A 57,671-nucleotide genomic window follows, 5' to 3' on the forward strand; every position below is an offset into this window, starting at 1 on the left:
CTCAACTGGATTGGTTGGATCCGTTGGTGTAGTCGGATTATCCGGGTCAGTGGGATTGGTTGGATCCGTTGGTGTGGTTGGGTTATCCGGGTCAGTGGGATCCGTTGGTGTAGTCCCACCATCATCATTAGGAACAACGGTAACAGTAGCTTTAGCTGTAACGGTCCGTCCAAAATCATCAGTATAAGAATAAGTAATGACATATTGACCAGGGGTATTAGTATCAACATTTCCAGCTACTACTTGAATATTATTAGGATCAATCTTATTGCCATGATAGTCGTAGGAATCCGATAGATTATCATTTTTATTCCATGTTTGACCAACTTTAATTGTACTGTCATGTGCGTAGATGGCCGTTTGAATTAACACATAGGTACCCGGATCTGTAGCTCGTTGCCCAGTGGGTTCGCCAGTTTCTGGATCGTAATTATTCCCCATTAAAGTGTAATTATCCCAATTATGACTGTAATCAATAGAGCCATCAGCATTTAATTTATACCAATTAGTAGAATAACCGGGGATAGGAACCTCATCTAAACCACCTATTGAATCAATTTCCATAGTTTTAGAACCCAAAATAATTTTTGTCACAACGTTATTTCCAGTAAATACCCCAGTTCCACCATATATAATTATCAAACCACGATAAATCAATCGTAGATAAATTAGTGTAAAAGTACATTCCATCGACTATAGCACTATCTACATGCCAGCCGGTATTATTAAAATTGCTAAGCAATGAATCACCGCCTAATAAAAAGAGAAATCCTTGCCCATTATGACTATCCACATGCGAAACATCCCAATTAGCTAAATTCAAATCAGTCAAAAAAGGCATTTGGGTAAACATTGATGATAAAGCAGTGAGCTTACTGGTATTCCATTTCGATAAATCTAAAGTTTTAAAGGCCGTACTTCGAAACATACTGGTCATATCAGCCACATTTTTAGTATCCCAATTTTCTGGATTGACTGTGGTTAACGCTGTATCACCCGAAAACATATAGCTCATATCAGTCATATTACTTGTATTAAGCTGAGATAGATCTAGGCTCGTAAGCGATCGGTCATTATCAAACATATGAGCGGCATTGGCAACTTGACTGGCATCAATATTTTCTGGAAGTAAAATAGTGGTCAACGAATCTAAATTAGCAAACAACCATGATGAATCCACAGGCAAGACCACTTTGCCATCAAAACTAATTTGAGTTATATTATCTTGACTCTGCCAGTTTCTGTGTTGATCACTATTATTACTAAAGATACCGGCACCAAAATGTAAAATACTATCATCATCAATATTCCAAGCAACGGTACCGTCCGTTCCGCTTAAAGTGTTGGCCTTGGGTGTTGTTTTAGACTTAGTTTCTAATTTATGTACTGCAGTAGCATTGGAAGGCGTTTTAGTGGCTAAGATATCACTACCTGCTGGCTGCTTAGTACCGGTTGCTGTTTTAGCATCGTCTTCAGGAGTATCTTTTCTTGCAGAGTTAGATACAGTCTGGTCATCTAAAGTTGACGTTGCGGTATTATTATTTGAATTAGTACCATCAATACTTTCACTTTGCCTATCATCGGTTGGAGAATCATTTTGCTTAACAATGGCTGCAGTTTTATTGGTATCGTTGCCACTAGCAACCTCAGATTTATCTGAAGTAGTCTCACTAGTAGCCATTTGTTTGGCACCAGTTTCCGATTGATTCTGAGATGATACTTGCTTAGCTAACTGTGTTACAGTTTTAGCTGTATCATTGGTCTCTTTATTGACCGTTGCAGTAGATGTTGTACTAGCAGTTACTTCCGGTGAGGTGGCTGCTTTAACATTATTGGGTTGCAATACCCATAATCCTCCACCCAATAAAGCAGTGGCAATCCCAGCTACTACCCAGTGCTTACCATCTTTATACATTTTATAATGAACTTTAGTCGCGGTCTTTCCTCGTTTTTGCATATTCAGTCCCCCAATAATCAATATAGTTAATGCGGTATATATTTCATATTACTATCCTAAATTAATTTCTAATTTTTTACTGCAAAAAAGCTTACCAAAATAAAAAAGTAGGATCTAAATTAGATCCTACTTTTATTTAATACTCAAACTTCATTGGTTGCATCGCTTCTCGATAAATATTTTTAACATCATCAACATCCAAGGTTACATATGCTGATTCGTTTAAATGACCGACCTTAACCGCACTTTGGGCCATGACATCAAAGTTAGTCTCATCATTTATTTTTACGCCTGGTAAAGTCATTGGGAAATTCAATGAACTAATCCAATCATAGGTAGCCACAATGGCTGCTTGAGCTACTGCCATGTCATCATCGCCCACGATTTGCCAAACATTACGACCGAAACGAGCAAATAAGCTCACGGTTTGTTCATTTAAAATATATTGCATCCAGCGGGGTGTCAAGATACCCAAGCCCACGCCGTGAGTAATATCGTAATAAGCAGATAATTCGTGTTCCATCGGGTGCGCCGTCCAACTATTTTTGCCCCCCAAGCGGACAATACCATTTAACGCCATCGTAGCAGTCCACATTAAATTAGCCCGAGCCGCATAATTATCTGGTTCCGCTAAAGCCACCGGCGCCCACTTGATAACTGAACGCATTAAACCTTCAATCATCCCTTTAGAAGCGTCATTATCCGTTTCTGCATCAAAATATTGTTCCGTTAGGTGACTAAAAATATCCATAGAACCGGCCGCCGTCTGCAAGGCAGAGACAGTATAGGTCAACGTAGGATCTAAAAAGGAAACTGCCGGAGAGTTAGGACCACCAGTTCCTAATTTTTGATTAGTGTCTGGATTTGAAATAACCGAACCAAAGTTCATTTCGGTTCCCGTCGCAGCAAGTGTCAAAATGTCGACTAATGGTAGTTGCTTAATATCCATTCGTAAAGAGCTATCTAGCACTAAATCCCAAGGATCGCCATCATAGTAGTAGGCTGATCCAATCACTTTACTAGCATCAATCACTGAACCACCACCAACTGCTAAAATGACATCTACGTTATTTTCCTTAGCTAGTTGTTGTCCGGCTCGAACTGAATCAATTTTAGGATTAGGTTCAACGCCAGCTAATTCCGTAATATTTAAATCAGCCAGCAAACTCTTAACTCGGGCATAAAGACCAGATTTTTTAATGGATTGACCTCCATAAACTAATAAAACGTTCCGGCCAAATTGCGTAATGGCATCATGAAGTCCCGCATCAATGACATCCGTACCAAAACGAATATCTGTTGTATTGTGAAAACGAAAATCTTGCATAAGAATACCTCCGGTTGCTAATTAATTGTTAGTAACCATAGTATACGCTTTATTAATAATGAAGAAAACTAGCTGAAACTATTTTAATAATTGCTCATATTCAGCGGCAAAATAACTATTTTTAGGCCACACTAATACTAATTCGTGCTGCAATTGCAGATCCTTTAATGGGAGCTTAGCTAATCTTCCTGTCGCCAGTTCTGTTTTCACCAAAGATTGGTACATAAAACTAATTCCCACATCTTCTAACAAGAGCTCTCGAATTACCGTCGGATTGTCAATCGTAATCAATTGTTTAAATTCCGTGATACTAATATTTTGGGATTGAGCCAAACTTTGAAAAATATCACGGGTGCCGGAACCAACTTCTCTTAATAATAACGGCTCAGATAACAAGTTGGCTAACCGCAAATCGGTTTGTTGTACCAGCGGATTACTAGCAGCAGCCACTCCAATAAAGGGTTCTTGGCGAATGATTTGGTAATCATAATTAGCTTTATCAAAATTACCTTCAATTAAAGCAAATTGACTACTACCATCATCTAACTGTTGTAAAGCTACTTGAGTGTTGGCAGTTTGACAATTAATGTTGGTGTATCCTTGTTGTTTTAATTTTAAAATCAATTGGGGAACCAAGAACTCACTCACTGACAAGGTCGCCACAAACGAGATTTGACGTTCGGCTGTTGCCGTTTTAATTTGTTTAATCATTTGCTGCGATTGAACTTCTAAAGAAGCCACAAATAAAGCCAGTTGATGACCTGCGGTAGTGATTTCTAAATGGGGACGGTGATAACTAACCAACTGCACTCCCAACTCATGCTCTAAACTTTTAATTTGCTGAGTAACGGCAGGCTGACTAATAAATAATCTGTCGGCGGTCGCTGTATAAGAACCAGTTTTGGTTAAGGTTAAAAAAGTATGGTAGCGGTGATCTAGCATCTTATTTCTCCTTATATAAGTATTGGTTATTAACTAATAATAAATCATAATTTTATTTTATGAAAGCAAACTAGTAAAATCAAAGTATACTGTGTTTTGGAGAGGAATGGATTTATGAAAGCAATTATTGAAACAATGTCCACCAGAAGCTTTTGGGTAGCCGCCTTGTTCACCTTGATTTGTGCGGTCGCAGGAACCTTTTTGGCTACTTTACCTTACTTAGCTGTCGTGGGTTCATTAGTTATCTCCCTATTATTGGGAATGGTTTTTCAAGTTTGGCGAACAGGAATTGAAGCCGCTGAAAGCGGTATTGGATTTATTTCAAATAAGTTTTTGCGTTTAGGTATTATTTTATTAGGATTTAAATTAAACTTAGTTGATTTAGCCGCTGCTGGGGTTAAAACTATCACTTTAGCTATTTTCGTGGTTACTGGAACCATCATCTTAACTTATTGGATTGCTCGCAAAATGGGCGTAGATCCAGCATTATCAATTCTTACTGCTAGTGGTACTGGTATCTGTGGTGCCGCCGCAGTTATGGGGATTTCACCTCAAATTACGGTCCCTGAAGATCAACAACAAAAAAAGCATGAAGATGAAGTACTAGCAGTTGCTGTTGTTGCCATTATGGGAACAGTCTTTACTTTAATTGAAATCGGCCTCAAACCCCTTCTTCACATGACCCCCACTCAATTTGGGGTTATGACTGGTGGTACTCTTCACGAAATCGCTCATGCGGTTGCTGCCGGTGGTGCTGGTGGTCCGGTTAGTTTAGACAGTGCCATTATCACCAAATTATCTCGAGTACTTTTACTTGCGCCAGCTGCGTTTATTATCGGCGCCTGGTGGCAAAAACAAGCCAAGAAAAATGGTACCCAAACTGAAGCCAATGGTAAACTACCAATTCCATGGTTCATGGCTGGTTTCATCTTAGCTAGTGTTATTGGGACTTTTGTGCCTTTAGGAGCTACCGTTTTAGCTTGGTTAGTTAAATTAGCTTACATTTTCCTTGGAATGGCCATGGCCGCTTTGGGAATGAGTGTTAACTTTAAAGTTATTATTAACCGAGGTGCTAAACCATTTGGTGCTTCTGCGATTGCTTCAACTATTTTATTAATTTGTGTGGCTACTGCCAGCAAGTTATTCTTCTAAGCAAAAAGAGCAACTTCGTTTAAAAGCGAAGTTGCTCTTTTTTATTGTCTTAATTAAAGACCCGTTTAACACCAGCAATGTCTGAACGTTGACTATTTTGAATTGGTTGAACCATGATCTTTGGTGGCCAACTTTCAATTACTTTATTATGGCCTAAATAAATGGCTACATGCCAGATAGTGTGAGTTCCTGGTTGATAATAAAAAATCAAATCACCGCGTTGACGTTGATTGTAAGCCACTTTACGTAACTTTTTAGCCGCCCACAAATTACGACTGTTCCATTCATTACCAGGGTAAGCATGGTGAATCGATGACGTTGGTAATGGGTTAACCCCACCGGCGTACATAGCTTGCATAGCTAATCCAGAGCAATCAGTACCATAACTTGGTTCTGAAGAAGAACCCACTAAGTATAGTTTATTCTTGTATTTGTAAGCTTGCTTAATCATCGCTTCAATATGTTGTGACCGGGTATTCCAAGCATGAGCCCCTAATGGTGCAATGTATGAATCAATAGCGGTAAATGATGATTTAGAAAAACCCATTTTAACCCAGGTCTTTTCGTCAACATTTCCCGTTACCTTTAAATGGTGCTTACTTTGAAAGGCTTTAACCGCATTATAAGTGGCGGTATTGTATTTATTATAACCGTAGAAGGTTCCCATTTTTTTCATAATCTTCCAAGTTTTGATACCTTCATAATTACGTTTAACCATATAGCCTACTTTACCGTATGGTTTAATTTGGGTGTTAGCAACTTGATAGTATTGCTTAGGATTTTGGTAACCAGAAGTTTTCGCAACATACTGCTTATTAGCCGTTACATAGTAATTACCACTAACTTTCAATACCGGCGTTTTTTTAGTAGTGTGCTTCATACCGATTACGTGCAGCATGGTACCTTTGTGGACTAATTTAGCCCTTTTAGTTCGGTTAACATCCTTATATTCATACAAACCTTTTTTAGCTTTGACAATTGTCGGATTAGCCGTGTAATACTTACTATTAGCCGCAGCCACTTGACTGCCACCAATTAGCATCCCCATTACGGCCATCAACATAGTCATCCTTATTTTTTTCATGATAAACCCTCCCTTAATTAATAGCTGAGTGCACGATAAGCATCAGCTTTACGATGACTCTTAAAACTAGTTAGTTTCATTGAGGTCCGCTTCTTAGTCCACGGATCATTGTAATAAGCACGGGTACTACTATAACCAGTTAAAGTAATCGCGTGATTAGGAAAACCGTCAACATTGGCTAACCAAACAACCACTGGCTTATTGGCCTTAATATATTTCTTGAAAGTACCAAATGAATCCCCGGTGAGGTCTTTAGATAAACCGCCATATTTTTTAACGGTTTTTAATAGTCCCTTAGGATAAACATACCACCCTGAGGCCTTATATGGGTCGCCAACGAATCCTTTATTAGGATTGGAACTGCGTGGCATCGCATTAGCCAATTGGGTTTTCGTGACGTGAACCCCTTTATATTGCAGCATCATGGTGACCGCTGTAATTTCACACCCCGTAGGCAGTTCCGGCCGTTGCCCAATCAGGGGAGCGTATAATTTGCGACTGTTTTTAATATTGGTACCATGTTCGTGAATCCAGCCGGAGGTAGTTCCCCTATATGTAAATTTCAACCACAAACCATCTTGCGTTCGTTCTTCTCTGGTAATGTGAATTTCTTTATTAGCCCATTTACTGCCTTTAGCAATAGCTTTCATATTAGCAGCACTGGTTTTGGCAGCACCACTTTTATAAACGTTGTAATTTTTCTTGTTATTAGCACCCATTTGCGTGTAATAACTAACTTTTTTCAACGATTTAATAGGTAAATATTTGGTTGGTGCTGCTGATGAATAAGTACTGGTAGCTTGTGCTGGTGCTGCGGTCGTTTCGTTAGTAGTAGCTGCGGCCACCCTTAATCCGCTAGCAGCAAACAATAGTCCACCACTAACTAAGCCGATTAATACCGGTATTTTCATGGTAACCCCCAAAGTATAAATTTATGAATATAACTATATTAGTATAGCACAGGCATTAGTATCATTTGTTAGCAAATTTTTGGTAATGATTGTGTGTGAAGCATCCCTTTCAATTGAAATTAAACTCTAAAAACGGTTAGAATATGGTTACTAAGATCACTAGATAAAGAGGGAATTGATATGAAAAAAGGAAGAATGGCAGCAGCAATTGCCTTACCGGTGATCACGGTTACCGGCTTGTTAGATGTTTCAGAGCGGCTCTATAATTTTGTCTTTGATCGTGTGGACGAAGTACCAGCCACCTCGGCGGACAAACAAAAATATGCCCAACAATATTACGATTACGTTGACTGGTTGCACACGAAACCCACTCGAACTTGGTACCTAAATCCCAATACTGACACTCAATTAGCAGCAACCTATGTTCCCGCTACGAAAGCGACTAAAGACGTGGTGATTATTGCTCACGGCTACAAAGGTAACGGTGAAACCATGGCCAATTATGCCAAAATGTTTCATGATCTGGGATTTAATGTTTTGCTACCTGATAGTCGTGCTCACGGGCAATCTACTGGTAAATACATTACTTTCGGCTGGTTAGATCGGCTTGATTATTTGGACTGGTTAAATAAAATTATCGAGTCCTTAGGTAATGACTGTCGCATTATTTTATTCGGGGTTTCCATGGGTGGTGCTACGGTAGAAATGCTTAGTGGTGAACAATTACCATCACAAGTAAAGGTGATCATTGCTGATTGTGGTTACTCAAATATCAACTCTGAATTAACTTATTTACTCAAGCGCTTGTATCATTTGCCTAAATACCCGCTCCTACCTACTGTTAGTATGATTAACAAGCGCCGTCAAGGCTTTAACTTAAAACAAGTGTCATCCATTGAACAACTGCAAAAAAATCATTTACCCATTTTCTTTATTCATGGTGAAAAAGATACTTACGTGCCCACGGAAATGGTTGAAGAAAATTACGCCGCCACTGCTGGACCGAAGGAAAAATGGATTGTTAAAGATGCCACCCATGCTGAAAGTTTTTGGATTGATCCCAAGGCCTACCAAGCTCATATTACAGACTTTTTAAATCGCTATTTTAATTAATGACTATCACCTCATCGGGGTGATTTTTTTATTAATTTATGAAAGCGCCAACAGAATTCTCAAAACATGCTACAATAGCAATGATGGTTTAGCTATATTTATCATAAAAATAGGAGGTATTTATGCCCAGTATATTCACTCGTCGTAAGAGTGACGTAGTTATTGACGATATTTTTGCGGCAACGTATCAAATGCTTCAAACTCAGCACTTTAAAGATATTACCTTTAAGCGAATCAAAAAAGCAGCTCAAGTTAGTCGCTCCGTTATCCATCATTATTGGATGAATCCGTTGGATTTAAGCGTGGCTACCATCGATAATTGGACTCAAAATGACGAACAGTGTATGCAAGCCCTGGAATTTGATAACGGTAGTTTACGAGCTGACTTAATATACGCTGGTAATCAATTCGCTGATTACGTGATTCGGCTGCCAGATGAATTCAATCGAATTCTCATTATCGAATTGCAGCACCAAGATTGGCCCACTAAAAAGTTACTCAAAGCAACTCATCGTTATGCGCTCAAATTAATGCGTAAAACCACCAAGCTAGCAAAAAAACGCGGTGAAATTAAGCAAAATATCAAATTACCAATCACCACCAAACTAGTATTATTTCAACTAATTCGCTACCAAAATTACCTTTCTGGTCAACCAGTTAGTTCAGAAATGATCACTCACTGGGTGGATGACATCGTGTTGCCAGCGATTGCTAAAGAAAATCAACGCCTCTTAATTGTTTCCTAAATTAAAAAAGCCTTCATTGTCATTGAATTGATATTGATAATGAAGGCTTTTTTATATTTTAATGCGTTAATTTACTAATAAAATCCTGGGCCCGCTTAGTCTGTGGGTGCGTAAAAAACGCTTCTGGGGTCCCGGTTTCTTGAATGTAGCCATCGGCCATAAACCAAATTTGATCTGCGACTGATTTGGCAAATTCCATTTCGTGAGTAACTACTACCATTGTCATACCCTTATTAGCCAAAGCTTTCATCACATTTAATACTTCCCCGACCATTTCTGGATCTAATGCCGAAGTTGGTTCATCAAATAACATCACTTCTGGTTGCATCGCTAATGCTCTGGCAATCGCTACCCGTTGTTTTTGTCCCCCTGACAAACTACTAGGAAATTGTGTAGCATAATCAAGCATCCCCACCTTTTGTAACTGCTGTTTAGCGATGTCAGCCGCTTGAGTGACTGACATCTTCTTCACTTTAGTCAAAGCTAGTTTCACGTTTTCCAAGGTATTCATGTTGGGAAACAAATTAAAACTTTGAAAAACCATTCCCATTTTTTTCCGTAACTTATCCAATTGGGCTTCCTTTAAGCCAATCAATTGTTGTCCTTCAAATAAAACCGCCCCACTAGTCGGAGTTTCCAGTAAATTTAAGCACCGTAAAAAGGTACTTTTACCACTACCAGAAGGTCCAATTACAACAATCACTTGTCCCTGATTCACTTGTTCACTGATACCTTTTAAAATTTCCTTATCCCCATAATTTTTAGTGAGGTCCTTCACCTCGATAATTGTTTTAGTCATGTTTCATCCTCTTTTCGAAGTGATTTAAAATCCTAGATGCCGTAAAGGTCAAAATAAAGTAGATCACCATGATGACCGCAATCGGCGCTACTCCTCGATACGTATCCGAACGAACAATATTAGCTTGATAAATTAGTTCTGTGACCCCAATGATGGATACAATGGAACTGTCTTTAATTAAGGTAATAAATTCGTTTCCTAAAGAAGGCCAAATGTTCTTTAAAGCTTGTGGCAAAATCACGTACCGCATGGTAAGGCCTTTAGACATTCCTAAGCTTCTAGCGGCTTCGGTTTGCCCAGGATCCACTGAATTGATTCCTCCTCGAATATATTCGGCTACATAAGCGCCCGAGTTCAGTGAAATAGCAATAATTCCTGAAACCAGTGCAGGCAAGTTAACAACCAGACCTAATCCAAAGTAAACAAACATCACTTGAACCATCATTGGTGTCCCCCGCACAAATTCCACGTAAGCTGTTGCTAACCAACGAATCACGTTCTTCAATGGATTTCCATTTAATTGGCGTAATAAGGCTAAGATGACACCAATAATAAAACCAAAAATTACCGAGCAAACCGTAATAATCAGTGTGTATTTAATTCCAATGGCAAAAGCCTTCCAGTAATGCCACATCGAGGTGTTCACCGTATTAGTTTTCATATATTTACCAGCAGCAGGTAAATACTTTTTATTCACTAACTGTTCTTTTTTAATGGTTGCGATGGATTTATTGGCTTGATTAACCAATGTCGTACTCCCTTTTTGAAAGGCTACGGCCGAATTAGTTGATGAAGCATTCAAATCAAAATGCGTGGGAATAGCCACTAAAGATTTGTTATTGGCCGCATAAGCTTCTGCGGTGGGCTTTTCCATGGCCACACCAGCTACCTTGTGACTTTGTAAGGCTAATACCAAATCTGATGCTGACGTCATGCCTTTAATTTTGACATCTTTAATTTGTTTTTTTGATTCCACATACTGGGTAGAACCAGTTTGCGCACCCACCGTTTTATTCTCAAATGAATTCTTGTCGTGGTAACGCCATTGATCAGATTTATTAATTAAAATATCAAATCCACCTTGATAATAAATATCCGAAAAACTGACATTTTGTCGCCGTTCTGGGGTGGGATTCATCCCCGAAATAACCATATCCACTTTGCCGGTTTGCAGTCCGGTTAGCAAAGTATCAAACGACATTTTTTTGATTACTAATTCCACGCCCATATCTTTAGCAATTTTTTTGCCGATTTCCACATCCATTCCAACAATTTGACTTTTACCGTGAACTGTTGCTTCAAATTCATATGGGGGATAATCCGGAGATGTTCCCATCACTAACTCACCCTTGGCCTTGATTTGAGCCAGTGAATCATCAGCATGAACTGAATGCGACATCGGCATCATCGTTAATGCTAGGGCAAAGATAAAACCCAACACTACTCCTATTTTTTTCTTTGGCATAAATTACTCTTCCTCTCTGTCCTGCTTTTCTAATAGAGATGAGTATAACTGTAAATGGTTATTTATGCAATATAAATTCATAAAAAGGATATTTTATGCAAAAATAAAAAAGTCCATCTTACTAAAGATGGACTTTTGGGAGCTTTATTTGAAATATTTAAAGGCTTGATCAATGCGTTGATATTCATCTGGCGTTAATTCAATGCTCATCGATTGTGCGTTAGATTCCACTTGTTCTGGACGTTTAGCCCCAGGAATCACTACCGATACCAGCGGATTTTGCATGTACCACGCTAAAATGACTTGAGCAATGGTAGCTCCATGACTAGCCGCAATTGGTTGAACCTGACTTACTGCCGTCAAGGCCTCACTAAATCGTTGTCCTTTAAAATCATCCATTTGACTACGAATATCGTCATCTACAAAACTAACTGCTGAGTTATACTTTCCCGTCAATAATCCAGAGGCTAATGGGAAGTAAGGAACAAAGCTAATCATATTTTCAGCCAAGTAAGGCATCATTTCTTTGGCATTTTGTTGGTGTAACAAGCTATATTCATCTTCAACAACATCAACGTAACCATCAGCATTAGCTTCCACAATTTGGGAAAGTGAAAAATTAGAAATACCAATAGCCCGAATTTTTCCTTGTTCTTTTAGGCGTTGTAAAGCTCCCACGGCTTCGGCTTTGGGGGTTTGTTCATCTGGAAAATGAATATAAAAGATATCCAGATAATCCGTTTGTAATCGTCGTAAACTATTATCTACTTGTTGCACTAAAAACTGGGGATCATTATTAATAACTTGCTGACCACTACTAAAATCTTGAGCCCCTTTAGTAGCGATAGCAAAGCTATGCCGGTTATAATCTTTGATAGCTTTCCCGATTAACTCCTCAGAATGACCTAAGCCATAAGCATAGGCCGTATCAAGGAGAGTAATGCCAGAATTAAGCCCCGCTTTGACAATATCAATCCCAGTTTGATCAACTAAATTGGGAAACAAATTATTACCACCCACCGCGTTAGTACCTAGTCCTAGTGGTGTGGTCACCAAGTCCGTATCACCAATGGTCACATTTGGCTGAGTCATATCACTACCTCCTAAATTATTATTGTAGTTCCGCCAAAATTTTTGACGGTAGTTGCAAATCAGTTAATAGTTCGCCCTTAGGCTTATTTCCACTAAAACACAATTTACCGAATTCATCAATAGAAGCGTGCCACCTTCTAGCTCGCAAATTATCTAGCTCTAAATTAGCTTCCATGCTCCGTTGCAGTTTCTCATAAGTCAGTTTGGGGGAAGCTCCTAAGGTCACAAATAAACGTCGCGCATAAGAATCAGCGATAAATTTAGCTCGATTAAAAATGAAGACTAACCAAACATCTGCGGTTTCATTACCAATACCAGGTAAGGACCGTAATTGTTGTCGTAAGGTGGCGGTAGTTAATTGCTGAACCGTTTGAGGATTAAAATCCATCTGAGCAAAATAGTTAATGGCTGCTTTGATATACTTAGCCTTACTTCGATATAAGCCAGCCGGTTTAATCAATTCTTGAATCTCATTTTCACTTAGTTTTTGCCAAGCCGCCAAATCAAATCCAATGGTATGGTCTAATTGATTACTGACTTCCTCTACTTTACTTCCGGTAGCATTTTGAATTAGAATGCTTTGAATCACAATTTGATTCCACTGTTCTTTAGGCCACCAATGGTCTTGCGGTCCCACAGTTTGTTGTAGTAATTGTGCCAATTCTGGCAATGTAATTTGCGTCATTTATATCTCACCTGTTCGTTGATTTTTAGCACCTGAAAGGTACTTAATTGGTAATTGCCTTCAACTTAACTATAATAGAATTATGTTTGTTTGGTTTACGTAAAGGAGAAAATTATGCAAAATAGAGATACTCAATCACTAATTGCTAATGTTGGTCAGACTTTAATCGAACGCAATTTGTCCATTACTGCTGCTGAAAGTCTTACTGCCGGAATGTTTCAGAGTAACTTAGCGGACGTCGCCGGTATTTCCGCTATTTTTCCAGGTGGTTTTGTCACTTACGCTAACGAAGCTAAGGAAACCCTACTGGATATTCCCAAAGAAATTATTTCTCAATATGGGGTCGTTAGCAAGCATACCGCTATTTGGATGGCTCAACAGGCCAAAGCCAAACTGCAAACTAATATTGCTATTTCATTTACCGGAGTAGCTGGACCCGACTCTTTGGAAAATCAACCAGCCGGAACAGTCTGGATTGGTTTAGCTTATCGAAATGAAACACCATTTGGTCAGTTATTTCACTTTACCGGTAATCGCAATCAGGTTCGCGAACAAAGTGTGCACCAAGGTTTTCAATTACTAAAAGAACAATTACAGACAGATCATTCTTTTTAAATGATCGAAAATACATTCTTGATTAATTTAATAATATTAAAAAAGGTACCCCATTCCTAATGGGGTGCCTTTTATTTTATTCAATACAACCAATACCAATAATTTCATTACGATAATCTTGCGGTTCAGCCATGATTTCCATCACCACTCCCGCAATACTATTTCGCAATACCTGCCGACCACTGGCCGGATCAACATCTTTAATCATTTGATAATTTTCATCTTCATCATCAATTAAGCCCGGCCGTAAAATAGTAAAATCTAAGTCAGCATTTTCAACAATCTCCATAGCATCTAGATAGGCCTGCCGAGGTGCTTTTTCCCGGACCTCTGTAGCACCTGTTTTACTTTCAGCATAAATTCCCATTGAAGCAACAAAAATCAAGCGGGTTGTCTTAACTCGTTTCATAGTGGCCACCACTGCTTCGGCAATAGCGGTAATGTTTTTATCAACCGCCACCACTACCACGTCTTGTCCAATGAGGACCTTATCTAAAACTACTTTATCAAAAACATCACCAGTAATAATTCTTTCTCGGCGCGGATCTTTAGCCTTGATACCAGTCGTATCGCGGGAAAGAAGGGTTAGCATGATGTCATCTCGCTGTAAAGCCGTCTCAACAAGTGTTTCTCCAACTGAACCAGTTGCACCAATAATCGCTAATTTTTTCATGCCATTCTCTCCCTTTTTTAAGTTATTTTAACGCTAATTAATTACTATGCACTAATTTTAAACCGGTAATTGTACAAAAAAACGACGTACTAATACGTCGTCTTAAGATCTAATTGTTTCGATTAAGCGATTTACGAGCAATTGGTAATAGCACTAAAGCCACCGCTACCCCTGCTAGTCCTTGGAACAAGTTAGGTACTACGCCAGCTAATCCGGCCGCTGGAGTGTATAAAATACTATCTACGGCCCAATAACCGGCCACCATTACCAACGCTGAAATCAGCAAAATCAAAATTTGAATTAGTTTGTTACTGGTTCGCGCATAACCCGCGATAAAGCCTTCTAGTCCATGAACGATTAATGAAAAAATCATGTACTGACCATATCCGGCTAATAAATCAAGAAGAAAACCGCTCAGACCACCAATTGCAGCCCCCCACCGTGGGCCCATGATTACGGCAGCAGCTAGGATAATCGCATCACATAGATTCAAATAACCGTGTGTCATGGGAACGGGAATAATAAAAACCCGACTAACCACAACGTTAACAGCGATTAAAACCGCAGCGAAAACCATTTGCTGTAATTGATTTGGTTTATGCATTTTTTCTTGTTGCGCGTTATTTTTCATTATTAACCTCTCCGATTAGGATCCACATTTTTATCAGTGAAATCATAAAGTGCCCGGATACCACCAACTAATTTAGGACGAGTCTTTAAAGCCACAACGTGAGCGTCACCAATTTCATTAGCAGTCAAACGAACTGGAACTTGAACGAAACGCACGTGCATCCCAATTTCGGTACCACCAATATCGATTCCGCCATCAGCTACAATATGTTCAACTTCAACGGGATCATCCAAAGCTTCATAAGCAGCAACTGATAAAGCTCCACCAGCGTGCATAGCTGGTACTACGGATACTTGTTCGAAGTTGTGCTTAACTGCAGTTGAACGCTTCATAATCAAGGAACGATTAATGTGTTCGCAACCTTGAATAGCTAGGTCGAAGTGGTATTTATTAGCGTATTCATTTAAAACTTTATACAACAATTCACCAACTGGTAAGCTGGAATCAGTACTCATCCACTTACCCAAAATCATACTAGTACTGCAACCAACAACGAATAATCCATCATCAGGAAATTCTACTAAATCAAAATAATTGTCTAAAACTTTTCTAAGATCTGCCTCAATATCTGTAAGTTCCATTATTCATCATCCTCCAATTGTGTTGTTGTAATTGTGTTTAAAATCGAAACCAAATTTAATCCCGACATATACCCTAAATCAGCTGTAATCCGCATGGCTTTTACCAAGTCATTCATGGTAGTTGTAACCGCGTCACTAATTGATATTTGAGCGGTCAAGTAACCCGTTAAAATCGCCACAAAAACGTCACCAGCCCCACTGAAATGTCGGGGAATATATGGTACAAAATACTGAGCTAACTTGCTAGTTTTTTGCTCAAGCCAGCAACAACCAATTTGGTCGCCACGCTTGACCCCAGTTACCACAATGGTAGTGTTTGGCAATTGCCGTTGCAACTTAGTTAACGCTGCTAGTAATTCGGCGTCTGTTGGTTCCTTTGCAAACGTTACCCCACTAAAAAGAGATAGTTCTGTAGCGTTAGGAGTAATAACGTTAGCTAACGGTAACAAATGCGCCAAATGATCCATATAATCATCATCAAGCGTCGGATACATCTTACCTTCGTCACCAATCACTGGATCGATTACCGTGAGGGTTGGTGACCAAGTAGTTAAAAATTTAGCTACTGATTTAACAGTTGCTACCTTACCAACATAACCAATTAGAGCTACATCAATCTTCATAGTTGGTAGGCTTTGCCAATGCTTTGCAGTTTGTTGTAACCACGGATTGGTATCTAGTCGGGCCGGTTGACCAAACCCTTCCGTTTGAGCTGACAACATCATCGTCGGTAGTGGTAATACCTGGTGACCAAAAGCGGCCAAGATAGGTAATGCGGCCGTGATGGAAATGTTGCCAACTGCGGATAGGTCCTCCATTAAGAGAGTAACTGGTTGATTCTTTTTTGTGATATTAACCGACCACCTTCTTAATTTATTATCCATTAATCCAAAATTAATTTCACTTACTTACATTATAGAACAATCATACTGCGAAAGAAACCGCTAACTTTTGTTTACCACCTTGATTTAAATTTTACCTAGAACCTCAGTTTCATTTCGCGCTATAATAGGTTGAAATTGCGATATTTAAAGGAGTCCTTCATGATAAAACCCATCGTTACCAATCCCTTACAACTTAATCAAGTTGCTCAACCAGCTACTGCATTAGATCAGTCAACGTGTCAAGATTTACGTGATACCCTTAAAGCCCACCAAGCCGAGTGTGTTGGGATGGCAGCTAACATGATTGGGGTCAATAAACGCATCATCATTGCCGAAATTGGTCCCTTAACGTTAGTGATGTTAAATCCGGTCATTACCAAGCAAGCTAAACCTTATCGTACTCAAGAAGGTTGTCTATCATTAATTGGTGAACGCCCCACAAATCGGTTTGAAACCATTACCGTTAACTACCGCAATGAACAATTTCAAACCCAAACTCAAACTTTTACCGGTTTCAGTGCCCAAATTATTCAACATGAAATTGATCACTGTGATGGCATCGTTATCTAAAAAAAGCTTTTCCAAATAGTCCTTTGGCTATTTGAAAAAGATTTTTTTATTTGCAATGATCATGGTGCTGTTGATTATTCTCCCCCATTTGGACGGTTAAATCATGAATCTGTTGGTGGAGGTGTTGTAATTCCGGATCTTCTGTGGTTTCTAACTGTTCTAAATTGACATTCATTTTAGTCAGTAAAGTTACCAGTTCTGTCTGTTCCGTTTCGCTGAGATTAGCGAATATCTTTTCGGTTACTTCATTATGAATATTTTGCCAATCATTCATCAGCTGCTGCCCTTTAGCCGTTAAATGAACACTAGAAACCCGTTTATCCACTGGACTAGTTTGCCGTACTGCCAATTGATTAGCTTCTAATTGTTTAATTCCGGCACTGACTGAACTGGGACGAATATCTAATAGTTCTGCAATTTCAGCATTAGTTAGACCATCGTTATGACTTAATAATCGTAATAGTCGTTGTGGGCCCCGCCCACTTTTGATCGAATCGCCATGGTGGTGCCGCGTTCGTTTAGCCATTAATGGTTGATGGTTAATTTGGCTAAATAGTTGCATTAATTTTTGCGTAGTTTGGGTCATGTTATCTCCTTTTAATCAAATTGAGCTTGGTATAACTTAGCATAAGCCCCATTTTTATCTAACAATGATTGATGCGTCCCCTTTTCCACGACCTGACCATCATCAATGACTACAATTTGGTCAGCATTATAGACCGTGGATAAGCGGTGGGCAATTACAATCGTTGTTCTAGTTTCGGTTAAATTATCCAAGGCATGTTGAATTTGTTTTTCGGCCTCATTATCTAAACTAGCCGTTGCTTCATCTAAAATAACAATCGGTGCATTTTTCAATAAAGCCCGCGCAATAGATAACCGTTGTTTTTGACCACCAGAAAGCTTAACGCCACGTTCACCCACCTGCGTATCTAAGCCTGCCGGAAGACTAGTCACAAACGCCTCTAAATCAGCTAAGCGCAGAACTTCGTGGACTTCTTGGTCGGTTGCTTCTGGTTTAGCATAAACCACGTTATCTCTAAGGGTTCCGTCTAAAATAAATAAATCTTGCGAAACAATCGCGATGTGGCGCCGTAAGTCCTCTAATCGAAAATCACCAATGTTTAAATCATTAATTGTAATGCGACCACTATCAATATCATACATTCGATCAATTAATTTGGTAATGGTAGATTTACCAGAACCAGAGTGACCAACTAGTGCCGTCGTTTTCCCAGCTGGAACGGTAAATGAAACATCCTTAATAGTTGGCATCTTATTATCACCTAAGTAACTAAAGTTGACCTGGTCTAATTTCAATCCCAATGGTGCTTTAGGAAAAGCAACCGGATGAGCTGGTTCTAAAATAGTCGGTTTAGCTTGGGTAATTTCATTAATACGACTGTATGAAACTAACGCTTGCTGAATTTGATTTAATAACCGCGTAAACGATTGAATTGGTGCTTGTAACATCGCCACATAGGTTAAGTAGGCGACTAGATCCCCTACGGTTAACGTTTTTTGCATCACAAAATAAGCCCCCAAGGCCAAAATAATGGCCACTTGTAAGTAGTTCACACCATCGATTAATGGTGAAAATATAGCACCATTTTGAGTAGCTTTAATCATATCTTGCCGGTTTTGTTCTGATACCGCGTTAAATTCTGATTGTGCCAAGTCTTCGTTGGTATAACTCTTAATTAAATCAATTTGAGTCAGTGTATTTTGCATCTGGTTGGACATTTTGGTCTGTGACAGACGAGCCGCTTTATAGGCAGCGTGAATTCGATCACGAAAAACCCGGTAAATAACAAACATCAGTGGAAAAGTCACGGTTACTGCCAATGCCATTTGCCAGTTAACGATAAAAATAAACACTAACACCCCCACGAAGGTAAAGAGATTACCAATCATGGATAACATGTTAGCAGAAATCATACTCTGCAAATTATTAATATCACTGGTTAAGCGAACCATTAAATCCCCTGTCTTGCTGGATTCAAAAAAGGCGGTATCTTGAGCCAAAAGATCATGATATAAGTCATCTCTTAGTTCTGTGATCGCTGATTGACTCATAACCCCCATATAATATGAGGAAAAATAATTAAGTAAGCCCAAAACAACGGCCGTCAACAATAGGCCTCCAATCATTAAAGATAACCAGCGTAGATCCTTCATTGGAATCACTTTATCAATAATCGTTTTTTCAAATTGAGGCATGACAAATTGAAGCGCCGTAATCAAGGTAAGTGCCAAGATATTAACCGCTAAAATCCATTTTTGTTTTAGCACTCGGTTAAATACAAAGTGCAGCATTTCTTTGGTGCTAGCTTTATTTTCTAGTTTCAGTTGTTGCATTTCATCCCATCCTTTCCATTCTTTATGATGAGTTGGATAAATCAATATTTCATTTTAGTTAGTTTAACTAAATAAAAACTAACTAAATGGTATATTACCTACTTACTGCTTAAAAGTCAATCAATGAGCTCATAATCAAATATCTGATCTACTAATTTACATCCATGCCGGAATGAATTAAAATTAATGAAAACGATTGCAATCAGGAGAATGGATAATGCCAAATACAATTACCGCAACTACTCACTTTTTTGATACCTACGAAGGTCACACCGTTAATAAATATTCACTCACTAACGCTAACGGCGTCACCGTATCCGCAATTAGTATGGGGGCCACTCTCTATGAGATTTTAGTTCCCACTAAAGACGGTGGCACGGCTAATTTGGTCCTTAATTATCCCAATTCAGCAGACTATCTCGCCAACCCTTTTTATGTTTCCATGGCGATTGGGCGTACGGCCGGCCGCATCAAAAATAGTGAACTACTATTGAATAATGAGACTTATAAGATTCAACCTAATGAAGGTAATAACAATTTACATGGGGGACCGCATGGTTTTAACACCCATGTTTGGGATGGCAGTATTGGTGAGAATAACGGCGTACCAACGATTATTTTTCACCGGGTGCAAAAATCCGCTGAAGACGGTTTTCCCAGTGATTTAGATGTCACAATTACTTATCAATTAACCGAAGACAATATCGTTAATATCAGTTTTAAAGCCACCGCTTTGAGTGCTGATACGGTCTTTAACCCTACTTATCATACTTACTTCAACCTAGGTGATGACGCCACTATTTTGAACCAAGAACTCCAAGTAGATGCTGATACTCACTTAGCATTTGACGATGAAAAAATTCCAACCGGTGAACTGATCGAAGTTACCGATACACCATTTGATTTTCGGAAGCCCACGCGCTTAGGTGACGCTATTACTGCAATGCAAAATACTGCTGAAAAAGGGTTTGACGATATCTTCAAAATTAATGCTAGTGCTCACGGTCGCCAAATCGCTACCTTGAGTGATCCGGCAACCGGCCGACGGGTAATTGTTGATTCCGATCGTAATGGTTTAGTAGTCTTTACCGCTAATTCATTTACTAAAGAAAACATGAATTTTATTAAAACCAATGGCACGGGCCAACCTTATGAAGGAGTGGCTCTTGAAGCCCAAACGCTTCCCGATGCAACCAGATTCACTGAATTCGGTCCGGCCGACGTTATTTTAACCAAGGGTGAGACAAAAACCGCTACTATTGATTACCGTATTGAATTCTAAATTAACCGTTAACGTTCATCTATTCAAGATGAGCGTTTTTTGTATAAAAATATCATTATGTGAATTTTTCTAATAATTCATTAGCATTTTACTAGGGATTGATTTACAATGTAACAAACACATAAAAGGATGAGTGATTTAATGATGAAACGGATAAAAGGTTCTTGTACCACCATTTTGGTTGGTAAAGCTGCCACTACTGACGGCTCAACCATTATTTCTCGAAACGAAGACGGTGCGGGTCCACTAAACCCCCAAAAATTTGTTGTCGTCAATCCAGATGAACAACCCCGCCACTACCAAGCTGTGTTAAGTAAGGTAGCAATGGATTTGCCTGATGATCCAATGCGCTACACCGCTACTCCTGATGCTACTGATGGTCACGGTATCTGGGCTGGTGCAGGAATTAACAGTGATAATGTTGCTATGACTGCAACTGAAACTATTACCACTAATGCTCGTATTTTAGGTATTGATCCCTTAGTGGAAGATGGTCTTGGTGAAGAAGATTTCACAACAATTGTTTTGCCTTATATTCACTCTGCTAGAGAAGGGGTTAAACGACTCGGCGCTTTAATTGAAGAATACGGTACTTACGAAACCAACGGTATGGCCTTTTCTGATAAGGACGAAGTCTGGTACTTCGAATCTATTGCTGGTCACCACTGGGCTGCCATCAAGATTCCTGATGATGCGTATGTCATTGCTCCTAATCGCTTCAACATTACTCATTTTGACTTTAATTCAAATGACACTATGTTTGCTGCTGATTTACTCGATCTAATTGAAAAATACCACTTAAGTCCAGATACTGACGATGTTAATTTACGTCACATTTTTGGTAGTGCTACTATCAAAGATACCCGCTACAACAACCCCCGGGCTTGGTATGGTCAAAAATACTTCAATCCTGAAATTCAACAGGATCCTTTGGACCAAGATCTACCTTTTATTTGCCATTCATCTAAAAAAATTAGTGTGGAAGACGTCAAGTGGGTCTTGAGTTCTCACTACCAAAACACTAAATATGATGTTTATGGTACCCTTGGCACTCCTGCTGAGAAAAAATTATTCCGCCCCATCGGCATTAACCGAAACCAAGAATTACACATCTTACAAATTCGTAATGATGTCCCAGCAGCCATTGCTGGTATTCACTGGTTAGCCTTTGGTCCCAATACCTTTAATGCTGTGGTTCCTTTCTACGCTAACGTAGTCGACGTCCCAGAAAACTACAAAAATACTACTGGCGAATTAAATCCTAATAACATCTATTGGTTAACTAACATCATGGCTTTGTTAGGTGATAGCAACTTCGCTCTTTATGAAGATGAAGAAAACATTTTCGAACAAAAGACCGTTGCCGATTGCCGTCACCTTCAACTAGAAGCTGACCAACACTTTGCTGATCATGATGATGTTTCAGCTTACTTAATGGATATCAACAACCAAATGGCGACCCTTTACCAAAAAAATGCTAACCACTTACTTGGTCGTATGTTAGCCTTTGGTGAACCAGAAATGAAATTAAAATTCCAATTAAATGACTAATTCAACAAATAAAAACAACGAACTGATTAAATTCAGTTCGTTGTTTTTTTACGGTTTTGAAACCACGTAACACTTAGGTAAGTTAAGCTGGCTACTAATGATCCTATACTGATGATTAAGGTAAAGATATACCACCATGGTAGTTTTTGGGTAATCGCTACTCGGTTAGCGCCGGCCTTTAAGGTAACACTAAGTCGGCCTTGCTCAGATATTTTTAAAGGTTGAGTTTGTTGATTAATTTTTATTTGATACGGAATATTGCGATAACCCCAGTAAGGTAAGTCATACTGCCCGGCTTTAGGTACTTTAACAGCCATATTAACCGTTCGTTGTTTTACCGTTAACGTCGTAACCGGATTAACTGGTTTCACTTTAGATTGACCAAAGTCATTTCGCTTCGTCAAATCACGTTGAATAGCTTTACTACTAAAGCCGGTTAGGCGAACTGAATGAGCCTGATTAACATCATCCATTTCTTTACTAGAATATGTCGATTTCCCAAAACGATTACTAAAGTTACGGCCCAATAAATTCAACGTTTGTTTTTCAATATTCATTTTATTCATCGTAGCTTGCTGTTGTTTTGGCATATAGTCTACGTAAGTTCGAAAATTACTAAATTGCGGTTGCTGCAAGCCCACCTCATCGACACTTAATCGATTATCCTTAAATTTATGGGTTTGCGTTGCCGACCAGGTGGGACTTAATTTAATTAATTGACGCGCATTTAAAGCTAAGTCGGATCCTTCTAATAGTACAAAGCCAGCTAACCCTACATAAATCAAATTGCGATATTGACCGCGCAAGGTTACTAGCATCACGAAAATAGTTAAGGCCAACCCATAAATAAAGAAACGTTGAGGAAACTGAACCCATTTAAAGGCAGCAGTGTATCCAATTGAGGTTCCCATAAAGGTCACTACAATAGCCGCTAACCTTAACGCGAACTGATTATCTTGCCGCCGAATTGTAAGTAGACAATAAGTAAAAGTAATCATCGTAATCGGCATAATCATGAAATAAGAACTGTTGCCCCCCACCAACGGCGAAAAAATATCGGCAATCGTTCCGATATGAATCGTCTGCACAGGAGCTACCGTAATAATATGCGGACTAAACACTAAGATCTTAGTAATGGTTACTAAGCCAATTACTAAGCTAACCCCAGCGGCCTTAACGTATTCCAACCAGTTATTATGACCAGTCGCCAAATCAATTATTGCCATAATCACCACGAAAAGAGCCACGATAATAGCACTAACAATGTGAATTAATAAGGTAACCCCAACTCCTAAACCAATATAAAGCCAGGCGCGTTTATTATTGGCTTGCACTTGTAATAGCCATAATCCGTAAAATACCCACGGAAAGACAATAAACACAATGCCTAACATTAACTGTCCCGATCGCATTACTTCAAAAAATACCACCGTGAAGGTAATTACATTAGCTGCCATCGCTGCTTGTAAGGAATTCAATTTCATTTTACAAAAAGCCGCGTAATTACTGATATTAACCGAGGTTAAAATAAGAAATACAATGGCATAAATTTGATCAATTCGGGATAACTTATTAGTCAGTCCGACTAAAAAAGTCAATATTTCAGTCGGATACATCCCCTTAATTAATTGCCCCGCATTCCCAAACGTATAGATACTCCCCAAAGTAGCTAACCCACCGTGCTGCATACTTTCCCTTAATTCCGTAATTCGAGCAATATGAAACCACATATCGTTTTGCAGTAAATAGTGGTGCGTGGTCATTAACGGCAATAGCATTAAGATGGGAAATAATAACAAGCTGCCATAAATCATCGTTTTTTTAGTTATGTTTTTCATATTTATACTCTCTCTAATTATTAGATAAACTTTTCCTTAATTATAACATACCATTATCTATTTTTTGGTGGCCTGTATAACCAAAAAGGATAGCCCACCGGCTACCCTTTTATTTACCAAAATTACTCAAATATTGTTTAATTATTTTCATTAAATCATCTGAATTATCAATATCATCATTTTCAAAGGCATTAGCAATTGCAAATCCCAAGCCTTCAGTTATTGCTACCGCGGTACTGCCAGTTAAGACGGCTCCCGCCACTGTTCCTAGTCCCGGAATTAACTTAAACACATTGCCCACGATTCCTTTACCAATACTAGAAGCAGTAGTGGCTGATAAAGCCCCTTTAATGGCTCCTTCAGAAATACGTTCGCCATAAGCATGGTAGATTTTGGCAATCATTACTGTTTGAATCGGAATCAATAATGCTGCATCAGCAAATGGAATTGGGGTGACCGCTACTGCAGCGGCAGCCGTTGCGGCTGAATGAATCGCAACTTGGGCCTCTTTTTTCACCATCCTGCATACCTCCTCTAAAATGTTGCCTGGATACTTTTATTTTACCATATTCCTAACCTGAAGTAGTTTAACCGCGATTAGATGAAGCTCATTCCCAAAAATAGTTAGGTACCAAAATAAAATGCTTGTTATTTAAAAAATAGCGTGTATACTTTAGAAACTGTTAGGCACCTAATTAATTTATGAATCATAATTTGAAAAATAAATATAGGAGATTTTACCATGGATAATAACCCAAATACAGCTAAAGAATTATTACAAACTCTCTTTCAAACCATGAACTCTATTCGTAAGCATAATGGTCGTCATTTTCATTTTCACTTTAACAGCCAAAATCGTGTCCTTTGGATTTTGTCACAACGAGACGGTCATTTAACTCAAAGTGAACTCAGTGAACTACTCGACATTCGCCCTTCCTCCACTAGTGAACTCTTAAAAAAACTAGAAAGTAAGGGTTTGATTGAACGTAGCAACGACCCTGATGATCGCCGAATTACTATTATTAAGTTAACCGAAGCCGGTAAAGCAGCAGCCGCTAAAACTAATCCTACTAATTTTGATGAAATGGCGACCGATCTAACCGCTGGATTAACTGAAGCAGAAATTATTGAATTAACCACCTTATTACAAAAAATGCGCACCGGTCTTAACGATGGTCAACCAGATGATGACGATGATTTCGGTCCCTTCAGACATCCTGACTTCAGATCCCCATTCGGCGGCGATCGCGGTTTTTCAGCTCACCACGACTTTTTTTACCGCTTTTTTTAGAAATTAAATTCTCGAGGTAAATAATATGCGCAATTCGTACTCTCTTCATGGTGAAGATCAATCTTTAAACGCCAACTTTACTTGGCATAAATTCATGAATTTACTTAACCGTTCCAAACCCAACCTGGTCATTTTAATTGTCGGCTTTTTAATCAGTCTGATTTCTACCGGTATTAGTTTAGTTATTCCGATGTTTACTAAAACCCTTATTGATGGCTCTTCCATTAAAAATATGAATATGGGTTTCATCGGCGTAATTATTGCCGCTTTCTTAATTCAAGCGGCTACCGGTGCCATTTCTAGTTTTATGATGGGTTACATGGGTGAACAAACCGTGGCCAATTTACGTAAATTGGTTTGGGATAAAATTATGTTACTCAAAGTCAAATATTTTGATGATCACAAAGTTGGTGATACCGCCAGTCGTTTAACTAATGACACCACGGTTGTTAAATCCCTCGTGGCTGACCAATTACCTTAATTTGTTAGTGGCATCGTATCAATGATTGGTGCTATCGCTGTTTTATTCTTTATGGATTGGAAAATGACCCTTATTGTTATTGTGGCCGTTCCTATTTTAGGTTTAATCATGGTGCCTATTGGTAACGCTATGCGAACCATTTCAATTCGAATGCAACGTCAAACCGCAGAATTCAACAGTACCACGACTGAATCGTTGGGTGAATCTCGGTTAATTAAGTCCTCTAATGGTGAACAAACTGAAATTGATCAAGGTGATTTGGCTATTGATCGCTTGTTTGCCACCGGAGTGCAAGAATCTAAAGTATTCGCGATCATTCAACCATTGATGTTGTTAACTATGATGGCCATCTTGGTCTCAGTGATTGGTTATGGTGGTATTCGTGTTCAACAAGGTACCCTCACTATCGGTACCTTGGTTGCCTTTTTACTATATTTATTCCAAATAATTGCTCCTGCAACCCAATTCTCTCAATTTTTCACTCAATTACAAAAAACTAAGGGAGCAACTGCCCGCTTGGAAGATATTTTAGAACAACCAGAAGAACAACTAGAAGCTGGTGAAATAGTGGATGTTTCCGGCTTAACCATTAGTGTCGACGATGTGAGTTTTGGTTATGATTTAGAACATCAAGTGCTTAAAAATATTACTTTTGATGCTCATCCTAATTCCATTGTGGCTTTTGCTGGGCCTAGTGGTTCTGGTAAATCAACGCTCTTTAGTTTGTTAGAACGCTTTTATCAACCAGATACCGGCCATATTAGAATTGGTGATCATGATTTAACCGATGTTTCTTTGAGATCATGGCGAGAACAAATTGGCTATGTCTCCCAAGATAGTGCTATGTTTGCTGGCACCATTCGCGATAATTTAACCTTTGGACTTGATAAAGAAGTTAGTGATGACGACTTGTGGCAAGTTTTAAAATTAGCGTTTGCCGATCAATTTGTAAAAGAGATGCCTGACACTTTAGACACCGAAGTTGGTGAACGTGGGATTAAAATTTCTGGTGGTCAACGCCAACGTTTAGCTATCGCTCGCGCCTTCTTGCGTAATCCTAAAATTTTGATGCTTGATGAAGCCACTGCCAGTTTGGATAGTCAATCTGAAGAAATGGTGCAAAAAGCGCTCAATAATTTGATGGCTAACCGAACCACCTTGGTCATTGCTCATCGTCTCTCCACTATTGTGGATGCTGATAAGATTATTTTTATCGAAAATGGAACTATTACTGGGCAAGGAACGCACCAAGAATTATTAAAAGATCATGATTTGTATCGTCAATACGTGGCGGAACAATTTAAGGATTAAGAGGGTAATCTAAAAAAGTTCAATAGTTCGTCAGCTATGACGCTATTGAACTTTTTGTAATTAACGGATAAATTTGTTTTGGGAGCACGTTTTTTAGTGCGATCCAACTGGTAAACAGCGCAAAAAAATCGTTGGATAGTAGTCTTATGACCGAACTATTCAACGATTTTTTCAGAAAAGAGCGGAACAATTTCTCCGCATATTTAAATTAATTCATCAATTGTTTTTAAAACCCCATCATCATTATTGCCGGCAACCGTGGTTTGGGTTACTTGGGCTTTAACGATTGGTGCCGCCGTTGGCATCGCAAATCCATATGGGGTCATCGTCAACATTTCTAAATCATTTTCGTCATCACCAAACGTCGCGATTTCATCGTTAGCGATGTTATAGCGTTGTTGCAATTTTTGAATGGCCGTTTCCTTATTAACCCCAACGTTACCAATTAGTTCCGTATTGAAACCAGAATTTTGGCTCATCAAAGTTTGTGGTAAATCATTGCGCAACATTTTGACGTTTTGTGCAAAGTTATCGCTAGCAAAAGTAACCCCCACTTTGGTCAAATGATCGTCTACTTTTTCGTTAGATAAATGAGCAAAATCATCCACCAATTGGACTGCATTATAGTAACGTTTGACAATATCAATCACTTCGGCGGGTGTTTGACTATCCACATAAGTTCGTTTAACTCCCGAAATCGTGTGTTGCAAAATAGTATCCGTTGCAAATTGATTGTTAATAATGTTAAGGGTTTGCGCTAAATCTTGGGGGTCAATTTCATCAAAATCAACCAAGCGATTGCCACTATGAATAACCGCGCCGTTTTGCGAAATGAAGTCAATTGTTTGCCGAATAGCATCAAATTGATTCTGTAATCGTTGGTATTGTGAGCCACTGGCTACCACGAATTTGATGCCCTTAGCTTGAATCCGTTGATATACTTGTTCAAAATGAGCTAGATTATAGCCATCTTGATCGTTTAAAAAGGTCCCATCCATATCCGTTACAATCATCTTAATTGTCAAATAAAAACCCCATTTCTGTTAAAAGTTCGGATTCCTTGGTTACTTAAATAATAGGTTAAATCCGATCATTTTGATAGCGCTTTTCTCAAAATCATAATTGTTTAATGTTTATAATAATATACCGTTATTAGTTATCTTTTTCATAAATGACGGTTTTAAATAAAAAGGCACTCAAACTAATTGTCAGCTTGAGTGCCTTTACTTATTGAAAAATTACTGTCTTTTCGTTTTTCCAAAATACCATACTGAGCCGAGCAAGGCTAATAAAGCCATACCCAGGTATGATACATTCATTTGCTTTTGTTCGCTAGTTTGTGGAAGGGTACTTTGTTTATTGACCACGTTAGTCGCTACTCTAGCCTGAGTAACGGCTGGTTGCTTAGTAGTATTCTTCGTTTTGTTAGTTTTCGTTAAACCATTTGCTGGTTTTTGAACTGGATCGATGGGGGTTACGTCAGTGGGATCCTCATGGTTACCTTGATTCGAATCATGGTTAGGATCAGTAGGGGTTACCCCATCTTGATCGTTTTCGTTGGGGTCTGAGGATTTATCGCCACCTTCATCGCCACCGTTGGGGTCTGACGGTTTATCGCCGCCTTCGTCACCACCATCGGGGTCTGACGGCTTGTTGCCACTTTCATCGCCACCATTGGGGTCTGACGGTTTATTGCCGCCTTCGTCACCACCGTTGGGATCTGATGGTTTATTGCCACCTTCATCGCCACCATTGGGATCTGACGGCTTGTTGTCACCTTCGTCGACACCATTGGGATCTGACGGCTTGTTGTCACCTTCGTCGACACCATTGGGATCTGACGGTTTGTTGCCACCTTCGTCACCACCGTTGGGGTCTGACGGTTTATCGCCACCTTCGTCACCACCATCGGGGTCTGACGGCTTGTTGCCACCTTCATCGCCACCATTGGGGTCTGACGGCTTGTTGCCACCTTCATCGCCACCATTGGGGTCTGACGGCTTGTTGCCGCCTTCGTCACCACCATTGGGGTCTGACGGTTTATCGCCACCTTCGAATTCCTCGGATGTAATATTAAAATTAAATGATATCGGTTCTGAATTGTAATTTGTAGTAAACGTAGTTTGATACTGACCACCAATATCTCCTGTAAAAACTAATTCAATTTGATAGGTAATCGAACCACTATTACCGTTATTCCAAGGATTAACCGTGTATTCTTTTACCGTTAATTCCGCATTCGGATGACTGCTAGTTATTTTTAATTTAGTAAAATCAAAATTTGTAGACATGTTGGAATAATTTAATGTAACTGTACCAGTATATTTATGGTTAGCAATAACGTCCCTTTGATTAGATTAAATATTTCCAAGATCTACTACATAAATACCAATATAATTTATATTAATACTATCAGCACTTCGACTAACACTATCATTCACCACAGCAACATCAGCCACGGCTTTTAGGGGGGTAGCATTAAGGCTGACAAGCAGGAAAGCTCCAGTAAGTAATGCGGGGGTTTTTATTTTCATTTTTCATGAGGCCTTTCATCGTTTTTCATAACCGATTATACACTCATAATTAATAATGTCATTAAAAGTTTTATCATTTTTTCATCATCTCGATGATTAAATTGTTATTAATAGAATTTTATCTACCTATAATATTTTATCCCTTTAACAATAAAAAAGACCCCTAACCATTCGATTTGAGTCTTTTTACTTCTTATTGAATTCCTGCTGATAACGTTCATGCTCATGTGGATCCACATCATGTGTTCCCGGTATAAAATGGATAGCTTCCGTCCCGGCTTCCAAGGCCGTTTGGTAATACCATTTCTTCCAACGCAAAAAATTAAGATTAGCCTGCAATTCATTAATTTCTCTCTCTAATTGTTGTTCATGCTCATCTAAAAAATCATAACGTTGTTGTAACGTGCTATCCCCGGTCATACACCAATCAATAAAAGTACCAATATCTTTCACGGGAATGCCAGATTGTTTCATGCATTGAATCACTTCAATGAAATTCATGTCATTTTCTTTAAACACTCGTCGTCCCGCCTGATCACGATCGATAAATGGCATCAACCCTTCTTTATCATAATAACGAATAGTATCAACCGAAACGTTCATTTTTTTTGCAATATCGCCTATTTTATACGCCAAAAAATTTCTCCTTCTTTTTCCTTGACCTGAAGTTAGCTCCAGGTTGTATATTGACATTGTAGCTGATCCAATATAAATAAAAAAGGGGAAATTTACTATGAATAATTCCAAACCATTAGTAGTTATTACTGGCGCTAGTTCCGGCTTTGGTGCCGAAATGGCCCAACTATTTAACAAAGACGGTTACCCAATGTTACTAATTGCCCGCCGCGTTGAAAAAGTTAAAGAACTACCATTAAACTTCGATAACGTTATGGTAGCTAAGGCTGACGTAACTGATAAAAATGAATTTGAAGCCGTAATCAGAGATGCCGAAGCTCAATATGGTCCAACCGACTTACTGGTTAACAATGCCGGGGTGATGCTGTTAGGTAACGTTTGGCGCCAAGATCCTAATGAATGGCAAACCATGTTAGATACTAACGTTATGGGTGTGTTAAACGGGACTCAAATCGTGTTAAACGATATGATGAAAAGACAGCATGGTACCATTATTAACATGTCATCATTAGCTGGTAAGAAAACCTTTGTTAACCATGCAGCCTATGTGGCTTCTAAGTTCGGTGTACACGGCCTTAGTGAAACCATCCGGGAAGAAGTTTCTGATAAAAATGTTCGGATTGCCATGGTGGCTCCCGGCGCTGCAGAAACTGAACTTTTAACTCACGTTACTGATAACGAAGCCCTTGATGGCTATCAAGAATGGAAAGACAGCATGGGTGGCATTACTTTAGATCCCGTTCACGTGGCTGAATCCGTTAAGTTCATTTATGATATGCCTCAAGAAGTTAACATCCGTGAAATCGATATTGCGGCTACCCGCCAAGATTCTTAATTTTGTTCGGTTTTCTCATTATTTTCACCATTACAATCGCTCTTATGAGAACGTTTCAAATTAATTCTGTTTTCTTAACGGTTACTCTTGTATAATTAATACCTATACGAGATAAATAACGAACATTAAGAAACGGAGAGACTACTATGAAAAAGGTCAAACACTGGCGGATTACCTTGGGTTGGCAGATCATGATTGGGCTAGCTTTAGGAATCATTTTAGGCGTGATTTTTTACCAAAATAAAACCGCCATTACTACCATGCAAAATATCGGAACGATGTTTATTAGCATGATCCAAATGATTGTATTACCAATTGTTATCGCTTGTTTAACGGTCGGAATCGCTGGTATGGGCGACATTGGTGAATTAGGTCGCGTCGGCGTTAAGACATTGATTTATTTTGAAATCTTAACCACGGTTGCCCTAGTAGTCGGCATGTTATTTGCTAACATTTTTCATCCCGGCACCTATATTGACATCAATAGTTTGCACAGTACCGATATTAGTCAATACATGGCTACCGCCAAAACGGCCAAGGAATCTAGTGGTCTTTGGGGGACGATTATGAATATCATCCCCAAAAATATTTTTCAATCACTCTCTGAAGGTAATATGATGCCCGTTATCTTCTTTTCCGTCCTATTTGGCCTTGGTATCACCGCAATTGGTAAAGAAGGTCAAATTCTAGTAGATGGGTTAACTGCCATTCAAGAAGTAATGTTTAAAATTACCAACTGGGTGATGCGCTTGGCCCCTATTGGAGTTTGTGCTTTAATTGGGGTAACGGTTGCTGAAATGGGTCTAAAAGCCTTAGCACCACTAGGCTACTTCATTTTACTAACTTACGCTGCAATGATCTTTTTCGTAATAGTTGTTTTGGGTATCGTTGCTAAAATGCATCACATTGAATTTTTCACGCTATTAAAAGTAATTAAAAACGAAATCATTTTGGCCTTTACGACTGCTAGTTCAGAAGCCGCATTACCCAATATGATGAACAAAATGCAAAAATACGGAGTTAGTCAGGGAATCGTTTCATTTGTTATTCCCACCGGATATACATTTAATCTAGATGGTTCCGCCATTTACCAAGCAATGGGAGCTTTATTTTTAGCTCAGGCCTACCATATTCATTTGAGTATCGGCCAACAAATTACCCTTCTAGTGGTTTTAATGATTACTTCTAAAGGTATGGCTGGAGTGCCGGGAGCTTCCTTTGTGGTCCTACTAGCTACTGTAGCTACTATCGGCGTTCCAATGGCCGGCTTAACCTTTATTGCCGGAATTGATCGGATTGTCGATATGGGTAGAACCGCCGTTAACGTGGTGGGAAATTCCTTAGCTGCCATTATTATGGGAAAAGCAGAACACGAATTTGATGAAACTAAATACGAAGCTTATTTAAAAGAATTGGATTTAAAATAAATTCATTAAAAAATAGGTTGTAACAAACTTAAAGTTTGTTACAACCTTTTTTCTTCGGTTAATTATTTAAGAAGTGCTTCTAAGCCCGTAGCTAAAATAGCCCCAACGATAGGACCACACATTGGAATCCAAGCGTAGTTCCATTCTGCGGATGATTGTTTATTAGGTAAAGGTAAGAGAGTATATACCAAACGTGGACCCCAATCACGGGCAGGATTTAACGCGAAACCAGTAGTCGTTCCCAAACCAATCCCAACAACGGTAATTACCAAACCAACAATTAGCGGCTTCAATCCCGTGGTGAAATCACCCAAGTTCAATAGCACAAAAATAAAGGCAAACGTCGCAATTACTTCTGACATAAAATTATAAAACGGCGCATAAATAGCGGGACGAGTAGCAAAAATACCAACGCCATTACCTTCTTGACTAGTAGTTGCTTTAAATTGCGGAATGAACATGAAAGCCGCCACCGCAGCTCCCACCATGGCCCCTAAAAATTGCCCGATAATATAAGGAAGTACCTGTCCCCAAGGAAATAAGCCAAATAAAGCATACGCAATCGTCACTGCGGGATTTAAGTGACCTTGGGTACCAAACATGGCTGCCACATAAACACCCATGGTTACGGCGATGCCCCACGCCAAACTGACGTATAACCAATCACCTTGACTACCATACGTTTTTTTCAAATTAATCCCAGCACTAGTGGCCGTTCCAAATAAAATTAAAACCATTGTTCCTAAAAATTCACCGGTAAATCCATTCACCACGTTCACATCCTTTATTTTCTTTGTAAGCGTTATAATACCCTTTATATTAGCATATTTACCCTAATTTATATGGTCTTATTTCAGCAAACTTTGCATAAAAATAATTTTTATCGGCTTTTTTCCATATAAAAAGGTATTATTTCGAAAAATAATACCTTGTAGTTACTTATTTATTTTGGCTATTGATTTTTTTAGCCCGTTTCGTTTGAGTTGAGTAAAGAATTAAGGCAACGGCCCCAAAGAATACCGGTCCGATGATGGTCCAAAAGGCGGTCATATAATCGTGTTCTAAAATAGGTTCCACTGCCGTAAAGACAATTCCTAACGTTAGTACCGCTAAGATAATAGCCACAATGGTATTTGTCCAAAATTTACTCTTAAAAGCCACGAATGGTCGGTTCAAGTCCGTCCGTTTCTTAAAGAACGGAAAGGCCCCTACTAAGAATAAGTATGGAACGGTAGTCGAAATGTTTCCCATATCCGTAAGAATTAAGTAGAACTTTTGTGCTCCTGAACCGCCAAAGGAAACTAATAAGACCACGGCAGAAATCAAAATGGCTTGCATCCACATGGCAAAAGCTGGCATGCCATGCTTGTTTAACTTAGTCATCTTTTCTGGCCAGAGTTCTTTTGGTGAGCCCATGATAAAGGACTTCAATGGTGAGTAAACCATCAAGAAGAAAGAACCCACAAAACCAAGAAATGATGCCAAGCCCGTAAAACGAGCTAAGCTGTTACCAACCATCACTGAAGTAGCGTGTGACCAACCCAGACTATCACCTAAGAAGAAGCCCAAGTTATTCATCAAAACGTAGGTAATATTACCTAAATTGACGTTGTCACCACCGATGACCTTATGCCAGTTAGCACTAACTCCCCAAAAGAAGATGGAGATTGCATAGAAAACCGTGATTAAAATAGTACTAATAATAATACCGCGAGGAAAGTTTTTCTCTGAGTTATCAATGTTTTCAACAATTCCCCCCATCGATTCCATTCCTCCATATGCGAAGATGGCATAAACGATAAATGAGAAAATGGCGATCGGTGACTGAAATGCTGGACTAGGTGATTTAGTGAAACTAGCTAGACCATGAATTGGTTCCTGGAAGTGACCATGATTAACAAATAGCAAAATAATAGAAGCTGCTAGAAAAATAGCAGTCAAAATCATAATAAACGTTCCACCAATAGAACCTACCCGCTTAATGGAGTCAATCCCCTTGGTAGTAAAAAAGGTCACGACAATAATCCAAAAGAACCCTAGTAACCCAATTGTTTGGACTGATGATAAACCAAACAGGCTCCAAGTTTGCGTCTGATCAGAACCGCTGATCATGGTACTCATCGGAATCCAGACCCGAGATGATGTCGATACCATCCAGACCATCCAACTAGCTAACCAGATGAAAGTCCCTACAAACGCAAATTTCTCGCCAACAGATTCTGACAACCATGAATAAAAACCACCATGATCGTCTTTTAAGGCGGAACCATACTCAGCAAACATTAACCCTGATGGTAAAAAGAAAATAATGGCAGCAAATACATACCAAATAATACTAGCGTAACCCATTTGGGCATAAGCAATTGTTACGTTCCCAAATCCATAAATAGCGGTAAAAATCATTAAGATTAATCCCACCAGCGATATCTTCGACTTCTTTACCATTAACCTCAAACTCCCCTTCTCAACTTACATAATAGCTAGATTATAACCACTTGTGGTTATTTATGCAACGCTTTTCGATTTAAAAGAAATATTATACATAAAATTGGGAGTGAAATGTATATTTAATAACCAATAAAAAAGACGGTAAATGCCGTTTTAATAACTTTAAACGCCCTTTACCATCTTATAAAAATATTATTTAGCCTTAATAAATGAATAAACACAACCAATCAGCATCCCCAAAATCATCAGATACATTGACCAAGTCATTTCCATCATCATTATGCAAATTAGTGAAGCTATGTAAATTACGATTTGAATAAATAAAATGGTGCGATTAGATCCCACGGTTAATCACCTCCATAATTCATTCTACCTTAATTAGCCAAACTGTCTATTATCTCAACTCGAAAACAAAAAATTGTCTGATGCCTGAAGCTGTGATAAAATCAAACCAATTACTGAAAACCGATAAAGCGGACAAGTACCTTTGATGAATTTGTTAGCGAGCTAAGGATAGTGAAAGCTTAGTGAAATAGTCATTGGAAAATAACACCCCTTTTGGTTGCAATCTGAACGAATTATTTTTAGTAGGATTAGCCGTTACCGCAACGTTACCAGCGGAGCGTATTTGATACGTTAATTGAGTTGGTTTGCATTAAGCAAGCAATTTGGGTGGTACCGCGGAAAGACCTTTCGTCCCTAGTTTTATGGGATTAAGGTCTTTTTTATTTTGTCAGATTTGAAAGGAGTAATAATATGCCAGAAACAATTACTATTAAAGAATTATTTAGCGATCACCATTATGCTGAAGATCAACTTATTACTATCCACGGCTGGGTTAAAACTGTTCGAGGATCTAAACGAGTTGGGTTTATCGAATTAAGCGATGGATCTACTTTTAAACGGGCCCAAATCGTAATGCAAAGTGATTTACCCGATTATAGTGAATTAACTAAGTTGCCCATTAGTTCAACCATTGCGGTAACTGGTACCGTGGTTTATACGCCAGAAGCCAAGCAACCATTAGAAATTCATGCCACCGATATTACGGTAGAAGGGGCTTCTGATAATGATTACCCTCTTCAAAAAAAGAAACATACTTTTGAATACCTCAGAACGATGGCTCATTTACGTCCCCGGACTAACACTTTTTACGCCGTTTTTCGGATTCGTTCTTTAGCTGCCTTTGCGATACATCAATACTTGCAATCACAAGACTTCGTTTACGTTAACACGCCCATCATCACCGCTAGCGATGCTGAAGGCGCCGGGGAAATGTTTAGAGTAACTACTCTAGACCTAAACAACCTACCAAAGGATGAAGCTGGTAATGTTGATGATCACGAAGATTTCTTCAAAAAAGAAGCTAACTTAACTGTTAGTGGTCAATTAGAAGCTGAACCATTTGCTTTAGCCTTTCGCAATGTTTATACTTTCGGTCCCACTTTCCGGGCTGAAAACTCACATACTTCCCGTCACGCTTCTGAATTTTGGATGATTGAACCCGAAATGGCATTTGCTGATTTGCAAGACATCATTGATGAATCAGAAGGATTATTGAAATACGTAGTGGAATACTTATTTGAACACGCTGCCGATGAACTGCAATTCTTAAACGATAACGTCGATGAACACTTAATCGAACGCTTGGAATTAACTCGTGATGAACCATTTGCTCAAATCACTTATACCCAAGCTATCGATATGTTAAAAGAAGCTGAGGCTGACGTTGATTTTGAAGTTCCCGTTTATTGGGGCCTTGATTTGGAAAGTGAACACGAACGTTACCTTTCTGAACAAGTATTTAAAAAACCGGTCTTCATCACTGATTACCCTAAAGATATTAAAGCCTTCTATATGCGTGCTAACGATGATGACAAAACAGTTGCTGCCGTTGACTTGTTAGTACCAGAAATCGGTGAATTAATCGGTGGTAGTCAACGTGAAGAACGTTTGGACGTCTTATCAGCTAAAATTGCTGAAGAAGAAATGCCATTAGAAGAATACAAGTGGTACTTAGAATTACGTAAATATGGTGAAACTGTTCATTCTGGTTTCGGAATTGGGTTTGAACGATTACTTATGTACGTAACAGGGATGGATAACATTCGAGATGTGATCCCTTATCCAAGAACGCCGGGTAATGCGGAATTCTAGAGTGTAATCAAGGCGATTAGACTTTGAATTTCTGATTAGAAAATGCACAATATTTAGATCGGTAGGCACCACTAATTAAAAATCGTTGGATAGTTTAGTCGTAAAGGCTACTATTCAACGATTTTTATTTAGACAAAAATATTCAAAGTAGAAATGCTGCTTTCAGTACGCCATAATCCATAATTTATTCAAGGCCCCATTTCCCCAGTTAATCCTAACTAAGCGTAAAATGAACTTATAATATAAGCGCTGTTAAGGAGAGACCAGATTATGCTGACTAATTTCATCAAAGCCACATCCGCTTTTTTAGCAACCAATATGGATGACCTCTTTTTACTGGTGACATTCTTGATGGTGGTGACCACTCAGGCAGATTCTCAAAAACGTGCCAGTTTAACCAAAGTATTTATCGGCCAAATTACCGCCTTTATCGTGATATTACTAATCGCTGATTTAGGTAGTTTGGGTATTCGTCTTTTACCTACCAAATTCATTGCTGGATTGGGTGCAGTTCCATTGATGATGGGACTACATATTTTTTGGAGTGAACACGAAACTAAACGCGAACACCAAAAGCAAAAAATTAAGAGTCAAAATATCATTTCTATTGGTTTAGTTTTTACTACTATTTTAGCTGACGGTGGTGATAATTTAGGGGTTTACATTCCTTATTTCTCGACTCTTAGTAATGGAGAACTTTTTGTCACTAATCTTTATTTACTCTTTTTAATCTGTGTCTGGTGTCTAGTAGGACTACGACTTTCTCACATTCCCGAATTCGAAACCTTTTTCCACAAATATGGTGAAAATATTACTGGTGTCATTTTAGTAGGGTTAGGATTTATGTTAATTGTGGATGGTCTTAGTTAGTTGCTAAATAAAAAAGCCTCCCTTATAGGGACGCTTTTTTATTTTCAGGTTTATTAGGCTTTAATATGTGCTTGCGCAGCAGCTAGACGAGCCACTGGCACTCTAAATGGTGAACAGGAAACATAACTAATACCGATCGTTTCAAAGAAATTAATGGAAGCCGGATCACCACCCACTTCACCACAAACTCCAATTGGCAACTCTGGATTAGTTTGACGACCCCGATCAACCGCCATCTTCATAAGTTGACCAACTCCTTCAATATCCACCGTTTGGAATGGATCCGCGGGAAGAATTCCTTGTTTAATATATTCAGGCATAAAGGAACCCACATCATCTCGTGAATAGCCAAAGGTTAGTTGGGTTAAATCATTGGTTCCAAAGCTAAAGAAATCGGAAACTTCAGCAATTTGATTAGCCGTCACACAAGCTCGTGGCATTTCCATCATCGTACCAACCGTATACTGTAGCTTAAGATCACGGTCTTTAAGCATCACCTTAATTTGATCCACCACTAGTTTGCGAACCCAACTCATTTCGGTTTTCGAATCGGTTAGTGGAATCATGATATGGGGTTGCACCACTTGTCCTTCATCATATAAACGAATTACCGCAGTTATAATAGCTTGCACCTGCATTTGGTAAATATCAGGGAAAGTAACCGCTAATCGATCACCTCGATGACCTAACATCGGGTTTAATTCTTTTAAGGCCGCGGTCCGTTCTCGCAATTGTTCGGGGGCAATTCCCGTTTGTTCAGACACCATTTTGATTTCTTTTTCATCATGAGGTAAAAATTCATGCAATGGTGGGTCCAGTAAGCGAATTGTCACTGCTTTATTACCAGCTAATTTGTAAAGTTGATAAAAATCATCTTGTTGCATCTGTAGTAATAATGACAACGGTTCTTTGCGACCACTAACGTCTTCAGCTAAAATTAAGCGTCGCATTTGTAGTAACCGTTCTGGCTTGAAAAACATATGCTCAGTTCTCGTTAACCCGATACCATCAGCATCAAACTCCAAGGCTTTTTGAAAATCGGCCGGTGTATCGGCATTGGTATAAACGTCCATGCCGGCGTATTCTTTGGCCCAGTCGAGCAGCACTGACAAATCCCCCTTAATGGATGCATCAGTAGTGGCAATTTGCCCCAAGTATAAGTTTCCCGTGGTGCCATCTACTGACAGCCAATCCCCTTCATGAATAACATGACCATTAACCTTGGCCTGTTTCGTTTCATAATTCACACTTAATTCATTCGCACCAACCACCCCAGTGGCTCCCATCCCCCGGGCCACTACTGCAGCGTGTGAGGTCATTCCACCGCGTGACGTCACAATAGCTTGACTCACGATCATTCCTTCAATATCTTCCGGTGAAGTATCTTGCCGTACTAAGACCACTTGATGACCATTGTCACTAGCTTGTTTGGCATCGCTAGCCGTAAAGTAAGCTTGACCAGTAGCCGCGCCTGGTGAAGCAGGTAAACCAGTGGTTAAAATTTCTTGGTCATCCATTTCTGCTTGATCAAATTCGGGATGTAACATGGTAGACACCGAATCCGGGCTAATTCGTAGCAGTGCCTCCGCTTTTGTAATTAAGCCTTCATTCACTAAATCAACCGCAATTTTCACGGCTGCATCAGGAGTTCGTTTACCATCTCGAGCTTGTAATAGATACATTTTACCGTGTTCAATGGTAAATTCTAAATCCTGCATGTCGCGGTAATGCGTTTCTAATTTTTCAGCGGTTTCCGCTAATTGTTTATATAAATAAGGAGCTTCATTTTTTAATACCGAAACATCTTCAGGGGTCCGAATTCCAGCTACCACGTCTTCACCTTGCGCATTTTGTAAGTATTCTCCAAACAGCGCTTTTTCTCCAGTAGCCGGATTGCGCGTAAACGCCACCCCAGTTCCAGAATCGCGACCAGCGTTACCAAAAACCATTTCTTGAACGTTAACGGCCGTTCCTAAAGTTTCTGGAATATTATTTTCTCGTCGATAAATTTTGGCCCGGTTATTATTCCATGACTTAAATACTGCCGTAATGGCTGCTAGTAATTGTTCCTTTGGATCTTGCGGAAATTCTCCGCGGGCTGATCGTAAGTATAACTGCTTGAATTGCGCTACGATGGCCTTTAAATCGCTAATAGTTAAATCAAGGTCGGAGTGGTAATTTTTGCGTTCCTTAATATCAGTTAAGACCTGATCAAAAGCCCCTTCTTCAATCCCGTAAACCACGTTACCAAACATCGCTAATAATCGGCGGTAACTATCATAGGCAAACCGTTCATTATTAGTTAATTGAGCTAATGCTTGGACCGTACAGTCATTTAATCCAATATTTAAAATCGTGTCCATCATCCCTGGCATCGAAATTTTAGCACCGGAACGAACTGAAATTAGCAGGGGATTTTGGTCATCGTTAAATTTTTTTCGAGTATCACGATTTAATTTTTCAATTGCGGCGTCTAGTTGGCTCAATAAATCTGCGCTTAGATGATGCGAAGCTTGGTAATTGTGACAAGCCTCAGTAGTAATGGTAAAACCGTGAGGAACCGGCAAACCTAAATTAGTCATTTCTGCCAAATTAGCCCCTTTACCACCTAATAAATCGCGCATGTTCATGTTACCTTCCGCAAACGTGTAAATTAATTGAGTCATATTATCCTTCTTTCTGATAAATAATACATTGCATTTGATATGTATAACGTAACTTATCGCGAAATAAAATGCAAGCGTTTTCGAAAAAACTAATTTTTATCTAATTATAATCTCATAAATATAAAAAAGACGCCCATTAGGACGTCTTTTTGGCATATACCACTTTAATTAAATTAGCTTCGTTCAATAAAGTGTTGAAAAATACGATTTTTCGTAATTTTACCAATTACATGACGACTCCCCGCCTTTTCAGCTACGGGAAGTGAATCGACTTCATGTTCTAATAAGAGCTTGCCAGCTTCTAGGACCGTAGTATCCGGGGTAGCCATCACAATGTTAGGCATTCTGGTCATTACCACTCCAGCCAACATTGATTTAGGATTATCGCTAGTAAAGCTAGCTCGCAAAAGATCTTTGCGAGAAATCAAGCCTACCAATTGATCGTTAGCATCCACAACATAAAGTGAACCAACATCCTCAATGAACAACTTAGTCACCGCATCTTGCATACTAGCATCTTCGCCGATTTCGGTAGTGGGTAACAAAATATCTTTAATCGGAATACCGTACAAATTATCATAATCGACTTTATTAGGTTGTTCTGTTCGGTAAATATAACCGACTTTAGGCCGAGCTGCGAGGACTTCAATCGCCGTTAGTAACCGCAAATCAGCTCGTAATGTTGGCACACTTAACCCTAAAGCTTCCCCGATTTCTTCTCCCGTCATGGGGCTGTTTTCTTTGAGCATTTGTACAATTTTATTTTGTCGTTCAGTTAGCTCCATCAATTTTCCTCCCATGTTTATCACGTCATTATTAAAATAATTATAGCATCATTTTAGACTTTAACGTCAGAATTAAATTGCCAAATGCTAGTAATAGGTGTAAATTATATACTTACATTTAATAAGTAAACGAGGTCCTATTATGGAAACTAGCAAAGCAATCAAAACCCGGCGCTCAATTCGCGATTTTAAGTCCACCCCCGTCGAAAAAGACGTCTTGGTAGACATTATTAAAGCAGCACAGCAAGCCCCTTCTCAGGCCAACTCTCAACCATGGCACGTTTATTTAGCTACAGGAGATACCTTAACAGAATACAAACGGCGTTTTCAACAGCTGAGTCAAGCTAATAAGAAAAGTAAACTATTCTTAGAAAAAGCGCAAACCGGTCAATGGTCACCAACTGAACAAATTAAAATGGCCAAGTGGAATGTGGAACTAGCACAAACTTTAGATGGCATGCAATATATCTACTCCAACAGTCAATACGCCCTCTATAACGCTCCTGCCATTGCCATCTTGACTTTACCTAAAAATAGTCCCGCATGGTCCATTTATGATTTAGGCGCTTTTGCCCAAACTTTAATGTTAGCAGCTACCGATCATGGCCTAGCTAGTATTTCCGCTAGTGAGTTCGTCAAGTATCCAGAATTAGGTTACGGTGTTTTAGATATTTCCAAAAAAGAAGTCGCCGTTATGGGTATTGGATTAGGATATGAAGATTCCACTCGCCAAATTAACCAACTACACACTAGTCGGCAACTACTACAAGATACCCTCACTTTTTTCGCCTAAATAAACAATAAAAAACCAGCCAAACTATTTGGCTGGTTTTTTAGCAAGTAATCAGAACTTGTCTCCGTTAAGGGGCAAGGCTGATACTTTCAAATAATAATGACTATTCAAAAAGTACCACCCCCTTTCCATTTAATGCCCCTATCCTAATTCAAAAATCATCAAAAAGCAAGGCAAAACCCTTTTCAATCGTTAATTACAAATATTTTCAATAAACTATAATATTTTCATTTTTTACTAGTAGATTTTCTTTTTTTCAATTTTTTGAGATAATCCGTCATCTTTTCTTTTTCGTGAGTTTTATGATCCAACTTATCATTATACCAATCGATTTTTCAATTCACTATTTTCAAACTATCTAACCGATCCCTAATTTCGATTTCGGAATGGCGCCGCGTTTGTTCTAATAAATTTTTTCGTTGTTTGATGGTTTCGTCACCTTGAACTCGCCACTGAAAAAGCCAACACCTATTTGTTTGCTCATCCCGGTGACACCAACGATGGTAATTCAGTTACATACGCTGCACCTGCATATACCCAATATAAAGTTGGTCGTAAAGTAATGGATACCACTGATTACAAGAACGACAAATTAACAATTACTAAAGCCGCTACTCGTACCCGTGAAGGAGATCGTTGGGTATACGTAACTGACTCAACTCACCCAGAAGTAAGTAGCTGGATTAAGTCAACCGGACTGAAAAATTATAAGTCTAATGGCGTCAATCAAACTACTGCCAGCCGTGTATTTAATTACAGTAACTATGATGTAGCTGGTCAAAAGACTACAAGTACCATTTCTAACCTTAGTGGCTTACGTTTACTTTACAATTCCAATGTAAACTTCACTAATGCTATTAACACATTTAACCGTGATACTGCCGTTAAGGGTAACAAAGCCGATATTCTTTCGCAAAAGGACTTATTAGCTGCCCTGAAAAAGGATGGTTTAACCACTGTTTATATGAATTTAACCCCTACTTTGCTTAAAAGAATTCCTGGTGGCATCCTAGATAACTTGGATAAGACCGGTATTTTCATTAAGTTTAACCTTGATAAAGATGCCCTGCCAAAAAATGTTCACTATGGTGATAACATTCGACTTTCCTATACTGTAGAACTCCAAAATATTTACGTCAAAGAACCTAACCAAACTATCATCGAAGACAACACTAAGAACAAAGATGGTTACTACGCTATTTCCATGAACAATGATGTCATTCGCAGTATTGTCAGCACCATCGCAACAATGGAATTCTAATTTAAACTTGCTTTGCATCATTCCCCAAACACAATTAAATCCACATTAAGCTAAGCATGAATTGCCACATTCTTAGCAAAAGAACTCCTAATCTTTTAGTAGATTAGGAGTTCTTTATTTTTTAAACCGTCTTGCTATCTTCTGAGGCTTCAAATTCATTCATCAGTGCTAATAACAAGTTAGCATAACTAGGATGATCAGTATTTTGCTTGATTTCAGTCTGCAACGAGTGCAGTTGATCAGTAATAATTGCATTAGTACCTAAAAACATCATTTCATCCATCTGGTTAACATCGTTTACCGTCCAAGCATAAACTTGTTGGTGGCGTTCGTCAGCATTGGAAATAAAACTAGAATTTAAGGTAGTCGCTTCCATGGTATAGGCATTAGCCTTAGTTTCTGGAAAGGTTAAATTATACGGCAAGATAAAGCTAACAAACAACTTGGGTGCCTGCTGCTTGAGTTGCGTGACTACCGGATATGATAAGGTATGCACGCGATCATGGTGTTTTAATAAACTTTGTTCGTACCGTTTCACAAAAAGTTGAGTCATATTAGCACTATCATGAGGCGTTACTTTGATTTCTACTAACAATTTTTGGTGTAGCTGGTGCGCTGTTTTCAAATAGTCATCAAAGCTGGCAATCTTGGCATGATGACCGTTTTCTCTGACCGTGATCTTAGTTAACTGTTGTAACGTTAATTGATACGGTGCTTTATTAATGCCCGCCAAATCTTGTAAATTTTCATCATGCATCACCACAAATTTATGATCCTTAGTTTCATGAATATCCATCTCCACGTAATCAGGATGTTCTTGACTAGTTAATCTTAATGCCGGTAGAGTATTTTGCACGCCATTGCCGTTATCCACCCCTCGATGAGAAATGGCCATGGGCCGACTTAAAGCTAACCCCTTTAGCACAGCAACATTATATATGACTAAACTGGCGGCCGTGAATACCAACATCGTTGCCGTGAGTAATCGAAGAATTCTACGATGACCCTTTTTGCGGTTACCGAATTGTATTTTGGCCGTTTCCACCGGCACAGCAAAATCTTCACTCCCATCCAACATGAGTCCCGCGGCCATCGCCGGAACATAACAACTCATCAGTTCAGCAACGAATTCCATAATAAACAAATTCAGCATGGCACTAGCAAAAGCCACTCGGGTCGTATCCAGATACGTTTGCGCACCGTATATCAATGCGTAAACCACTGCTGTAACCATTGAGCTGACCCCAGCAATTAACAAAAAACTAGCTAAGTAAAACCATAATCGTCCACGCGTTTTTTGCCAGCTCAACTTAATCGCTGTTTTGGCCGAAGTATGACTTAATATCATAAATGGTAAGGTCAAAAATAAACGAATACCAATATAGCCAATAACCAAATAAAAAAGTACTAGCCCCGCGGTGTACAACGGGTTTTGTAAAAAGAAATCCATAAGAAAACCAGGAATTTTAACTTTATTCAATAACGGTGTTCGTAAAAATAAACTACCAAACGGTAAAATAATAATAAAATAGCCTAAAAAGAATACAAAGGTTAGCGGCGAAGCCACCTTTAAACTAGCTACCGTTTGTCGCAATACTTGCATTAAAGTTTCCGATTTTCCATGTTGAATATTGCGAACACTAAGTAAAATAAACGCAAACTGCCAGTAGATAACTATTAAAATGACAATTAATTCCACAATTAAAATTAGGGCCACCACAATATGTCCCGTTAAAATTTCACCAATATTATTAAATGATATGTATGGAATTTTAGTAACCCTTAACAACCAACTGGTAAACCAATTAAAGGTAGAAACCGCTAATAACGCTACTACTGCTGAAGTTAAGAAAAATAATAAAACATAACTAGCCCAATGTTTAAAAAAACGTTTGTTAGCATCACGAAAGTTCTGCCATGCAGTCATAATATTCCTCCTTAGTTTCTTATAATTAAAGAGTATCATTGAAATCAAAGGGAACCAAGCAAAATGGCCGAATAAACAATAGGTCAATGCTATTATTAACATAACAATAATTAGGGGTGACTGTAATGAAAATTGGATTTATTGGTACGGGTGTCATGGGTACCGGAATAATTTTGAATTTATTAAAAACTAATCACCAAGTAACCGTTTATAATCGTACTAAAGCGCACGCCCAAACGGTATTAGATGCCGGGGCCAATTGGGCAGACTCACCGGCGGCGGCTGCACAAAATGCTGAAGTAACTATTTCAATGGTGGGGTTTCCTAAAGATGTCGAAGAAATCTACTTCGGTGATCAGGGTATTTTAGCTGGAGCGCAACCACAAACGATTGTAGTTGATATGACCACCAGCACCCCCGCCTTAGCAATTAAGATTGCTGAAGCTGCGCACCAAAATAATTTACTCTCACTGGACGCACCAGTATCTGGTGGTGACATTGGTGCTCAAAACGGTACTTTAACCGTCATGGCTGGTGGCGATAAACCGGCTTTTGATTTCTTAGTTCCTTTATTTTCGGCTATCGCTCAACGAGTAAGCTATTTTGGCAATGCTGGTAGTGGACAGCACACTAAAATGGCCAACCAAATTATGATTGCCGGGACGATGACTGGATTAACCGAAATGTTAGTTTACGCTCAAAGTGCTGAATTAGACCTCCAAGCTGTTTTAGCCACTCTTTCTGCTGGTGGTGCTGATAACTGGAGTATGGATAACTACGTACCACGAATTTTAAAAGATGATTATACGCCAGGTTTTTTTGCCAAACATTTCTTAAAAGATTTACGCATTGCCCTCCAAGAGGCTGACCGGATGGAACTTAATCTACCTGCTACCAAGTTAGCCAAACAATTATACGAAATCATGGTTAATGTCGATCATCTGGGTGATGATGGTACCCAGGGATTAATTTTGACATATCCTAAATGGAAACCAGTCAAATAAAAAAACGCTGCTACGGCAGCGTTTTTTATTTTATTTTTTCATTGGTAATAGCTTGAATGTATCCTTTAGCAATTTTGTCCATATTTTTATTTAATTTTTTATAATCAGATCTATTATCAATAAAAGCTGTTTCGATCAAACTGTAATCAATATGACGTCTCCGCAAAACATTACAATTACGTAAGTTAGTCCGATAACTATAACCACGATAAGCGGGATTCAATCCAATATATTTTTTGATAACTGCAGCCGTTCGTTTATCTCTTGGAGTAGGCTTTTTCTTTTGAATGATAACATGGCCACCGTGACCACCAGCAGCATCTAAATGAAACATAATAACGGTCGTATTTTTGGGTACCTTATAAGAACCTTTATGATAGACAAATGTATCTCTTACAATGTTATGTTTGGGATTGTAAAACGTAATATCACTACGTTTAGTTTTTTTGGCGTATTTTTTTAATTTAGGTAACATTTTTTTACGTAAATAGTTAGCTTCACTAGCCCCATTACCGCGGGCACCAGGGTCACCAGCACCATGACCCATAACTAATAAATATTTATGTTTTTTAGGTGCTTTTTTAGTGGTTTTAGCAGCTGCTACCGTTGGGGTAACAACGGTTGAAGCTAAGGCCCCCATTCCTAGGGTTCCCACCGTTAATAAGGCCGCCAATACTTTTTTGGTTTTTTTCATTATGTAACTCCTTTAGTTTAATTGTTAGTAAATATGGACTTTAGTTCCCCGTGGCACTTTTTTGTAAATCCAATAAGCATCTGGAATTGTCAATCGAATGCAACCGTGTGAGACAGGTTTACCCAATTTTTTAGCCTCTGACTTAATATATTTACCCTTTTTATTGGTAGGAACCGTGTGGAACAAATAAATACCATTATATAACCAGGACGTCCAATACTTAGCCCCTTCTTTAGACGACTTATTGTAAAAAGACTTGCCTCGATTTTGAATATGAAAGGTGCCCCTTGGCGTTGAATTATAAATACCGGTCGAGCAAACCATCGTATATAGAGCCTTTTTTTGCTTTTTACGCATTACGTAAACTCGTTGTTTCTTAATATTAACTTTTAACCAATCACCCTTTTTCAACTTAGGGTAAGCCTTTTTTTGTGATGGCTTTTGCCAATTAACGGTTTTGGCCTGTGCGATGGTGGCTGCACTCCCCAAACCGATTTCACTAGCCCCCAAAGTCAGAATGGCCGTTAACACAAATATCCATTTAAATTTTTTCAATTCAATCATCCCTCCTATTTATGTTTATCTAAATAATTAACCACGTCGCGGCCTAAGCGATTCATGCCTTGATATTGATAATACTGATTACCACTTTGGGCCATAACGACCACAGTGTAGACCCCCTGTTTGGTTTTAAATAAGGCCGCATCATTTTGCACCCCTTTAGTAGGAAATTCGCCCGTTTTGTTATAAACCTTAGCACCCCGAACCAATTTAGGAAGTTTACTGTGATTTTTACACCCTTGTAACAAAGCCAGCATTTTAGAATCATATTTTGGTCCCAGTAATTGACGTTGATATACTCGCCGCAAAAAGCTAGTTAGATCTACGGCAGTAGTGTAGTTATCTTTTCCCTTATTTATCGCTTTAAAATCAAGCATGTATCGCTTTAAATTGGTGTTTTTAAATTGAAATTTTTTTACAATTTTATTAACGGCACCGATACCGCCCACTCGATGAACTAAACGATTGGTTGCCGCATTATCGGAATTATGAATCATTAATTTCAAATCAGCTTTAGTTTTGGCACTAAGTTTTAACTGTGCCGCTTAGCTTTATCATAAACACTCAGCATCACAAAGACTTTGATAGTACTAGCAGCTCGTTGCTTACCAATTTTTTGATTACCCGTATTCATTTTTAATGGTCGTTTATTTAACCTGGTGACTTTAACAGACCACTTGCCGTGAGCCGCCTTCATATCTCGCTGAACTAATTTTTGAATTGCTATCGTTTCTTTACTCAAGCTAGTCGCATGCACTGGAACCAACCCGCTAAACCAGCTAATAACAATTACTAACACCAGTTTTGTCAACCACGTTAGTCTAATATTACGGCGCATTATTATGTTCCTCCAATTATCGACTTAATTCTTAAATTAATTATATTTTTACTATAAAATAATTGTTACATTAAATTACACTAATAATTATAGCTGAGTTCACTGAATATGTATAGGTTTTTTACTCATTTGCAATAATGATAAATTGTGTCACAATAGCAATGAAACCGTTTGCTGATAAATATAAAAGGAGATTTTAAAATGAACTCAGCCCATAATCAACCCGTAGTTGGTCCTATGTCCTTTGATGATGGAACTATCAATTTCCCAACTGGCAAGCTACCCTTAAAAACTTTAAAGGGCATTTTTGACGTTTTACCGTTTGAATTTGATTTCGTAGATGCCGACAATCAATTTGTTTGGTATTCTGATAACGGGCATCGGCAGGCTCGCCGTGAACCAAGCCAAGTTGGTCATCCCGTTTCAAATTGTCATCCAGCCCAGGCGGTTGATAAAGTCATGGCGGTCCTCAATGCACTAAAACAAGGCAAAGTCGACAAGCTAGTAATGCCTTATCAAAAAAACGGGCATACGAACTATAATGTTTATTATGCGGTTCGCGATGATGATGCTAATTATTTAGGTTGTTTAGAACTCACCATCGATCCAACCGTTTTTGATCTGGATGCCGCAACCAGTATAGCTCAAATTAAAAATTTATTTGCTTAAATTCGATCTGCTATAATATTAGCAATATGATTAAAACCTGTTCCTACACGAAAGGAAACACTATGAAAAACAATGATGAACGTAAACCGCAAACCACCGGTGATAGCCAAAAACCTTTTAAAAATGCAGACGCTAAAAAAAGTGATCAACTAATGTTTTGGCTCTTAATTGCCGTCATTATTTGTTCACCTCTGCTAAGATTCATCCACTAAATAAAAAAACGTTACCTACTAATTAGGTAACGTTTTTTATTTTATAGATTAAGTGCATTGTACATAATGACATATTGTGAGTTACCACATTGATGAGCCATTGGTTGACTAGTTTCAGTAGCCTGAACCGGTTTGGTTGGTAACTGAGTCACTGGTTTATCGGCTTGAGCCTTACCAGCTTCAATTTCATAAATTCCTTTTCCTAAAATTGCCAAAATATCATCTGAAAAAGCTTGAGGTTGATGAGTACTATACAATTTATTATCGTCATGGTTGCCTAAAACTTCTTTTAGGTGTGACAAGCCTTGTTTCCAATCACTCAAAGAGGCACTGTTTTCGCCAAAAATAATACTCATAGAACCACTAGCTAAACCATCACCAGTAAAGGCCATGTGTCGATCAGTATCAACATAAGCTAAACTTCCCTTACTATGACCGGGTAATCCCACCGCCCGCAAAACAGCACCGCCTAATTCCAAAGCATCGCCATCATGAATTTGCATATATTCAAATGAATCTGCCGCTAGCATATTGGCTTTCATGTAATCAACTAATTCTTTATTGTGCTCACTAACGGTCGCCACCGTATTTAACCGTGTTTCAGTCGTAGCATTTTGTTTCATCAATTCAGCATCGGCTGGGTGCATAAAAACTCCTTTAAAGGCCGAGGCACCACCAATATGATCAGCATCACCATTAGTTAGTAAAGCCACGATTTGTTTATCAGTAATTTTACGAATTACTTTTTTTAAGCCGTCATCAATGCCTAATCCAGTATCAATCAAAACTGCTCGAGTAGTTCCGACGATCAATTGTTGAGAAATCGAAACAGTTTCGCTGATATTTTCACTAATATTATAAACGTCATCAGCTAATGACGTTACGGTATATAAATTATCCATTGTCAAACTTCCTTTATTTTAAATGCAAGCGTTTTATAGCCTTATACCACTATCTTACCGAGGTGATGAAGGTCTGGCAAGTTAGGAATGATAAATAGTATTCAATTTTTACTATTTGTTTTTTTTATTATAGCGATAAAAATGATTGTTTTGACTTATGGCTAAGATATTTCTAGAATAATACTTGTAAATAAATAACGAATGAAGGAGAATTAGTTAATGTTAACTTTCTTAAAAAAGGTACCAATGGCAATGTGTGGTTTGATTTTAGGCATCGCCTCATTGGGAAATCTATTTGTTGCTGAAAAAATGACTGTTGTAAGTAATGTCTGCGGCGTCATTAGCATGCTAATGATTGCTTTAATTATCTTGAAAGTTTTATTTGCTTTTAACTCCGTAGCAACCGAACTTCAAAATCCAGTCGCTGCTTCCACTTTTCCCACCTTCACAATGGCTTTAATGGTTATTTCTACCTACTGGGGTCGCTGGGGATTTCATAATTTTGGCTTAACTCTTTGGTGCATTGCCATCGTAATTCACCTAAGTATTACAGCCATCTTTGTTTACCTTCACTTACTTAAACCAGCTGTTAAAATGAAGCACGTCTACCCTAGTTGGTTCGTCACTTTTGTTGGCATCGGCGTAGCACCAGTCACTGCGGCTCAATTTTTACCTAACGTTGGTAAAATTTTACTTTACGTGGCACTCGCCTTCTACGCTGTCTTACTACCAATCATCTTATGGCGCTTATACAGCGAACGTGAAATGCCCGAAGGAACTTTACCTTTGATCACTATCACTGCCGCACCAGCATCACTATGTTTAACTGGTTACTTACTTTCATTTACCACCATTAATTCTATTTTTGCCATTAGCTTAGGTATTCTAGCTCAGATTCTTTATTTTGGTACCTTGCTAGCCATGGCCCGCATTTACATTTCCGCTGAACATTCATTAATCAAATTCTATCCTAGTTTTGCTGCCTTTACTTTCCCATTGGTAATTTCATCAACCGGTCTTTATTACCTATCACAACGCATCGCTGGTTTGCATACTTGGGGGACCGGCTTGGCCTTAGCAGAACAAACTATCGCTAGCTTGATGATTGTCTATGTTCTCTTCCAATATGGTAAATTTCTTTATGGATTGTTTGTTCAATCCCTACATGAAACTGATCACGTCATGGAAATGACTGAAAATAAGTAATCAAAAAGACAACTCGTAGGAGTTGTCTTTTTAATGCTTTAATTTTACCTTACCACAAATATTCCACTGGGTTCTTAATATACTTATTATAGACATCTTGAACCACTTGCATTTGCTCAGTAGTAAAGGCTGGTAGTGCAGCTGCTTCAGCATTTGCTGTGATTTGACTTGGTTTACTTGCCCCCGGAATAACGGCAGAAACTTCATCATACATTAAAATATACCGCAAAGCCATGGCTGCCAAATTATCCGTACCTAGCCGTTGCTTCAACTCATCGGCGGCCTTAACTCCAGTAGCGTAATCAACCCCAGAAAAAGTTTCGCCTTTATCAAAGGCTTCCCCATTACGGTTAAATGAACGATGATCTTCCTTACCAAACTTAGTCTCATTGGTATATTTACCACTCAACAAACCACTAGCTAATGGTACTCGTGCCAAAATACCAACATTAGCTGCTTTCGCTTCTGCAAAGAACTGTTCAGCAGGGCGGAGCCGGAACATATTAAAGATAATTTCAACCGCTGAAATATCGAATTGCAGAGCCTTCATAGCTTCTTCTACTCGTTCCACACTGACCCCATAGTTTTGAATCTTACCGGCCTTTTTCATCTCATCTAATGTCGCAAAAACACTAGGATCGTAGTAAACGCTAGTTGGTGGGCAATGAAGCAATACTAAATCTAATGAATCTACATCCATATTTTTGAGCGAACTATCCACAAAGGCGATCAAATTTTCTTTAGAATAATTAGCCACCGTGTGAGGTTCAATCTTACGACCCATTTTAGTAGAATAATGAATTTCTGGGTGTCGCTTAAGGAATTGACCAACCGCATGTTCACTTAAGCCATCTTGATAAATATCAGCAGTATCAAAATAATTAACCCCAGATTGATAAGCTGCTTCTAGTGTATCCATGGCATCCTGTTCATCAAATGGATCTCCCCATTTTGAACCTAATTGCCAGGTTCCCAAGGATACTTCACTAATTTTAAAACCAGTTTTACCTAATGTTCTAAATTCCATATTCTCTTCCTCCAAAGCTGTTTGATAATCTCATCATAGTTGATAAATTCAGGGGTTACAATGTTTGCACACATAAAAAAGCTACCGAAAAATTCGGTAGCTTTTGATATTATTGCGAATCGTCCGATTCACCTAAAACTCGTTTCAAAGCCGCAATCCGTTCATCTAGTGGCGGATGATCATCCATCATTCTCGACCACCAAGATCGCTTATGTTCTTTGCCAAATAGCGGTTCAACTAGGTAAAGTCCGGCCGCTTGTGGTGACAAAACATTAGCTGCTGGTTGAGGTCCCTGGAGTTTTTCAAGAGCACTAATTAATCCTTGAGGATTACCAGTTAATTCCGAACCAGAGACATCGGCGAGTGATTCTCGTTTTCTGGATAAAACTTTTTCTAACAAATAACTAATGGGTAGCCCCACTACTAAAATAATTCCGCCTAACGCCATCATGGCAATACCAAAATAAGCTGACGTATTATCTTTTTCGTCGCTACTACGATAGTAAGACATTGATTGACCGACTCGCATTAAGCCATAGCCCATCAAACTAATAAAGCCCACTAAAGCAATCGACAACGTGGTCACTCGAATATCATAATTTTTCACGTGACTCATTTCATGAGCAATCACGCCTTCTAATTCTTCTCGATTCATGATATCTAATAAGCCTTGCGTCACTGACACACTCGCCTTATTTGGACTCATTCCGGTAGCAAAAGCATTCGGTGAGTTATCCGGAACCACATATACCCGGGGCATCGGCATCCCAGATGCAATACTTAATTCCGTAACGATGTTATAGACTTGTCGATACTGTTCGTTAGGTGAATTCTCAAAGATTTCTTGCCCTTTATTCATTCGAATAATTTCTTGGCCACCCTGCCAGTACCGGTACAAAATATAAAGCACCAAAAAGACTTCTAGCCAAATCATGACTTGGGCCACTGTGACCATGTCACCACTAGTTAAGACGTACGCAACCACGAAAAAAATTACGTTAATCAATAATAAAAATAAGGCAATAGTCCAAGCCGATCGCCGTTTATTAGCACTAACTTGGGCCCCCAAGGTATCCAATTTAGCCACTTAAATCACCTCAGAACTTAACTTCTGGAACTTTTTCATCAGCCGCATCAACTGGTAATTGATCGCGTTTAGAAAAACCAAACATACCGGCAAATAAATTAGCTGGAAATGATTGGATCTTGGTGTTATAGTCTCGAACTACTCGATTAAAGTTAGTCCGGCTAGCGGCAACTCGGTTTTCAGTAGTAGTTAATTCTTCTTGTAATTGGCTAAAGTTTTGTGAAGCCTTCAAATCAGGATAGTTTTCAGCGATAGCAAATAACCGACCTAATCCAGCGGTAGCAGAATCATTGGCCTTCACTCGTTGAGCTAAATCAACGTTATCATTAGCCATCGTTTTGGCATCATTTTCCAAGCTAGATAGAGGTTCACTGGTTCCAGCATTACGAGCTGCAATGGTATCCATAAAAGTATCATGTTCATGCTTAGAGTAGCCCTTAACGGTATTGACCAAGTTCGGAATCAAATCTGCCCGTCGTTTCAATTGAACGCCGATTTGACTTTCGGATTCATCCACCATGTTCCGGGATTTAACCATGCCGTTATAAATTAAAATTCCAATAACCACAATTACGGCAATAACAACTAGTGCAATAATCATTGTAAATCCTTCTTTCTGTTGGCGGCTATGGCCGCTGTTTTCATTAGTGTATCAAGGTATGTATTAGGTAGCAAGAAAGATAATCAAATATTAATTTGTTTCGATACAGAATTATGATTTTTTCTATAATAAATCAAAATTAACAATGAAATATCTAACAAAATTAAGTATATAGAGAATGAAACCGAAGCAATTGTCCATCTGGTAGCAGTGATCAAACTAGAAACATCCGTAAAAATACCACCTATATAATATATAGACGCTTCTGACTCCGGAGAACGCCAAATTTTAACAAACGTAGGAATAGCTGCCATTAAATCACTAAAAATGGAAAATACAATAGCTAAATTTGGATCTTTAGACAAATACCATACTATTAAAGATAAAACAGATAAAATTCCACAAATATAGTCCAAGTAACTTAAAGACCAGTAAGAACTTTTATTAATGAATGACGCAATCAACACTAATAGTGGCATAAATCCGGCCATAAATACGGGTACTATTGGTTTCCAATCAGCTCCAGCAGATAATGAAGCAAACGTAGAAATCATCGGAGATATCGTCCATAATAACCAAGTTACACGATTAGGTTGTACTTTCCCTTGAATTGTATCGAACAAATAAAATGATCCACAAATAAATGATACTATAGCACCTAATATTGTGATAAAACTCATCATATAAAAACATCCATCCTTTTTAAGTTTTAAAAATAAAATTAAAACAACAAAAATAATTATAGACTACAATGACAAAAATTAAACAATCAAATTTTATTATTGAATCTTATTATCACAGCTACACGTATAAATCAAAAAGGTTTATACTAATTGTGTATGTATGAACAAAATAAAAAGACAATCTACGATTGAATTTAATCAATAGTAGATTGTCTCATAATACTTCAATTTTAAGCTTTCGAGTTTAATTTATCTCGCGCTTTCTTGAAGTAATACATTTGAAGCATACAAAATAATGACTATGTCAGGAATCACTATCTTGTATTATATATCTGATGACTATGTCAGGAATCATTAGATATATACGTGATAACTATGATCAGTAATTATCACATTGCAACAACTTAATTATTTTCTAGAAGATTGCTATTTCTATAGCTGTCTTTTTATTTTTAATTAAAATGCTCCAATGTAATAACTACTATAAGTAGTTATTACAACATATTTTACGATTTAATTCAAAAATTTTTGAGGATTATCTTTAAAATCGTTTATTTTAATGATTTTGGTTTCAGACGATCCTTCCTTAGATATTTGAAACTCTCCGGATTCTACTTCTTTTTTGCCGATAACAGCATAGTATTTAGCTTTGACTCTAAAGGCCTCTTTAATTTGTGATTTTAATTTTCTATCTTGATAATTTTTTTCACCAAAAATACCTTTTTTTCTAATAGAATCAAGAATAGTAAATGCTAAGTTATCTCCTTCTTTATCTGCAGCTGCAAAGAAAATATCGGGAGAATCATTAGGTATAATATCAGGATTTTCTTTTTGAATTAAAATAAGTAATCGTTCGACACCAATACCATATCCAATTCCACCTTCATCAGGTCCACCCAACTGTGAAATCAATCCATTGTATCGTCCACCACCACAAACTGTCACGTAATCTCCTCCAAATGCATCAGAGTCAGACATAATTTCAAAGATAGTGTGTGTATAATAATCAAGCCCACGAACCATATTAGAATCAATTTCGTAACTAATATTCAATTCATCTAATAATGACTTCACCTCATTAAAATATTTTAATGAGTAATCGTTTAATGAATCCAAAATAGAAGGCGCATTCTCTACTATTTTTTTATCATTTTTATCCTTACTGTCTAGAACTCTTAAAGGGTTTTTATACAGTCTAGATTTCGAATCTTCACTTAATTCATCATAAAATGGTTCTAAATATTCAATAAGACTTTTTCTATAATTTTCTCTTGTTTCATTATCGCCCAAAGAATTTATAGCCAATTTTAAGTTATCAATACCTAATCTGTGGAAAAATTCAATAGCCTCAGAAATAACCTCTACATCAATTTGGGGAGATTCACTATTTAAAGCCTCGCAACCTATTTGAGTAAACTGACGCTGACGTCCAGACTGCGGACGTTCATATCTAAACATCGGCCCCATATAATAAACCTTATATGGTTTAGGATATTCAGGTCCGAAAAGTTTGTTTTCAACATAGGATCTAACAACTCCCGCTGTACCCTCAGGTCGTAAAGCTAAACGTCTACCACCTTTATCCATAAAATCATACATTTGTTTTTCAACAATATCAGATGTATCCCCCACGTTACGAGCAAACACATTATAATCTTCAAAAATAGGAGTTCTAATTCCTCTATAACCATACTCGCGAAATGTTTTCTCTGCTATATTTTCAACTTTTTCCCACAATTGTGATTCACCCGGTAAAATATCTGCTGTACCTTTTGGTTTTTGATAATTAAGTTCGACCATATGAATTCTCCTTTCAAAAAAAAAGCGCCCTCTAAAGTATTTTATATACTTTAGAGGGCGCTAAACCGCTGTTCCACCTCAATTTACAGTATCCTCAAAGACACTGCCTCAGTAAGTTTGAAAATTCAAACTCAAGCTATAACGTTGCTCAACGGAATTTACTAAATTCATTATATTCATATTTTAGACTTAGAAACGAATGTGAATTACATTGAAAACCAGATTTCATCATATACTGGATCTCTGTTTAAATTACAACAATGATTTTAAGTTCGTTTTAATTAGTCACATAATACAATATTGTCTTTCAACATGTCAAGCTATTTGCCCGCCTTAGGATAAACAGGATTAGCATCATCATACTCATAATGACTAATATGCCCCTCCTGCATCCATTTGCGTAATCTATCAACTTCTTCAGCATGATCTGGATCTAATAACTGAGGGAATTCATGGCGAATTGTATTATCATATCCCGCAATATTTATTTCTCTAGGCTTTGTATCTTGAACAAAGTCAAAAACTCGTCCAAAAATAATGTTTTCAGGGTGCCATACTATACCATCACGCAAAGCAATCATAAATTCTCCACATGGTGCTCCAGTAATAAATTTCGCACTAGTAACATCAGACTTTTCAACTGTTAGTAGTTCATTTTTATTCATCTTATAGACTCTCTTAACAGATGTTAGATAGATATCAATACTTG

General features: G+C 38.4%; 58 protein-coding genes, 1 pseudogene and 1 other annotated feature (2 of these 60 only partly in view). Of the genes and pseudogenes, 20 read left to right on the forward strand and 39 right to left on the reverse strand.

Annotated features, from left to right (window positions below; translation table 11 throughout):
• The 4 genes from HII32_RS02170 to HII32_RS02185 form a co-directional block, all read right to left on the reverse strand.
• Positions 1–594, reverse strand: partial view of a bacterial Ig-like domain-containing protein gene (locus HII32_RS02170; protein ID WP_172187849.1) — the 5' portion only. Its footprint begins 369 nt before the window's first position; 594 of the gene's 963 nt are visible here — the first part of the coding sequence; the start codon lies at positions 592–594; the stop codon falls past the left edge of the window.
• Between the two features lie 4 nt (positions 595–598).
• The gene (locus HII32_RS02175; protein ID WP_172188749.1) at positions 599–1,957 is read right to left on the reverse strand and encodes a BspA family leucine-rich repeat surface protein; all 1,359 of its coding nucleotides are present in this window, start codon (positions 1,955–1,957) and stop codon (positions 599–601) included.
• Between the two features lie 136 nt (positions 1,958–2,093).
• Positions 2,094–3,284 carry an iron-containing alcohol dehydrogenase gene (locus HII32_RS02180; protein WP_172187851.1) on the reverse strand — a complete coding sequence of 397 codons (1,191 nt, stop codon included), beginning with the start codon at positions 3,282–3,284 and terminating at the stop codon, positions 2,094–2,096.
• A 78-nt stretch (positions 3,285–3,362) separates the two neighbouring features.
• The gene (locus tag HII32_RS02185; RefSeq protein WP_172187853.1) at positions 3,363–4,226 is read right to left on the reverse strand and encodes a LysR family transcriptional regulator; all 864 of its coding nucleotides are present in this window, start codon (positions 4,224–4,226) and stop codon (positions 3,363–3,365) included.
• A gap of 114 nt (positions 4,227–4,340) precedes the next feature.
• On the opposite strand from HII32_RS02185, the gene HII32_RS02190 reads away from it, so the two are divergent.
• Positions 4,341–5,378 (forward strand): YeiH family protein, encoded by a 1,038-nt coding sequence (locus tag HII32_RS02190; RefSeq protein ID WP_172187855.1) that lies wholly within the window; start codon positions 4,341–4,343, stop codon positions 5,376–5,378.
• Between the two features lie 49 nt (positions 5,379–5,427).
• On the opposite strand, the gene HII32_RS02195 is transcribed toward HII32_RS02190, so the two are convergent.
• Both HII32_RS02195 and HII32_RS02200 read right to left on the reverse strand, forming a co-directional pair.
• Positions 5,428–6,462 (reverse strand): DUF5776 domain-containing protein, encoded by a 1,035-nt coding sequence (locus tag HII32_RS02195; protein WP_172187857.1) that lies wholly within the window; start codon positions 6,460–6,462, stop codon positions 5,428–5,430.
• A 17-nt stretch (positions 6,463–6,479) separates the two neighbouring features.
• Complete coding sequence (locus tag HII32_RS02200) at positions 6,480–7,373, reverse strand: C39 family peptidase (RefSeq protein WP_172187859.1); 894 nt, start codon at positions 7,371–7,373, stop codon at positions 6,480–6,482.
• Between the two features lie 180 nt (positions 7,374–7,553).
• Here HII32_RS02200 and HII32_RS02205 point away from each other — a divergent pair, with 180 nt between their 5' ends.
• Positions 7,554–8,486: an alpha/beta hydrolase gene (locus tag HII32_RS02205; protein WP_172187860.1), complete on the forward strand. Its 933-nt coding sequence runs from the start codon at positions 7,554–7,556 to the stop codon at positions 8,484–8,486.
• 122 nt (positions 8,487–8,608) lie between these two features.
• The gene (locus HII32_RS02210; protein ID WP_172187862.1) at positions 8,609–9,232 is read left to right on the forward strand and encodes a TetR/AcrR family transcriptional regulator; all 624 of its coding nucleotides are present in this window, start codon (positions 8,609–8,611) and stop codon (positions 9,230–9,232) included.
• A 58-nt stretch (positions 9,233–9,290) separates the two neighbouring features.
• On the opposite strand, the gene HII32_RS02215 is transcribed toward HII32_RS02210, so the two are convergent.
• The 4 genes from HII32_RS02215 to HII32_RS02230 form a co-directional block, all read right to left on the reverse strand.
• Complete coding sequence (locus HII32_RS02215) at positions 9,291–10,031, reverse strand: amino acid ABC transporter ATP-binding protein (protein WP_172187864.1); 741 nt, start codon at positions 10,029–10,031, stop codon at positions 9,291–9,293.
• A complete protein-coding gene (locus tag HII32_RS02220) occupies positions 10,024–11,496 on the reverse strand; it encodes an ABC transporter substrate-binding protein/permease (RefSeq protein ID WP_172187866.1) in 1,473 nt (490 codons plus the stop codon). Before HII32_RS02220 ends, HII32_RS02215 begins: the two co-directional genes overlap by 8 nt.
• A gap of 144 nt (positions 11,497–11,640) precedes the next feature.
• A complete protein-coding gene (locus tag HII32_RS02225; protein ID WP_172187868.1) occupies positions 11,641–12,588 on the reverse strand; it encodes an aldo/keto reductase in 948 nt (315 codons plus the stop codon).
• A 19-nt stretch (positions 12,589–12,607) separates the two neighbouring features.
• Positions 12,608–13,273, reverse strand: a complete 666-nt coding sequence (locus tag HII32_RS02230) for a DNA repair protein (protein ID WP_172187870.1) — start codon at positions 13,271–13,273, stop codon at positions 12,608–12,610.
• Between the two features lie 114 nt (positions 13,274–13,387).
• On the opposite strand from HII32_RS02230, the gene HII32_RS02235 reads away from it, so the two are divergent.
• Entirely contained in the window at positions 13,388–13,888 is a 501-nt protein-coding gene (locus HII32_RS02235; protein WP_172187872.1) for a nicotinamide-nucleotide amidohydrolase family protein, read from the forward strand.
• Positions 13,889–13,964: 76 nt separating this feature from the next.
• On the opposite strand, the gene HII32_RS02240 is transcribed toward HII32_RS02235, so the two are convergent.
• The 4 genes from HII32_RS02240 to HII32_RS02255 form a co-directional block, all read right to left on the reverse strand.
• Positions 13,965–14,561 (reverse strand): NAD(P)H-binding protein, encoded by a 597-nt coding sequence (locus HII32_RS02240; protein ID WP_172187874.1) that lies wholly within the window; start codon positions 14,559–14,561, stop codon positions 13,965–13,967.
• A 109-nt stretch (positions 14,562–14,670) separates the two neighbouring features.
• The gene (locus HII32_RS02245; protein WP_172187876.1) at positions 14,671–15,192 is read right to left on the reverse strand and encodes an ECF transporter S component; all 522 of its coding nucleotides are present in this window, start codon (positions 15,190–15,192) and stop codon (positions 14,671–14,673) included.
• 2 nt (positions 15,193–15,194) lie between these two features.
• A complete protein-coding gene (locus HII32_RS02250) occupies positions 15,195–15,773 on the reverse strand; it encodes a TIGR01440 family protein (protein WP_172187878.1) in 579 nt (192 codons plus the stop codon).
• A complete protein-coding gene (locus HII32_RS02255) occupies positions 15,773–16,657 on the reverse strand; it encodes a PfkB family carbohydrate kinase (RefSeq protein WP_172187880.1) in 885 nt (294 codons plus the stop codon). The genes HII32_RS02250 and HII32_RS02255 overlap by 1 nt, the downstream gene beginning before the upstream one ends.
• Before the next feature lie 159 nt (positions 16,658–16,816).
• Between HII32_RS02255 and HII32_RS02260 the strand changes: the two genes are divergently transcribed.
• Positions 16,817–17,227 (forward strand): peptide deformylase, encoded by a 411-nt coding sequence (locus tag HII32_RS02260; protein ID WP_172187882.1) that lies wholly within the window; start codon positions 16,817–16,819, stop codon positions 17,225–17,227.
• Between the two features lie 46 nt (positions 17,228–17,273).
• Here HII32_RS02260 and HII32_RS02265 read toward each other — a convergent pair whose 3' ends face one another.
• Positions 17,274–17,813: a MarR family winged helix-turn-helix transcriptional regulator gene (locus HII32_RS02265; protein WP_172187884.1), complete on the reverse strand. Its 540-nt coding sequence runs from the start codon at positions 17,811–17,813 to the stop codon at positions 17,274–17,276.
• 11 nt (positions 17,814–17,824) lie between these two features.
• The gene (locus HII32_RS02270; RefSeq protein ID WP_172188751.1) at positions 17,825–19,585 is read right to left on the reverse strand and encodes an ABC transporter ATP-binding protein; all 1,761 of its coding nucleotides are present in this window, start codon (positions 19,583–19,585) and stop codon (positions 17,825–17,827) included.
• A gap of 217 nt (positions 19,586–19,802) precedes the next feature.
• Between HII32_RS02270 and HII32_RS02275 the strand changes: the two genes are divergently transcribed.
• Together HII32_RS02275 and HII32_RS02280 are read left to right on the forward strand one after the other, a co-directional pair.
• Positions 19,803–20,867, forward strand: a complete 1,065-nt coding sequence (locus HII32_RS02275; protein ID WP_172187886.1) for an aldose epimerase family protein — start codon at positions 19,803–19,805, stop codon at positions 20,865–20,867.
• Positions 20,868–21,008: 141 nt separating this feature from the next.
• Positions 21,009–22,418: a C69 family dipeptidase gene (locus HII32_RS02280; RefSeq protein ID WP_172187887.1), complete on the forward strand. Its 1,410-nt coding sequence runs from the start codon at positions 21,009–21,011 to the stop codon at positions 22,416–22,418.
• A 32-nt stretch (positions 22,419–22,450) separates the two neighbouring features.
• Here the strand turns inward: HII32_RS02280 and HII32_RS02285 are convergent, their stop codons facing one another.
• Together HII32_RS02285 and HII32_RS02290 are read right to left on the reverse strand one after the other, a co-directional pair.
• Positions 22,451–24,256: a hypothetical protein gene (locus tag HII32_RS02285; protein WP_172187889.1), complete on the reverse strand. Its 1,806-nt coding sequence runs from the start codon at positions 24,254–24,256 to the stop codon at positions 22,451–22,453.
• 109 nt (positions 24,257–24,365) lie between these two features.
• A complete protein-coding gene (locus HII32_RS02290) occupies positions 24,366–24,776 on the reverse strand; it encodes a DUF697 domain-containing protein (protein ID WP_172187891.1) in 411 nt (136 codons plus the stop codon).
• Positions 24,777–24,998: 222 nt separating this feature from the next.
• Here HII32_RS02290 and HII32_RS02295 point away from each other — a divergent pair, with 222 nt between their 5' ends.
• The 3 genes and pseudogenes from HII32_RS02295 to HII32_RS07790 all read left to right on the forward strand — a co-directional run bounded on the left by HII32_RS02295 (position 24,999) and on the right by HII32_RS07790 (position 27,339).
• Positions 24,999–25,547, forward strand: a complete 549-nt coding sequence (locus HII32_RS02295; RefSeq protein ID WP_172187893.1) for a MarR family winged helix-turn-helix transcriptional regulator — start codon at positions 24,999–25,001, stop codon at positions 25,545–25,547.
• Positions 25,548–25,641: 94 nt separating this feature from the next.
• Positions 25,642–26,472, forward strand: a pseudogene (locus tag HII32_RS07785) (ABC transporter transmembrane domain-containing protein); the annotation flags it as partial.
• A 189-nt stretch (positions 26,473–26,661) separates the two neighbouring features.
• Entirely contained in the window at positions 26,662–27,339 is a 678-nt protein-coding gene (locus HII32_RS07790; protein WP_343034659.1) for an ABC transporter ATP-binding protein, read from the forward strand.
• Between the two features lie 203 nt (positions 27,340–27,542).
• On the opposite strand, the gene HII32_RS02305 is transcribed toward HII32_RS07790, so the two are convergent.
• From HII32_RS02305 to HII32_RS02320, 4 genes are all read right to left on the reverse strand, one after another.
• Positions 27,543–28,364 (reverse strand): Cof-type HAD-IIB family hydrolase, encoded by an 822-nt coding sequence (locus HII32_RS02305; RefSeq protein WP_172187894.1) that lies wholly within the window; start codon positions 28,362–28,364, stop codon positions 27,543–27,545.
• A gap of 213 nt (positions 28,365–28,577) precedes the next feature.
• Positions 28,578–29,630, reverse strand: a complete 1,053-nt coding sequence (locus HII32_RS02310) for an LPXTG cell wall anchor domain-containing protein (RefSeq protein ID WP_172187896.1) — start codon at positions 29,628–29,630, stop codon at positions 28,578–28,580.
• 66 nt (positions 29,631–29,696) lie between these two features.
• Positions 29,697–29,873, reverse strand: a complete 177-nt coding sequence (locus HII32_RS02315; protein ID WP_172187898.1) for a hypothetical protein — start codon at positions 29,871–29,873, stop codon at positions 29,697–29,699.
• Between the two features lie 186 nt (positions 29,874–30,059).
• Positions 30,060–30,509, reverse strand: coding sequence for a MerR family transcriptional regulator (locus tag HII32_RS02320; protein ID WP_281355377.1), 450 nt, complete (start codon positions 30,507–30,509; stop codon positions 30,060–30,062).
• A 97-nt stretch (positions 30,510–30,606) separates the two neighbouring features.
• Between HII32_RS02320 and HII32_RS02325 the strand changes: the two genes are divergently transcribed.
• Together HII32_RS02325 and HII32_RS02330 are read left to right on the forward strand one after the other, a co-directional pair.
• A complete protein-coding gene (locus tag HII32_RS02325; RefSeq protein WP_172187901.1) occupies positions 30,607–31,344 on the forward strand; it encodes an SDR family oxidoreductase in 738 nt (245 codons plus the stop codon).
• 146 nt (positions 31,345–31,490) lie between these two features.
• On the forward strand, positions 31,491–32,771 hold the full coding sequence (locus HII32_RS02330) for a cation:dicarboxylate symporter family transporter (RefSeq protein ID WP_172187903.1): 1,281 nt from the start codon (positions 31,491–31,493) through the stop codon (positions 32,769–32,771).
• Between the two features lie 62 nt (positions 32,772–32,833).
• Here the strand turns inward: HII32_RS02330 and HII32_RS02335 are convergent, their stop codons facing one another.
• From HII32_RS02335 to HII32_RS02345, 3 genes are all read right to left on the reverse strand, one after another.
• Positions 32,834–33,544, reverse strand: a complete 711-nt coding sequence (locus HII32_RS02335; protein WP_172187905.1) for an MIP family channel protein — start codon at positions 33,542–33,544, stop codon at positions 32,834–32,836.
• A 166-nt stretch (positions 33,545–33,710) separates the two neighbouring features.
• The gene (yjeM, locus tag HII32_RS02340; protein ID WP_172187907.1) at positions 33,711–35,216 is read right to left on the reverse strand and encodes a glutamate/gamma-aminobutyrate family transporter YjeM; all 1,506 of its coding nucleotides are present in this window, start codon (positions 35,214–35,216) and stop codon (positions 33,711–33,713) included.
• 195 nt (positions 35,217–35,411) lie between these two features.
• Positions 35,412–35,564 (reverse strand): hypothetical protein, encoded by a 153-nt coding sequence (locus tag HII32_RS02345; RefSeq protein ID WP_172187908.1) that lies wholly within the window; start codon positions 35,562–35,564, stop codon positions 35,412–35,414.
• Between the two features lie 114 nt (positions 35,565–35,678).
• Positions 35,679–35,923, forward strand: a binding site (T-box leader).
• A 52-nt stretch (positions 35,924–35,975) separates the two neighbouring features.
• On the opposite strand from HII32_RS02345, the gene asnS reads away from it, so the two are divergent.
• Both asnS and HII32_RS02355 read left to right on the forward strand, forming a co-directional pair.
• Entirely contained in the window at positions 35,976–37,376 is a 1,401-nt protein-coding gene (asnS, locus tag HII32_RS02350; RefSeq protein ID WP_172187910.1) for an asparagine--tRNA ligase, read from the forward strand.
• A gap of 270 nt (positions 37,377–37,646) precedes the next feature.
• A complete protein-coding gene (locus tag HII32_RS02355) occupies positions 37,647–38,246 on the forward strand; it encodes a cadmium resistance transporter (protein ID WP_172187912.1) in 600 nt (199 codons plus the stop codon).
• A 53-nt stretch (positions 38,247–38,299) separates the two neighbouring features.
• On the opposite strand, the gene ppdK is transcribed toward HII32_RS02355, so the two are convergent.
• Together ppdK and HII32_RS02365 are read right to left on the reverse strand one after the other, a co-directional pair.
• The gene (gene ppdK, locus HII32_RS02360; protein ID WP_172187914.1) at positions 38,300–40,912 is read right to left on the reverse strand and encodes a pyruvate, phosphate dikinase; all 2,613 of its coding nucleotides are present in this window, start codon (positions 40,910–40,912) and stop codon (positions 38,300–38,302) included.
• Between the two features lie 173 nt (positions 40,913–41,085).
• Positions 41,086–41,697 carry a CBS domain-containing protein gene (locus HII32_RS02365; RefSeq protein WP_172187916.1) on the reverse strand — a complete coding sequence of 204 codons (612 nt, stop codon included), beginning with the start codon at positions 41,695–41,697 and terminating at the stop codon, positions 41,086–41,088.
• A gap of 142 nt (positions 41,698–41,839) precedes the next feature.
• Between HII32_RS02365 and HII32_RS02370 the strand changes: the two genes are divergently transcribed.
• A complete protein-coding gene (locus tag HII32_RS02370) occupies positions 41,840–42,490 on the forward strand; it encodes a nitroreductase (RefSeq protein WP_172187917.1) in 651 nt (216 codons plus the stop codon).
• Between the two features lie 472 nt (positions 42,491–42,962).
• On the forward strand, positions 42,963–43,751 hold the full coding sequence (locus HII32_RS02375) for a GW dipeptide domain-containing protein (protein ID WP_172187919.1): 789 nt from the start codon (positions 42,963–42,965) through the stop codon (positions 43,749–43,751).
• A gap of 121 nt (positions 43,752–43,872) precedes the next feature.
• Here HII32_RS02375 and HII32_RS02380 read toward each other — a convergent pair whose 3' ends face one another.
• Positions 43,873–45,678, reverse strand: a complete 1,806-nt coding sequence (locus HII32_RS02380) for a glycerophosphoryl diester phosphodiesterase membrane domain-containing protein (RefSeq protein WP_172187921.1) — start codon at positions 45,676–45,678, stop codon at positions 43,873–43,875.
• A 125-nt stretch (positions 45,679–45,803) separates the two neighbouring features.
• Between HII32_RS02380 and HII32_RS02385 the strand changes: the two genes are divergently transcribed.
• The gene (locus tag HII32_RS02385) at positions 45,804–46,682 is read left to right on the forward strand and encodes an NAD(P)-dependent oxidoreductase (RefSeq protein ID WP_172187923.1); all 879 of its coding nucleotides are present in this window, start codon (positions 45,804–45,806) and stop codon (positions 46,680–46,682) included.
• A 25-nt stretch (positions 46,683–46,707) separates the two neighbouring features.
• Here the strand turns inward: HII32_RS02385 and HII32_RS02390 are convergent, their stop codons facing one another.
• Genes HII32_RS02390 through HII32_RS07800 form a run of 4 tightly spaced genes read right to left on the reverse strand, consistent with a single transcriptional unit; the run spans position 46,708 to position 48,775 of the window.
• Positions 46,708–47,376 (reverse strand): N-acetylmuramoyl-L-alanine amidase, encoded by a 669-nt coding sequence (locus HII32_RS02390; protein ID WP_172187925.1) that lies wholly within the window; start codon positions 47,374–47,376, stop codon positions 46,708–46,710.
• A gap of 24 nt (positions 47,377–47,400) precedes the next feature.
• Positions 47,401–47,931 carry a L,D-transpeptidase gene (locus HII32_RS02395; protein WP_246224796.1) on the reverse strand — a complete coding sequence of 177 codons (531 nt, stop codon included), beginning with the start codon at positions 47,929–47,931 and terminating at the stop codon, positions 47,401–47,403.
• Positions 47,932–47,945: 14 nt separating this feature from the next.
• Positions 47,946–48,434 (reverse strand): serine hydrolase, encoded by a 489-nt coding sequence (locus HII32_RS07795; protein ID WP_246224839.1) that lies wholly within the window; start codon positions 48,432–48,434, stop codon positions 47,946–47,948.
• A 35-nt stretch (positions 48,435–48,469) separates the two neighbouring features.
• Complete coding sequence (locus HII32_RS07800) at positions 48,470–48,775, reverse strand: serine hydrolase (protein WP_246224797.1); 306 nt, start codon at positions 48,773–48,775, stop codon at positions 48,470–48,472.
• A 201-nt stretch (positions 48,776–48,976) separates the two neighbouring features.
• Here HII32_RS07800 and HII32_RS02405 point away from each other — a divergent pair, with 201 nt between their 5' ends.
• Positions 48,977–49,444: a PAS domain-containing protein gene (locus HII32_RS02405; protein ID WP_172187929.1), complete on the forward strand. Its 468-nt coding sequence runs from the start codon at positions 48,977–48,979 to the stop codon at positions 49,442–49,444.
• A gap of 62 nt (positions 49,445–49,506) precedes the next feature.
• On the forward strand, positions 49,507–49,656 hold the full coding sequence (locus HII32_RS02410; RefSeq protein ID WP_172187931.1) for a hypothetical protein: 150 nt from the start codon (positions 49,507–49,509) through the stop codon (positions 49,654–49,656).
• Positions 49,657–49,697: 41 nt separating this feature from the next.
• On the opposite strand, the gene HII32_RS02415 is transcribed toward HII32_RS02410, so the two are convergent.
• On the reverse strand, positions 49,698–50,558 hold the full coding sequence (locus HII32_RS02415; RefSeq protein ID WP_172187933.1) for an MBL fold metallo-hydrolase: 861 nt from the start codon (positions 50,556–50,558) through the stop codon (positions 49,698–49,700).
• A gap of 219 nt (positions 50,559–50,777) precedes the next feature.
• Here HII32_RS02415 and HII32_RS02420 point away from each other — a divergent pair, with 219 nt between their 5' ends.
• Entirely contained in the window at positions 50,778–51,764 is a 987-nt protein-coding gene (locus HII32_RS02420) for a TDT family transporter (RefSeq protein WP_172187935.1), read from the forward strand.
• Positions 51,765–51,813: 49 nt separating this feature from the next.
• Here the strand turns inward: HII32_RS02420 and HII32_RS02425 are convergent, their stop codons facing one another.
• From HII32_RS02425 to hdcB, 6 genes are all read right to left on the reverse strand, one after another.
• The gene (locus HII32_RS02425) at positions 51,814–52,791 is read right to left on the reverse strand and encodes an aldo/keto reductase (protein ID WP_172187937.1); all 978 of its coding nucleotides are present in this window, start codon (positions 52,789–52,791) and stop codon (positions 51,814–51,816) included.
• Between the two features lie 109 nt (positions 52,792–52,900).
• Positions 52,901–53,878: a M48 family metalloprotease gene (locus tag HII32_RS02430; RefSeq protein WP_172187938.1), complete on the reverse strand. Its 978-nt coding sequence runs from the start codon at positions 53,876–53,878 to the stop codon at positions 52,901–52,903.
• A gap of 10 nt (positions 53,879–53,888) precedes the next feature.
• A complete protein-coding gene (locus HII32_RS02435; RefSeq protein ID WP_172187940.1) occupies positions 53,889–54,479 on the reverse strand; it encodes a LemA family protein in 591 nt (196 codons plus the stop codon).
• Positions 54,480–54,562: 83 nt separating this feature from the next.
• A complete protein-coding gene (locus HII32_RS02440; RefSeq protein ID WP_246224798.1) occupies positions 54,563–55,162 on the reverse strand; it encodes a hypothetical protein in 600 nt (199 codons plus the stop codon).
• A gap of 513 nt (positions 55,163–55,675) precedes the next feature.
• Entirely contained in the window at positions 55,676–56,962 is a 1,287-nt protein-coding gene (gene hisS / locus HII32_RS02445; protein ID WP_172187942.1) for a histidine--tRNA ligase, read from the reverse strand.
• A 320-nt stretch (positions 56,963–57,282) separates the two neighbouring features.
• On the reverse strand, positions 57,283–57,671 hold the 3' portion of the coding sequence (gene hdcB / locus HII32_RS02450) for a histidine decarboxylase maturation protein HdcB (protein ID WP_172187944.1). It continues 136 nt past the right edge of the window; 389 of the gene's 525 nt are visible here — the last part of the coding sequence; its start codon lies beyond the right edge, outside the window; it ends in the stop codon at positions 57,283–57,285.

The sequence above is a fragment of the Lentilactobacillus kribbianus genome, assembly GCF_013184075.1.
In the GTDB taxonomy this organism is placed as follows: domain Bacteria; phylum Bacillota; class Bacilli; order Lactobacillales; family Lactobacillaceae; genus Lentilactobacillus; species Lentilactobacillus kribbianus.

Bases quoted from the DNA above. Each gene is read 5' to 3' on its own strand.
- HII32_RS02175 (WP_172188749.1), bottom strand. From the start codon at position 1,957: ATGCAAAAACGAGGAAAGACCGCGACTAAAGTTCATTATAAAATGTAT.
- HII32_RS02180 (WP_172187851.1), bottom strand. From the start codon at position 3,284: ATGCAAGATTTTCGTTTTCACAATACAACAGATATTCGTTTTGGTACG.
- HII32_RS02185 (WP_172187853.1), bottom strand. From the start codon at position 4,226: ATGCTAGATCACCGCTACCATACTTTTTTAACCTTAACCAAAACTGGT.
- HII32_RS02190 (WP_172187855.1), top strand. From the start codon at position 4,341: ATGAAAGCAATTATTGAAACAATGTCCACCAGAAGCTTTTGGGTAGCC.
- HII32_RS02195 (WP_172187857.1), bottom strand. From the start codon at position 6,462: ATGAAAAAAATAAGGATGACTATGTTGATGGCCGTAATGGGGATGCTA.
- HII32_RS02200 (WP_172187859.1), bottom strand. From the start codon at position 7,373: ATGAAAATACCGGTATTAATCGGCTTAGTTAGTGGTGGACTATTGTTT.
- HII32_RS02205 (WP_172187860.1), top strand. From the start codon at position 7,554: ATGAAAAAAGGAAGAATGGCAGCAGCAATTGCCTTACCGGTGATCACG.
- HII32_RS02210 (WP_172187862.1), top strand. From the start codon at position 8,609: ATGCCCAGTATATTCACTCGTCGTAAGAGTGACGTAGTTATTGACGAT.
- HII32_RS02215 (WP_172187864.1), bottom strand. From the start codon at position 10,031: ATGACTAAAACAATTATCGAGGTGAAGGACCTCACTAAAAATTATGGG.
- HII32_RS02220 (WP_172187866.1), bottom strand. From the start codon at position 11,496: ATGCCAAAGAAAAAAATAGGAGTAGTGTTGGGTTTTATCTTTGCCCTA.
- HII32_RS02225 (WP_172187868.1), bottom strand. From the start codon at position 12,588: ATGACTCAGCCAAATGTGACCATTGGTGATACGGACTTGGTGACCACA.
- HII32_RS02230 (WP_172187870.1), bottom strand. From the start codon at position 13,273: ATGACGCAAATTACATTGCCAGAATTGGCACAATTACTACAACAAACT.
- HII32_RS02235 (WP_172187872.1), top strand. From the start codon at position 13,388: ATGCAAAATAGAGATACTCAATCACTAATTGCTAATGTTGGTCAGACT.
- HII32_RS02240 (WP_172187874.1), bottom strand. From the start codon at position 14,561: ATGAAAAAATTAGCGATTATTGGTGCAACTGGTTCAGTTGGAGAAACA.
- HII32_RS02245 (WP_172187876.1), bottom strand. From the start codon at position 15,192: ATGAAAAATAACGCGCAACAAGAAAAAATGCATAAACCAAATCAATTA.
- HII32_RS02250 (WP_172187878.1), bottom strand. From the start codon at position 15,773: ATGGAACTTACAGATATTGAGGCAGATCTTAGAAAAGTTTTAGACAAT.
- HII32_RS02255 (WP_172187880.1), bottom strand. From the start codon at position 16,657: ATGGATAATAAATTAAGAAGGTGGTCGGTTAATATCACAAAAAAGAAT.
- HII32_RS02260 (WP_172187882.1), top strand. From the start codon at position 16,817: ATGATAAAACCCATCGTTACCAATCCCTTACAACTTAATCAAGTTGCT.
- HII32_RS02265 (WP_172187884.1), bottom strand. From the start codon at position 17,813: ATGACCCAAACTACGCAAAAATTAATGCAACTATTTAGCCAAATTAAC.
- HII32_RS02270 (WP_172188751.1), bottom strand. From the start codon at position 19,585: ATGCAACAACTGAAACTAGAAAATAAAGCTAGCACCAAAGAAATGCTG.
- HII32_RS02275 (WP_172187886.1), top strand. From the start codon at position 19,803: ATGCCAAATACAATTACCGCAACTACTCACTTTTTTGATACCTACGAA.
- HII32_RS02280 (WP_172187887.1), top strand. From the start codon at position 21,009: ATGATGAAACGGATAAAAGGTTCTTGTACCACCATTTTGGTTGGTAAA.
- HII32_RS02285 (WP_172187889.1), bottom strand. From the start codon at position 24,256: ATGAAAAACATAACTAAAAAAACGATGATTTATGGCAGCTTGTTATTA.
- HII32_RS02290 (WP_172187891.1), bottom strand. From the start codon at position 24,776: ATGGTGAAAAAAGAGGCCCAAGTTGCGATTCATTCAGCCGCAACGGCT.
- HII32_RS02295 (WP_172187893.1), top strand. From the start codon at position 24,999: ATGGATAATAACCCAAATACAGCTAAAGAATTATTACAAACTCTCTTT.
- HII32_RS02310 (WP_172187896.1), bottom strand. From the start codon at position 29,630: ATGTCTACAAATTTTGATTTTACTAAATTAAAAATAACTAGCAGTCAT.
- HII32_RS02315 (WP_172187898.1), bottom strand. From the start codon at position 29,873: ATGAAAATAAAAACCCCCGCATTACTTACTGGAGCTTTCCTGCTTGTC.
- HII32_RS02325 (WP_172187901.1), top strand. From the start codon at position 30,607: ATGAATAATTCCAAACCATTAGTAGTTATTACTGGCGCTAGTTCCGGC.
- HII32_RS02330 (WP_172187903.1), top strand. From the start codon at position 31,491: ATGAAAAAGGTCAAACACTGGCGGATTACCTTGGGTTGGCAGATCATG.
- yjeM (WP_172187907.1), bottom strand. From the start codon at position 35,216: ATGGTAAAGAAGTCGAAGATATCGCTGGTGGGATTAATCTTAATGATT.
- asnS (WP_172187910.1), top strand. From the start codon at position 35,976: ATGCCAGAAACAATTACTATTAAAGAATTATTTAGCGATCACCATTAT.
- HII32_RS02355 (WP_172187912.1), top strand. From the start codon at position 37,647: ATGCTGACTAATTTCATCAAAGCCACATCCGCTTTTTTAGCAACCAAT.
- ppdK (WP_172187914.1), bottom strand. From the start codon at position 40,912: ATGACTCAATTAATTTACACGTTTGCGGAAGGTAACATGAACATGCGC.
- HII32_RS02365 (WP_172187916.1), bottom strand. From the start codon at position 41,697: ATGGAGCTAACTGAACGACAAAATAAAATTGTACAAATGCTCAAAGAA.
- HII32_RS02370 (WP_172187917.1), top strand. From the start codon at position 41,840: ATGGAAACTAGCAAAGCAATCAAAACCCGGCGCTCAATTCGCGATTTT.
- HII32_RS02380 (WP_172187921.1), bottom strand. From the start codon at position 45,678: ATGACTGCATGGCAGAACTTTCGTGATGCTAACAAACGTTTTTTTAAA.
- HII32_RS02385 (WP_172187923.1), top strand. From the start codon at position 45,804: ATGAAAATTGGATTTATTGGTACGGGTGTCATGGGTACCGGAATAATT.
- HII32_RS02390 (WP_172187925.1), bottom strand. From the start codon at position 47,376: ATGAAAAAAACCAAAAAAGTATTGGCGGCCTTATTAACGGTGGGAACC.
- HII32_RS07795 (WP_246224839.1), bottom strand. From the start codon at position 48,434: ATGATTCATAATTCCGATAATGCGGCAACCAATCGTTTAGTTCATCGA.
- HII32_RS07800 (WP_246224797.1), bottom strand. From the start codon at position 48,775: ATGCGCCGTAATATTAGACTAACGTGGTTGACAAAACTGGTGTTAGTA.
- HII32_RS02405 (WP_172187929.1), top strand. From the start codon at position 48,977: ATGAACTCAGCCCATAATCAACCCGTAGTTGGTCCTATGTCCTTTGAT.
- HII32_RS02410 (WP_172187931.1), top strand. From the start codon at position 49,507: ATGAAAAACAATGATGAACGTAAACCGCAAACCACCGGTGATAGCCAA.
- HII32_RS02415 (WP_172187933.1), bottom strand. From the start codon at position 50,558: ATGGATAATTTATATACCGTAACGTCATTAGCTGATGACGTTTATAAT.
- HII32_RS02420 (WP_172187935.1), top strand. From the start codon at position 50,778: ATGTTAACTTTCTTAAAAAAGGTACCAATGGCAATGTGTGGTTTGATT.
- HII32_RS02425 (WP_172187937.1), bottom strand. From the start codon at position 52,791: ATGGAATTTAGAACATTAGGTAAAACTGGTTTTAAAATTAGTGAAGTA.
- HII32_RS02435 (WP_172187940.1), bottom strand. From the start codon at position 54,479: ATGATTATTGCACTAGTTGTTATTGCCGTAATTGTGGTTATTGGAATT.
- HII32_RS02440 (WP_246224798.1), bottom strand. From the start codon at position 55,162: ATGATGAGTTTTATCACAATATTAGGTGCTATAGTATCATTTATTTGT.
- hisS (WP_172187942.1), bottom strand. From the start codon at position 56,962: ATGGTCGAACTTAATTATCAAAAACCAAAAGGTACAGCAGATATTTTA.